The organism is Pseudomonas sp. XP1, from assembly GCF_053557675.1.
The window spans coordinates 3,988-49,206 of sequence record NZ_JBNRIJ010000033.1; the positions used below are offsets into that span (position 1 = coordinate 3,988).

Sequence of the window (45,219 nt, forward strand, 5' to 3'; positions counted from 1 at the left end):
CAACATATAGGTTAGCGCTAAACTCTTCCCCCGTAGAAAACTACACAAGATTTCGTGAACGGACGCACGCCAGACCGGTCGAAAAAGTTACCCTCGCCCGCCAGACACGCGCCCCGATCGAAGGCGAATTCCGGTATACTTCGCCCCCTCTGAAAAGGGCACCTATCAATTGTCCCTGGCCCCTCACGAAGGCCTGGCCAGGTACAAGCCAGAACACACCAGATGTAAACGAGAGTCAGCCTCTCGAGCTGTCCATTCGCCGTTACGGGCCTTGCGTCAGGCATCACATTCTTAAAATCCAACCGGTTGCCTTAGGGCGACCCTCAAGCAGGAGCCAAACCATGCTGAGCTGGGACGAATTCGACAAGGAAGACGGCGAAGTAGCCGCCAAAGGCAACACCCCTGCGCAGGCCGCTGCCGCCGCCACCCTCGACAAGCTCGACAGCGCCGGTGGTGCCGCCGCCCTGGAAGCCCGTGCCGCCACCGCCGACGACTCCGACGCCGTCAAGCGCGCCAAGGCTGCCCTGAACGACCTCGACATCGCCGAAGGCCTGGCCGAGCTGGAAGGCTCCAGCGCCCGCGTGCGTGTTGACGAAAAGCGCATGATCAACTGCCGCGCCGACCTCAACCAGCTGGTACCGTTCAAGTACGATTGGGCCTGGCAGAAGTATCTGGACGGCTGCGCCAACCACTGGATGCCGCAAGAGGTCAACATGACCGCCGACATCGCCCTGTGGAAGAGCATGGACGGCCTGACCGAAGACGAGCGCCGTATCGTCATGCGCAACCTCGGCTTCTTCTCCACTGCCGACTCGCTGGTAGCCAACAACCTGGCCCTGGCCGTGTACCGCCTGATCACCAACCCGGAGTGCCGCCAGTACATCCTGCGCCAGGCCTTCGAAGAGGCGATCCACACCCACGCCTACCAGTACTGCATCGAGTCGCTGGGCATGGATGAAGGCGAGATCTTCAACATGTACCACGAGATCCCGTCGGTAGCGAAGAAAGCCGCCTGGGGCCTGAAGTACACCCGCGCCATCTCCGACCCGGAATTCAACACCGGCACCGTCGAAACCGACAAAGAACTGCTGCGCAACCTGATCGCCTACTACTGCGTACTGGAAGGCATCTTCTTCTACTGCGGCTTCACCCAGATCCTGTCCATGGGCCGCCGCAACAAGATGACCGGCGTGGCCGAGCAGTTCCAGTACATCCTGCGTGACGAGTCGATGCACCTGAACTTCGGTATCGACGTGATCAACCAGATCAAGATCGAGAACCCGCACCTGTGGGACGCGGCGATGAAGGAAGAAGCGACCCAGATGATCCTGCAAGGGACCCAGCTGGAGATCGAATACGCCCGTGACACCATGCCACGCGGCGTGCTGGGCATGAACGCAGCGATGATGGAAGACTACCTCAAGTTCATCGCCAACCGTCGCCTGACCCAGATTGGCCTGAAGGAAGAGTACCCAGGGACTACCAACCCATTCCCGTGGATGAGCGAGATCATGGACTTGAAGAAAGAGAAGAACTTCTTCGAGACCCGCGTGATCGAGTATCAGACTGGTGGGGCGTTGAGCTGGGATTGATATCCGAGCGAGCATAGAGAAGGCTGCCGATTGGCAGCCTTTTTTATTGGCAGGAAAAAAGCCGAAGAGGAAGCTTCCTACAAGGTTCTCATTGTGACTTTTGTATCGTCGCGATAATGTCTCTCGGCGCTTAAGAACGCTCACGCAGCGGTATTCCGTTCCCGTTAGCAGCGGCTCTCCAAATCAGGATGGCCAAGATGGACAGTTTCAATACACCTACCCTCTTCACCCGCCACAACCGCCCCCTCCACACCCTCTGGCTCGAATCCCAAGCCTGGTTCTGCGCCCACGAACTTGGCCGGCTGAGTGGTCACTTCTATGACGAACACTGCATGCGCAAGCTCGACCCGGATCAGTACCGCTCCGTGCAGTTGCTGCGCTATGGCAAGTACCAGGAAACCACGATGGTCAGCGAATCCGGGGCCTATACCTTGTTGGCGCATCACCATGTACCGGAGAACCGGCATTTGCGCTGGTGGCTGACGCATGAGGTGGTGGCGGTGCTGCGTGATCGGCAGGAGGACGGGGTGGAGGATGTTCCGCGACTGGGGCAGATGTGCTGGCCTGGGGGGCGGAGCACGACGTTGTTGTATTGGCAGAGTGAGCCTTGGGTGAGGATACGGGATATGCCGGTGGTGCTGGCAGGGGAAATGCAACAGCTGCCTCCGGTAGAGAAGCCGAAGTTGAGTTGGCGGGAGTGTGCGCAGCGGGCGCTGCGGTCGCATGGGGTTTAAGCGGCGGTTTTGCCTGGGCGGGCCTCTTCGCGGGTGAACCCGCTCCCACAGGTACTGCGCTGGCTTCGGGTTAACGCTGCACCTGTGGGAGCGGCCATGGCCGCGAACACCGGCGCAGCCGGTGCCATGCACCGCGTCGCCTGCTTCGCGGGCTTGCCCGCTCCCACAGGTACTGTGCTGGCTTCGGGTTAACGCTGCACCTGTGGGAGCGGCCATGGCCGCGAACACCGGCGCAGCCGGTGCCATGCACCGCGTCGCCTGCTTCGCGGGCTTGCCCGCTCCCACAGGTACTGCGCTGGCTTCGGGATCACGCTATACCTGTGGGAGCGGCTTTAGCCGCGAACACCGGCGCAGCCGGTGCCATACACCGCGTTGCCCGCTCCCCACAAATGCCGGTGACATCCACAGCTAGTTCATTTGCTTGCTACAACCACCACTGCCCTGCTACTTCCCCTCCCCAACCGGCTCCACCCGCTGCACCACGATCTGCATATGGGTCGCCATGTCAGTCAGTATCACTTCCCCCTCCTTGTACTCCGGGGTGATCATCAGCGAGCGGATAAAATGCTCGTTGCCGCCCTCGCGCTTTTGCACGTTCTCGAACGCCACGATGATCGTGTCGTTGCGCCAGTTGCTGATGTCGAAACCGCCCGCAGCAACGAACTCACTAATGTCGCGCTCGTCGTCGAAGACATTGGCAGGCAGGATCAGCAAGCGGTCCTTGAGAAACACTTCATAGTACTGACGTGGCCCCACCGGCCAGTTGTGCGCCACCACGTGCTCGATGCGCCAGTGATGGACATTGTTCTCATAAACCACCACGCGCTCGACCTTGTGCCCGTTGCACGCAGCAAGCAATGGCAACAGCAAACCAGCGAACCCGATACGCATGCAGCGCAAATTCATCCAGAAGCCTCGTCACATCAGCGAAAACACATTACTTGGCAGCTTTCGCCGCCTGGCGGTTGGCCCTGCGCGTCTCCCGGTAGCCGAGCAGGCGCGCGCGCATTTCCCGGTAGCGCTGGGTATTGATGACCAGCAAGGCCAGCAGCCCGAACAGCAGAACCGAGACGTAACCGCCCATGTGCGGCCGGTAGCCGTAGCTGGGCAACGCGGCCAATACCGCCAGCCCGTTCAGCCCGATCAGCCCCCACAGGCCCCAAGCGTAGCCACGCACCAGGGCGATATGCGAAGCAGCGCTCACCATCCCTGCCAGCGCCAACGCCAGTACCGACAGCGACCGGTCCGGGCTGCGCAGATAAGTGGAGAACACCAGCGAAACACAGCCGCCAATGGCAAAGCAGGACAGCATGAACTCGGCGATGAATATGCCGAAATAGCGGGAAAGAAATGCTTGCAGCTCCTGGCCATGGGTCATTCGTCAATTTCCTCGTAAAGCCCCACGGCAACCGATTGCACGAAGCTACTGCTGCCAAAGCCCGACAAGCCGCCTATCGAGTCTTTGATCAAGGTACGCGTGGCATGCTGAATTTCGGTAGGGGTAAAGCGTTTGATCGCAGTACCCGCCGCTTGCTTCAACTTGAGCTGCTTGGCGGTGAGCGACGGATGCTTGATGAGCAGAAGCTCCTCGGCCAGCGCCTTGCGTTGCTGCCGCGACAGGCTATGGAACAGCTCCCTCCAGCCCTTGCCGGTCGCCGCTTTGCGAGCCTGCAGGAACCGCACGGTGTTCAGGCTCGATGCGCCCACACCTGCCAGCGCGACGCCGTCCAGTATGCTCATCACGGTCTGGACCGTGTCGTTACTGTCGAGCCAGTCGTTCTGCCCTGGGTCGAACACTTCGTTGAACACTCGGTACCCGCCCATCATGCACTGCCCGGTACCCGCAGCCGCGGCGGCATAACCGACCGCCGTCAACACCATGCTGGCGCCGCCAGTGAACGGTACGGCAATGGTGCCACTGAACATGACGACCCAACCAAGGTAGGCCGAGAGGCAACCCAAACTGGCGTTCACGGCCTCTGCCATCACCTTGCGCTCACGCGCGCCGGTTTGCAGCTGGGTCATGAACTGTTCAGGCGACTTGTAAGGTGCTGCCTCCTGCAGAATCACACGCTTGGGCGCAATGCTGCAGATAGGCTTGAATTCGCGCAGGACGATCACGTTGTACTCGGCATCGATATAGACAACACCAGCACCCACGATACCCGGGTCGGCATCGATGGCCCTGAACAGCTTCTGCTGGTCGACGGTCAACAACAGCCGCTGACGGGCCATTTGCTGCCGATAGCCGCCCAGGGCGCCGGACATCAGATCAGTCACGACAACTCTCCTTGAATCGTAAAGCCGCTGCGCCGGCTCACGCACGGCCCAGGCAGGTCAGGCGACCTGCGCGAGGGCTGCACGTGCACCAGCGCGAGCGCAACGGTGCGTGGATTACACGTTCGGGCAAGGCACCGGCGCCCAGTCACCCATGTCGGGGCTGCGGCACATCTTGTTGACCTGGTCGACGCCGGCATTGGCCACCTGTTGGGCCTCGGCTTTCTTGGTAGTAGCCTTCTGCAGGGTCTTCTCGGTGGCGACAGCCTCTTGCGGCACGTTCTTGTTCACCTTGACGGCCTGGGTCTTCTTCTTGCCAGTGGTGGTCTTCGGCGGCTCAGCCACGGTTGCCACATCGGTACGAGCCACACCGACCTGCTTGAGGTCCTGCTCGTAGGCCTGGGTGTAATTGTCGAGGTTTTCCGCAACACGGCCATTGACGGTGGCCAACAGCTTGTTCGACTCCTGCAGGCCCGAGACGATCTCGGCCAGGCGCTTGCGCCCTTCGGTGTCGTTGATGCGGTTGGCCTTGCGGCCGTCGATCAGGCTGGTGAACTCACGCTGGTAGCAGCTCTGCGAAGCCTTGGCATAGGCCGTGGTGCGGTCCAGGTCGGCAGCGCTCTTGTCGATGTCGGTGGCGTACGAGGCAATGCGCTGCTTGTCGTCACTGATCTGCTTCTGGCGCTCGGTGTAGTAACCGGCCGCACCGCCCACCAGGGCACCACCCGCCGCACCGATGGCGGCGTTGCGGCCGCGGTTGTCGCCGTCGACCAGGGCGCCGGTCAAGGCACCGCCGAGGGCCCCGATGACGGCGCCTGTGGCAACCGAGCGGGTCATGTCACCGTCGGTGGAGCGCAGGTGCTGCACAGGCTCGTAGCAGCTCGGGTAGTACTCGACCTTGGTCGTGGCACCAACCTTGGATACCGGGGAGCTGGAGCAGCCCGCCAGCAGCACGGTGCTGAAACCGGCAGCGAGCAGCAGGGCGGAACGGGCATGGGTAGCCGTGAAGATGGTCTTGGACATGTCACTTTCTCACGTGGGGTGGTTAAAACGGGGGGCTTCATGCCGCCCCGCGGTTGCGTCAGGCAGAAGCCACTACGAAGGCCGCGCGGCGGCCGATGCCAGGAGCTCCTTGAGGATCGTCGCCGGGTCGGCCCGCCGGTTCTGGCGGTACTCCCCAACGTGGCGAACGAACAGGGTCGCGCGGCTTACCAGGCTCTTGCCCAGGACCGGCTTGCGGTTGAGTTCTTCCTTTACCCGCTGGAACTGCGCCTGGATCACCGCGTCGGTGTAGCGCGTACCACTGGCCAGGTTGTCGATGTAGATCGCCACGGCGCCATCGAGGGCGGCGCGGCCGTTGGCGATGGCTGCGGCATACATGCTCACGGTGGTCTGGTCGCCACGCGCCTTCGCCTCGGCCTGGGTGTTGCGCAGGTTGGTCAGGCGAATGTTGTAGTTGTTGATGGTCTCGGCCACCAGCGCGGCGGACTGGATAAGGTTGCCGGCAGCTTCTTCGCGCTGGCGGCCGATCAGCGAAACGCTGCGCTTGAGTTCTTCGTTGACCAGCCCCAGCTCGGCCTGCTGGCGCGGGTCGGCGGTGGCGGCGATGATGCTGTCCAGGCGCTTGGTCGGGTCCTGTACGGCATCGATATCGTCGGTCAGGCTGGCCAGGCGCCCTTCCTTCTGCCACTGCTCGAACAGTTCCTGGTAACGCGAACGGGGTGCCGACAAGGCGCCGATGGCCACCCGGAAGCCCGTGGTCTCGTTGCGCTGCTCGGTACCGTCAGCGCCGAACAGCGGGTACTCGCGGCGCATGCCGGTAAACAGCGTGCCCTCGCCTTCCAGGTAGTTGCCGCCCTTGACCACAAAGCCGCCATAGGCGCCTTGCAAGCGGCCGGCATGCACCAGCTGGAACGACTCCTGAACCATTTCGGCGGCATTGCCGATCACATCGAACAGCCCCAGCGGGTTCGGCAGCCGGGTACCGATCGGCATCAGGCGTGCGGCCTGCCCGGTGCCGCCAGCCACCTGGTTGAACACCGCCCAGTCGCCGAGCGGCCCGTCGCTGTCACTGCCCTGGACCTTGCGCGGGAACAGTCGCCCTTCCAGCTCCTGTCGGCTGACCGCAGAGCCACCACGGGCAGCGAACTCCCACTCCACTTCAGTGGGCAGGCGCACGAAACCGACCCCGCCGTCCTCGGCCTTGCTGCCCCGGCCACTGACCGGCAGCAGGTCGCGGTGATGCTTGAGCAACCAGGCGCTATACACCGCGGCAAAGCGCTCGGCCTCGAAGCGCGACAGCTTGACCTTGGGCAGGCGCCCGGCCGCCGTGGTATCGGGCTGGCAGGCCGGCGGCGCCTCGCCGCTGGCCAGCGACTGGGCCTGAGCCATCACCTGGGCGTACTGCCGGGCGCTGACCTCGTACTTGCCAATGAAATACATCATCGGCTTGAGCGGGCCAGCCTGGTCGAGTTCGGGCAGGTTGGGGGCGACGGCCTTCTGCCAGGCGGGCGAAAGGTCCTGGAGGCTGAACTGGCCATTGATGAAGTCACGCCGATAACCGGAAATGAACGACTGCTGGTAGCCGGCCTCACCCTCGCTGAACGGGTAGCCGAGGTTGACCTCGCGGTCGTCCAGGCTGCCCTGGGCCAGCACATAGACGCTACGCAGCACCAGTTCGCCGCCGCATGGCAGCGGCAGGCTGACGTCGCCTGGCAAAGGCTTGGGGTTGTCCAGCTTGCTGGTGTCGACCGGCTGTGCCGGGGCGCTGGCGGCAGCGGCGTTGGCCGGCTTGGCCGACTTGGCAGGCGGCTCGTCGGTACCCGGCGAACAGGCCGCCAGGCCCAGCGTTGTCAGAAGCAGGGCCGCAGCCCCCAAGCGAAGTTCAGACATCACGGATTCCTTGACTGGCATCGATGCGCGTCACCCGCCAGCCGCCCAGGGCAGCAGCGGCTGTGCTGGCCAGCAGCACCGCAGACAACGCAACGAAGTAATGCATGGGCAACAGATGGCTGGCGTATTCGCCTGGCACCTGCGTGAAGATCCGGTTAAGGCCCTGCTCGGCCAGCAGGTACAGAGCGGCGGCAACTGCGGCCGCCAGCACGCCGCTGTACAGCGCCTGCAGCACCACGAACAGCAGCAGCGCGGCCGTGCCGAACCCCAGCAGGCGCAGCACCGCCAGCTCACGCTGCTTGCGCTGTACCGCCGCCACCGCGCCAGCGGCGACGGCTGCCACGGCACCGGCCACGGCCAGGCTGGTGATGATCCAGAACAGCAGGTCCAGGTTGCGGCTCAGGGCCTGCACCTGGGCGATCTGCGCAGCCTGGGTCGATACCAGCCACCTGCGTTCGGCAAAGTAGGTGCGCAGCGTCTCGACATCAGCCAGCCCACGGGCATACAGGCGAAACGCCGGGTATATCCGCTGCGCATCAGTGCCTGCGCCCTCGCCCGGCCAGCCCAGCGCCGGCACGCCGCGCCCGTCGCGGTAGTCTTCGACCGCTTCGAGCAGGGCCAGGGAAGCAAACAGGCCATCGCGCTCGAACGCCGTCAACGGCAGCACGGCGGCTACCTGCAGGCGCGTCTGGCGCCATTGCACCTGGCCGGCCTGCTGCCGGCTGAAGCTGGCCTGCAGCTCATCACCGGCAGCGGCACCGAGCTTCTCGGCAGCGGTAAAGCTCAGTACCACCTGCTGCAAGCCCTGCGGCGGTGGCACCTGTTGCAACAAGGGGTCACCGGCAGCGGTCGGCAGCATCTCGACGGTTACCGCACGCCCCTTGGCAGGCAGCAGCAGCTCTGCAGTGGCGGCGATCTGCCGGGTCCGCGCGATGGCGAAAGCGACGTCCGGGCGCTGCCCCAGGGCATCGATGAAATCGGCACGGAAACGGCCACCGCCCAAGGGAATGATCTCGCGTACGCTCGGGTCGCGTTGCAGGCGCTCGGTCAGGCTGCCGACCAGGCCGAACTTGAGCCCGAACAGCACCAGCAACGGCGCGATCACCGCGACCAGCGCCAGCACGCTGCACGCCGACAGCCGCGCATCGTTGCGGTAGTCCTGCCAGGCCAGGCCGGCGATCAGCCACGGGCGCATCAGACGGCCTGCGCCAAGGTGGCGGTGACGCCGCCGTCGGCATCGCGCCGGCAGGCCATGCGCAGCACGCTCAACCCGGCCCGGCGTGCCAGCGCTTCGTCATGGGTGGCGAGCACGCAGGTCACCTGGCGCGCCTGTGCTTCGCGCAGCAGCAACTGCATGACCCGCTCGGCGTTCACCGGGTCCAGCGCAGCGGTAGGCTCGTCGGCCAGCAACAAGGCCGGCGCATGCGCCAGGGCCCGGGCGCAGCTGACCCGCTGACGTTGCCCCAGCGACAACGCGGCGGGCTTCTTGGCCAGCTGGTCATGCACATCCAGCGCCTCGGCCAGGCGTTCGACGCTGCCGTCCTCGCCCAGCCCCAACAGCTGCCGTGGCAGGCGGATATTGCCACGCACATCGAGGAAACCGAGCAACCCACCGGCCTGCAGCACATAGCCCAGCTGGCGGCTGCGCAGCGCCGCCAACTGATCGAGGCGGCGCTGGCGCCACAGGCCAGCCACATCGGTGCCGGCGAAGACGAAGCCCTCGGCGGCATCCGGCGCCAGCACCAGCGCCAGCAGGTCGAGCAAGGTACTCTTGCCGCAGCCGCTGGGGCCGACCAGCGCCACCCGTGCCCCTGCAGCCAGCTGCAGCCGGTCGATCTGCAGGCTGTAGCGCTGGGCCCCCTGGCCGCGCGTCTTGCGCACCGCGTGCAGGCTGATCATCACGGCAACGTCGACAGCGGTACACGGTACAGGGCATCGCCCGGCTCGGCCTTGCCGAAGCGCACCCAGTTGGCCATGTCGTTGTGGAAGGTTTCGTACAGACGGATCTTCGAGTCCAGTTCGTCGATGAAATCCTCCTGTTCGGCCACCGACAACGACAGCCACAGGTCCTCGGTCATGCTCAGGGACTTGCTGCGGTACGGCAGGCCTTCGAGGTATTCGCCCAGTACCCCGCCCTGGGCCAGGTTTGCGCCCTTGCGCAGAGCGCCCGGGTCGCGGCTCATGTAGGCGCTCGCGCTGGCGATCTCGTTGAAGAAATCACCCGGCGAACTGCGGGTCTTGCGCGCGGCGTCGACGATCAGCTTCAGCGACTGCTGCAGGTCATTGAGTTGCAGCTTGGTCAGCATCACGCACACCTGCAGGCTCGGCAACGCCGGGTTGGCCAGGTCATGGTCGGCGGCCCAGGCGCTGACCAGTTGCGGCGCCTGGCTGGCGCCGTTACGGCCGAGGAAGTCCATGTGCATGGCATAACCGATTGCCTGGGACTTCGCCGCCAGGCTCGCGCCCGAACCCAACTGGGGCAACGGCTGTGGCTGTTGTTCACGCACCTGGTGCACCAGTTCGGCGAACGTCGAGCCGATCTCGCGCACGCGCTCGCCAAAGGCGCCCACATCGCCGCCCGGCACCCCCACGTACAGGTCACCGATCTGTGGGTTGCTGTCGGCAGTGAGTACGCGGTACTGGCTTTCCGCAGCACCATGGTTTTTCGCGCCGGCCGGGGTACGCAGGTGCAGGGCGTAGATCCTGATCTGCTTGCTCAACGCAGCCTGGCGAACCTCGGCCTCGTTCATCTGTGTGCTGCTGTAAGGGTCGTTCTTGCGCAGGGCACCGGCATCGCTGACCAGCAGGACGATGCGCCCGCCATAGCCCGACCAGTCCATGCCCTCCACGGCCTGCATCACGCCGGCAAAGGCATCTTCGTTGAACGAATGGCTGGAGACGCTGGTGGCTTTGACCTGCGCGGCAGCCTTGAGGAAGCGCGCCGGATCGCGGCCCTCCTCCAGGCTGACCAGGGTCTTGCTCAGGTAGTCCAGGCCCGGGGTGCGCTTGACGCTGTTGCGAAAGCCCACCAGGCCGAAGCTGACGTTGTCCAGCTCGCCCTGCGCAGCCAGTTGCGCCTGCAGTTCGCTGACCACCTGGCGCACGCGGTCGATGTAGGGTTGCATCGACACGGACGTGTCGACCACCAGGACGATGCCGGTACGGAAGCGGTTGTCCGTCGCCACGGCCGCACCAGCAGCCGTGGCCGCCTGGCCGCGAACGCTGCTGCCGGGGTCGATGGAGGCGACGTTGAGCAACTGCACCGGCTGGCCGTCGGCGCCGAAGCTTTCGCGGTAGTCGAAGATCGGCATCAGGTAGAACTGGTTCTGCGGCACCGCGCTGGCGGCCGGCTCCAGGGCCAGCACCTGAGGCACCTGATCGGGCTCGTTCTGCGCCTTGAGCAGGTCGGCACGGGCCTTGCCGGTGTCATCGAGCAGCTGCTGCAGGTCGTCGGCCTGGCGCATGAACATCACCGGTGAACGGCCGGAACGCTCGGTGAACTTCAGTACCAGGCTTTGCTTCCAGTCGCTGGTCTGTGCAGCCGGCAACCAGCCGTCGCGCTGGCCGCTGCTGGAGGCGCCCACTTCCAGCCATGGCTGGCCATCGATGTCCTTGCGCTGGTACACGTACAGTACCGAGAACGCCGGCAATGGCTCACCCGCGCTGTCACCGGGCCGTGCCCGCAATTGCGCTTCGGGCTTGGTCAGCACGCGTTGGAACAGGGTTTTCTTGCCCGGCATCAGCAAAGGCCGGCCGTCTTCGCTGGCAGCTGGCGGCGGAGTGGTTGCCGTAAGCGGATCGCTCGCGGTTTGCACCACCGGTGGCTGCGCAGCCGGTTGGTCGCTGCCACTACGCAACCAGAAGAAGGTCGCGCCCAGGCCCAGCGCCGCGGCGATGGCCACGGCCAGCAAGGCCTTGGCCGGCATGCCCGAGGCTGGTTTCGGCGGCGCAGCAGGCCCGGACCGCGACGGCTGCGTTGCAGGCGCGGGTGAGGCGACCGGCTCGGCCGCGACCTGCGGAATATCGATGGATACCGGCGTCAGCCCGCCAAGGTCGGCCTTGCCCGGCATCGCGACCGGCAAAGGCCGGATCACCGTGGTGTCCTGGTCATCGGCAGGCAAGCGGTCGAGTGCAGCCAGCAACGCGTCGGCATCGGCAAAGCGGTGATCAGGGTCCTTGGCCAGCAGCTTGCGCAGGATGTCCTGGTAGCGCCCGTGCTCGATGGGCAGCTCCGGCAGGGGCTCGGTCAGGTGGGCCAGTGCGGTCGACAACGCATCGGTGCCACGGTAGGGCAGCTCGCCGACAAGGATCTCGTACAGCACCACCCCAAGCGCATACAGGTCGGCGCGGCCATCGATGTCCATGCCCCGCGCCTGCTCCGGGCTCATGTAGCTCGGGGTGCCGACGGCGAAGCCAGCCTGGGTGAACTGGGTGCGGTCATCCAGCGACTTGGCGATGCCGAAGTCCGAGAGCACTGCCGTGCCGTCGGCGCGGAACAGGATGTTGGCCGGTTTCACGTCGCGGTGCACCAACCCCTGGCCGTGGGCATAACCCAGCGCCTGGGCGATCTGCCGCACGTACAGCAAGCCCTGCTCGGGGGCAAGCCCGGCGGCGATGCGCTCCTTGAGGGTCCCGCTGGGCAGGTACTCCATGGCCATGTAGTACAGCTCGCCGACGTTGCCGATGTCATGGATGGTGGCGATGTGCGGGTGCGCCAGCCGCGCCAAGGTGCGCCCTTCGCGCAGGAAGCGCTCGCAGAAGGTGGGGTCGGCGGCAAGGCTCGCGGCCATCACCTTCAGCGCCACCTTGCGCTGCAGCGAGCGCTGGGTGGCCAGATAGACACTGGCCATGGCGCCCTGGCCAATCTCGCTGTCGATGTCGAATCCGGGAATCTGCATGTTCGGTGTGCTCTTCAATTCGCCTTCACCACCACGGCGGTGATGTTGTCAGGGGCGCCACGGGTCAGCCCCAGGTGCACCAGGCTGCGAACCACTTGATAGGGGTCGGCGTGGCCGAGCACGTCGGCGATCTCGTGGTCTTCGGCGGTCTTGTTCAAGCCGTCGCTGCACAGCAGATAGGTGTCGCCGGGCTTTACCTGCACATCCACCGCCTGCAGCTCAAGCTGGTCCTCGACGCCGATGGCGCGGGTGACGATGTTGCCGCGCGGGTGCACGCGGGCTTCGGCCTCGTTGAGCAGGCCGCTGTCCTGCAGTTCCTGGACGTAGCTGTGGTCATGCGACAGGCGCTCGATGCAGCCATCGCGCAGCCGATACAGCCGGCTGTCCCCGGCCCACAGGCCTACGGCGCGGTCCCCACGGGCCGCCAGGACCACCACCGTGCTGCCCATCATCGCCACGCCCCGGCGCAAGGTCTCCTCGCGCACGGCGCGGTTTACCCGTGCCAGGGTGTCACGCAGGGCCTGGGTGAAATCCTCCAGCCCATCGACGAGCGGCAACTGGCGCAGGCTGTCCACGGCCAGGCTGCTCACATAGTCACCGGCGGCATGCCCACCCATGCCGTCGGCAACGGCCCACAGGCCATCCCAGGTCAGCTCCAGGCAGGCGTCTTCGTTGATCTTGCGGACCATGCCTACATGGCTGTAACTGGCCGCGCTGTAGTGCACCCGGCTCATGCTGGTATTGCCTCGCTGCCCAGCAGGAACGCGGCGAACTGGTCGCTGCGCGGCAGGCCCTGGCTACGCAGCAGGCCAGGTGCGATCCGCTCGCTGCCCAGCCCCCACCACAGGCTCATGCCTTCGCAGGCGCATTCGGCCAGTGCCAACGCCCTGCCCTGCGGTGTGATGCCGTCCAGCCGCTGCAACCCGCCCACGGCCACACGTGCCCCCTGCAGCAGCGGCCGGGGTTGGTCGAAAGGCTGCAAGGCTGCCTCGAAGTGCTCGAAGGCTGCATCCGCTTCAAGCGTGCCCAGCAACGCCGCCTCGACACCTTCGAACCACTCATCGGCCCCGCCAACGATGCCTGCGATCGCCACCCCGGGCTCCAGCACCTGCGCCACGCTCAGCGGAAAATACCGCCCCACCCGGTCAATGCTCGGCATCAGCACGCCAACCACCGCATCCGGGCCACACACACCAGGCGCCAGGGCAAAGCGCCACAACGGGCTGACCAGGTAGGCCTGCAGCCAGGCCTCGCCAAGCGCCTGCTGGCTGGCCTGGATACCGGCGGCCAGCCACTGGTCCCAGGGCTGGATGAAGGTCTGCGGCAAGCCACGGCTGACGAAGTCGCCGCGGCAGGCCAGTTTTCCGTAGAAACCCACGTCGTTCACAGATGCTCCGGCAGGCTGAAACCGCTGACCACTCGGCTGCGGAACGGGTTGAAAGCGCTGCTGGCACGCAGCTCGTACGACACGCTGGCGCCATCCACGCGCAAACGCAGGTTGAAACGCTCCGGCGAGCTGCCAGCCACCAGGTCGGCCTGGTCGAGCAGGCGGAACCACGCCCATGGGCCCTCCACGGTCAGCCCCGAACGGCCACTGGCCGATGGCGGCGCGATCGACAGGCGAACCACGCCGATGCTGTTCGGGTTGGGCCACTGCAACGCCACCGGGCGGCTCGGGCCGTGGTCGTAGCTGACCTGCTGACCGTCCAGATCGAGCAGGAACTGGGTGATGCTGGCGTCCATCGCCACCGGCTTGAGCTCGAAACGCACGCTTGGCTGCAGGCCGTTACCGCTGCGGAAGAACGCATCGCGGATGGTCGCCGCGCGCTGGAAGGTGTACAGCACATTGCCGCTGATCCCGAGTTTCTGCGCAGCGCCCGGCTGCCAGCTCCAGGGCGTGCTGGAAGTATTGACGTAGGGCTGCAGGTACTTGCGGAAGTAGTTGTCCATCACCCCGCCGACCCCGAAGAACTGGCCGAAGTCTTCCAGGGTGGCGTCACGCGAACTGCCGGCCACCAGCGGGTAGCGGCCGCTGAGCGACTGGCGGTAGACATTCAGCACTTCGCTGGCCCAGGCGGCATTGAGCTGGTTACGCACCCCGCCCATGACGATGCCATGGGTCGAGCCGAGTACCGAACTGACCAGGTTCTGCACCACCCTGGGCTGGCGCGCCGCACCCAGGGCTACCCGTTGCGCCGCAGCCTGGGCCTGGTTCTTGGCTTCGCCGAGCAAGGCATCGCCGCTGGCACCGACCATGGCGCTGACCTGCACGTACAGCGCATTGAGGTCGGTGAGCAAGCCGTCGATGGCGGCGGGCTGGCCTTCGCCGCTGCCAACCAGCGCGGCCAGTTCGGCGAAGTGCGCGGTCACCGGGTCCTGCGTACGGGCTGCTGGGCTGTCAACGGGTAGCGGCGCGTCGCCGAGCAGCCCGCCAAGGCGCTGGCGCAACTGGTCGACACCGGCCTGCTCGGCCTTGTCCTGGGCCTTGTCGAGCGTGGTCGGCTGCGCCAGGTTGGTTTCACGGGCCACCGCCTGCAGCAGCTGCTTCAGCGGCGAGGTCGGCCCGGACAGCACCCGCAACACATCGGCGGCTTGGCCAACGCTGGTGACAGGCACGACGTCCAGGTCGTCGAGCAGGGCATCCCAGTGACGGATGTAATCCTGGTAGTAGAGTTGTTGCACATCATCGGCCAGGCGTTTGGCATCGCCCGCTTCGCCCGGCGTGCGGCCCAGCACCCAGCGCTCCTCGGCCAGCGTGGTGCTCTGCGCCAGGCTGGCGGCGAGAAATGCCTGCCGGTAGCCCTGAACGGTGAACAGCCCCGGCAGCGGCTCGCTCAGCGGCTTGCCGCTCTTGAAGCGAAACACCAGGGCTGCATCGCGCCCGGCGGCGTCGCTGACGCGGAAGTCTTCGACCCCGCCTGGCAGCTTCTGGCGCTTGACCCGGTCGTAAACACGCTGGGCCACCGGCAACTGCTGCAGCTGGCGACGGGTGTCGTCGATCAGGCGCTGGTCCAGGCGTGCGTTCGGCGGACGTTTCTCGAACAGCGCCGCCAGGTGCTGCCCCAGGGCTTGACGCAGGTCAGGCGCAAGGTCGCGGGGTAACTGGCGCTCCCAGTCGAGGGTGATCCAGGCCTTGATGAAGTCTGGGTCGTAATGCTCGGCATCGGCCAGCATCAGGTAGGCCTTGAGCCCTTCGTAGAGGTAGTCGGACGGCCCCCCGGCATACAGCTGTTCCTCGATGCGGGTGACCAGGCGAGGGGCGAAAATGGCGATCAGCAGCTTGCGGTAAAGGCTCAGCGATTCGCTTTCGAGCATGTCGCCCTGATACAGGCCCAGACCCTCGGCCCAGCTGGGAGGGTTGTCGGCCAAGTGGCGGACGGCGTTGAGCAGCGGCAGCACGTCGACCACGTTGCGCTGCGCAGGGCTCAGGCCTTGCACGCTCTTGCCCAGTGGCTGAAGGCGGCTGTCGACCTCGGCGATGTATTGCTGGTTGGCCCGGTAACTGAGGGCCCACAAGGTCCCGACCAGCAGCACCAGGGCTACGCTCAGGGCCAGCGCACCACGGGCGATCCAACGGCGCCGCCGCTCCACCTTGGGGTTGCTGCCGACCAGGCCGCGCTCGGCGAAGGCCACGGCAGTGAACAGCCGCTCGATGAAATAGCTGCGCCCGCTACCGCTCTGGCGTGCCAGGTGCGCACGGTCAAGGCCCATGCTCTGGGCCATGCTGCCGATCAGTCGGTCGATGGGGCTGCCTTCCTGGGTACCGCTGGTGAAATACACACCGCGCAGCAACGCCCGTGCCTCGAAGGCGTTGGGCTTGAAGATGCCGTCGAGGAAAGCGTGGAGGTTGCCACGCAAGGCGGCGAACTGTTGCACGAAACCGTAGATAAGGTCGCGTCGGGCCGGGTCGCGTTCCTGTTGCAGGCGCTCGACCAGGCGCTCGCCGAGCCGCCGTTCGAGCAATGCGAACTCGTTGTCGAACTGCGCCAACGGGCCGTCAGCGCCCTGCTCGAGGGTATCCAGCGGGAAGGTCATGCCCCATACCTGGGCGCGCTCGTCCTTGCCCAGGTTGTCGAAGAACTCCATGAAGCCCGGCACCAGGTCGAGCTTGGTCAGCATCAGGTACACCGGGAAGCGCACGCCCAGCTGGCTGTACAGCTCCTGGATGCGCGCACGGATCGCCACGGCGTGGGCGGCGCGCTCGGCGTCGCTGCCCAGCAGCAGGTCGGACAGGCTGATGGCGATGAATGCACCGTCGATAGGGCGGCGCGAGCGCTGGGTCTTGAGCAGGTCGAGAAAACCCAGCCAGGCCGCCTTGTCGACCTGGGCGTGGCTGTCCTGGGTGGTGTAGCGGCCGGCAGTGTCGAGCAGCACCGCCTGGTCGGTGAACCACCAGTCGCAGTTGCGCGTGCCGCCCACACCGCGGATGGCGCCCTCACCCAGTTGCGCCGCCAGCGGGAAGTGCAGGCCGGAGTTGACCAGCGCGGTGGTCTTGCCCGAGCCGGGCGGGCCGATGATCACGTACCACGGCAGCTCGTAAAGGTTGCGACGCTCGTCACCGCCCAGGCGGGCCTTCTTCAACAGGGCCAGGGCCTCGTCCATGCGCTGGCGCAGCGCCGCCAGCTCTTCGGTGGTGGCCACGCTGGCAGGGTCCGGGGCGGTTTCTGCGGCCAGGCTCTGCATGACCTTGGCCGCCTGCCGGCGCGCCTGCACGATGCGCCAGGCGCGATAGCCGCCCCACAGGGCGAACAACAGGACGATCAGCAGCCAGCGTGGCGTGGGCGACGCCAGCATGTCCAGCAACGGCCCGACGAACCAGATGATCAGGCTCAGGGCGATCAGGCCCAGCAGCGGGATTACCCAGCGAATGACAAAACTGAAAAACGCCTTCACTCGACGCCCTCCGCCAGAACGGTGATTTCAACCCGGCGATTCTTCGCCCGGCCCTGCGCGGTGTCGTTCGACGCCAGGGGTTCGGTGTCGCTCAGCCCTTGCGCGCTGAAGCGCTCGGGTTGCCCGGTGCGCGCGGCGAGGATGCCCTTGACCTCTTCGGCGCGCGCCTGGGACAACGCCCAGTTGGATGGGAAGCGCAACGTCGCGATGCGCTGGTTGTCGCTGTGCCCGGTGACCCGAACATTGCCCTTGACCTTGGCCACAGCCTCGGCGATGCGCAGCATCAGCGGCTGGAAATCGCCCTTGATGCTGGCGCTGGCGCTGGCGAACAGCTCGTCGCCGCGAATGGTCACCACCGAACGGTCGACCGCGTCTTCGACGGAAACCCGGCCGGCCTTGATGTCATCGGCGAGGAACCCGGCCAGGCGCGGGCGCTCAACTGGCTTGGGCTGCAGCACCGGGCGGTCCATGGCTTGTACCGGGATTTCGCCCAGTGCGTGGATACCCCGGAACACCGGCTCGGCATCGGCGGCCAGCTTCAGGCGCAGGCCGAACAGCAGCAGCAACAGCAATGCCACGGCCACCGCCAGGCCCACCCATGGCGGCACGAACTGGGCCAGGCGGTCACGGCTGACGGCCACCCCACGCCAGTGTGGCGAGAGTTCGCGCTCACGCTCGCCACGGGCGCTGCGAATTGCCGCAGCGGTGCGCTCGCGCAGCGCTTCGAGCTGGGCGCGGCCATCGTTCATGACCCGGTAGCGGCCCTCGAAGCCTAGGCTGGTGCACAGGTACAACAGCTCCAGCAGGTTGAGGCGTTCGCGCGGGCTCTGCAGGCAATGCTCCATCAGCTGGAACACCTTCTCACCGCCCCAGGCCTCGTTGTGCACCGTGATCAGCAAGCTCTGGCGGCTCCAGTCGCTGGCACTGCCCCACGGCGTGCTGAGCACCGCCTCGTCCAGCGCGGTGCACAGCGCATAGCGCGCCAGCAGCACTTCGTTGCGCACCACCCCGGCGGCTTCGGCACGGGTCTCGAACTGGCGCAGATAGGCCAGCAACTGCGCTCGCAGGCTGGCCGGCGCCGAATGAGCGATGGTGTTGCGCAGGCGGGTAAGCAAGGCCAGCAAAGGCCCGGCCGCCTGCTCGAGTGGGTTGAGACCCACGCCCTGGCCAGGCGCCAGGGGCTCGGCCGGTACCTGCAACGGTGGCGGCTGCGGCGCTGGCGCGGCGGGTTGCGGGGCAGCACGGCCACCGGGGCGCGGCATGAACTGGGTACGGTCGTTGGCCTGCGGATCGTCCGGGTGCATCACGGGTTATCCTCGAATGGCCCAGAAGGCCAGGCTCAGGCCGGGGAACTCGCCGGCGACGTAGAAGGCAAAGCCACCGGAGTGTTGCAACTGCTTCCAATGCTCGCTGCCGCGGTCGAGCTCGAAGTAGGTGGAACCGGCATGGAACGGGATCTGGCGGGGCGCCACCGGCAACGGCAACAGGCCGATGCCCGGCAGTTGCAGGTTGACCAGGTCGCGGATGTGCTCCACCGAGCCGATCTTGCTCTGCTGGCCAAAGCGGCTGCGCAGCGTCTCGCTGGGCACATCCGCACGCACCACCAGGACGAAACTGGCGCTGTCGAGCAAACTGCGGTCGGCAAGCATGCCAACGTGGATGCCGTAAGCCTTTTCGACGATGGGGATGGCCACCGCCTTGCTGTCGATCAGCGTCGACAAGGCCTCGCGCAAGGCGGCCATCACTGGTGCGAAGGTCGCCGCCAGGTCGTCGTGCTGATAGACCGGGAAGCTGTGCGGTCGGCGGCCATCGCGGGTGAAGGTGGCGAACTCGCCAGCCAGGGCCACCAGCTCGCTGTACAGCCGCTCGGGGTGCAGCGGGCTCAGCTGGTTGAGGTGCTCGACCAGCGGCTGGGCGCGGTTGACCAGTTGCAGCAGCATGAAGTCGGCAATCTCCGACGCCCCGCCATTGGCCGAGGCGACCACCCTGCCCGCCAGCGCTTCGCCACGCTGGTGCAACAGGCCCAGCAGCTCGCCGCAGAAACCGGACAGTTGTTGGCTGGCCGCCACGTCGAGTACCGGCGGGATGTAGCTGTCATCCACCACCAGCGCGCGGTCGGCGCGCTTTTCGCGGATGCGCAGCATGCCGAGGGCGGCGTAGTCGCTCAGGCCGTCCTCGCTGCGCAGCAGGCGCAGGGCGCGGCTGCCGAGGGCCAGCGGGGCACGGTTCTCGAACGGCGCGTTGTCGTCACGCACTTCGCTGACTCGGCTGATGTAACGGGCGCCAGCGAGGGCTTCGCCCTCGTCGACGGTGTCGCGGGCCCCTGCTCGCTTGAGTGGCAGCCCCAGGTGGACAACGCCATGGCGCAGATCGTCGGGCACTTCCAGCGGCGCGGGTGGCAGGTCGTCGCGGGGAATGTCGAACGGCGTGCCATCGGGCAGCAAGCCGCGGGCGCTGATAATCGCCACCTTGCCCTGGGCAAGCAGGCCCTGATCGAGCAGCAGCTCGGAGAACCCCCAGGCGGCCGCGTTCAGCGGCCGGTTGCGGGCGTCGACCAAGTGTTCGAGGTAGCGATCATGCTGTTGGAAATGCTGGGTCGTGATGAACATGCCTTCCGACCACACCACGCGATTGTTCCAGGACATGGGGACTCCGATTGCCTAGCGGGCAGGTTCAGGTTGTGGGGTGGCCACGGCGCTGCGCACGGCACGCACATCGAGGCTGATCTGATAGTCCCGCGGCGGCACCGGCAGCACGCTGCGCCACTGGGCCTGGTCGATCTCGCGGTAACCGACCACCAGGCCGATGTGGCGAGTGGCAGGGTCGAGCGGACGCTCCACGCGCAACTGCCCGCCGGGTTGCAACAGCACTTCGTCCTGGTCGATCAGGTCGGCGCCGAGGGTGGCCTGGGCGCGCTCGGCCAGGGCGAAGTAGTCGGCGCGGGCAAATGCCGCGCTGTTCTTCAACTCGTACAGGCGCACCCGTACCGGCGCAGGCGTGCCGCCAGGGCCTGGGTTCAGCCCCTCGGCGGCACTGAAATACAGGGTCACGGCTGCGCTGTCCGGTGCACTGTCGGCAGCGGGGGCAACCGGCGTGTCCTTGCTGCAGGCGGCCAGCAGCACCAGGCTCAGGGCTGCGACCAGTCTTATTGCTTTCATCCTTGTCCTCTTGACGTACCGTGGTCTTCCTGGGTGCGCTCAACTACGTTGCAAACGGTTGCTGTGGGCCTCGTAGGCGCGGCTGAATTCGCGGCCGAACAGTTCCTGGAAATCGTCTTCGGCTTCACGGGAGATCTGCCCGTAAAGCTCGGTGAACTGCTGCCAGCAGTGGGCCTGGCGCGAGCCACCGAACAACTTGGCCAGCCCAGCCGCAGGTGCCAGGCGCTGCTCCAGGCGCGCCGGCTGGAAACACGCAAGCAGGTGTTTGATGGCGGCCTGCACGCCCGCCATCACCGCCAGCTGGTGGGCGCGCACATCATCGAAGCTTTCACGCACGGCCTGGTCCGGCGCCATGAACGCCTGGTTGCCGTGACGCAGCAACAGCAGCAACGCCTCGTCGGCATTTGGGGCGAACTTCAGCGGGTTGTTCTGCACCGGGGCGATGGTGGTCTGCTGCATGCGGAACTCGCCCTTCAGGCTGCTGCGTGCACGCAACACGTCGATCAGGCCCTCCACCATCAAGCGGTAGCTTTGGCCGATGGCCTCCATCTGCGCGGCGGCGTCGGCGGCGTCGATGCGCAGGTGCTCGACACCGGCGCCGCGCAGGAACGCCTGCAGCAACGCATCGCTGCTTGCAGCTGGCGCAGGCGCAGGCGCAGCGGTGGGTGCTGCGACCGGAGCGCTCGCAGCCGGCTGTGCAGGCACTGCCGGAATGGCTGGCGCAGGCGGCGCAGTCGGGGTCTGTGTCTGTGCGGGTGCGGGTGCGGGTGCGGGTGCGGGTGCGGGTGCGGGTGCGGGTGCCGGTGCCGGTGCCGGTGCCGAGCCGAACAGGTTCCAGTCTTCCGGGATCATCCCCGGCGCAGCCGGTTCGACGGTCGGGGCAGGCACCGCCACGGGGGTTGGCGGGCGAAAGTCGTGCTGCTGAGCCGGCACATGGTCGGGCTGGCTGACCGGCGGCACACTCGAGGGGCCAAGGAAGTCGAACAGGTCAGGCAGCGTGTCGTGGTTCGAAGCGCCTTGCAGGAACGCAGCCGGCGCACCGGAAATCGGCGGGGCGGGAATGGCCGGGGCCGCCACCTGGTTGGCCATCAGCGCCTCGAAACTGTGTGCCTGGGGTTCGCCATCCAGGGTGCCGGGCAGGTTCGCGTCGATGCGCGCCTGTATCTCGTATTCCCCAATACGGATAACTTCGCCATCCAGCAACGGCTCACTGTTACCGCGACGCAAGCGAATACCAGCACGAACTAATTCCACACCGTTCGTACTGTCATCGGTCAAAAAATATCGCCCGTCCTTGAACTGGATCACACAATGCCGGGCCGATACCAACCGCTCGGGGTCCGGAAGTACCCAGTCATTATCCGCCGCACGGCCAAGCGTGATGGCACCGGTTTCCAGCCGCATCTCCGGGCATTGCCCGGGAGTAATCTTGTGGTAACTAGTGATAGTTAGGCAAAGTGCCATCACGCCTCCATGCATCCATTTAAAACACCGATCCATCCATTTGAGTTATTTTTCAACAGCCACTCAAATATGGCTGAACCCCTTGATTTACGGGGCTTCACGCCTGCAACCGAACATACGACGGCTATTCAACGCTAACGCCGAGGTTAACTGAATGGAATCGGACGAGCGGTGCCCGGTTACTGCCAACGAATTCACAGCTGGCACTCGAGGGCGCGTAGCTTACCTTGACACGCGCGAATAAATAAACCATAAATGCGCAACTTCGAAGTGCCAAAATAATATCACCATGATATCACCCCGGCACTCTTTGGAAAGTTTGTGCGCCAGTTCACATTTGCAACTTCGCACAACAACACGCCCTCACCAAGGGCCGATATGGAGATCGAATTCTGGTGAATGCATCGCCGCTGCTCGCCGCTGTTTCCGCTGACTTCCCCTGCGGCGATGACCTGGAATATGACGCCGAGTTTCTGCAACTGGAACGTGACGCCCAGGGCCGCCCCGAGCGCGTCATGGGCGACGCCGTCCAGCCTGCCGAGCCACCGCAGTGGCGCGATATCGAGCAGGCAAGCACGGCCTTGCTGCAACGCAGCAAGGACCTGCGCATCACCCATTTCCTGCTTCAGGCCAACCTGGCCCTGCACGGCCTCCCAGGGCTTGCCGCCAGCCTGGAACTGATCCGCGATCTGCTCGGCGAGTACTGGCTGCACCTGCACCCGCAACTGGACGCCGCCGACGACAATGACCCCACGGTACGGGTCAACGCCCTGGCCGGCCTGGCCTGCGACACCAACATCGCGCTGCTGCGTGACGCGGTACTGGTGCGCTCGCGTGCCTTCGGCCCGGTTACCCTGCGCGCGGCGCTGCACGCCGCAGGTGTTCAGCATTTCGCCAGCGAACAGCTCAGCGCCGAGGAACTGGCCGCCGCCCTGCGTGATGCCGACCCCGAGCAGCTGCAGCAATGCCAAGAAGCGCTACAGCTGGCCCGCGAGGCCGTGGACGCCATCGAGAGCCGAGTCAACGACCAGGTCGGGTCGGCCAGCGGTATCGACTTGTCAGCCTTGCGCCAGCCGCTGCGCCTGGTGCAGCAGGTACTGGCTGACTACTGCCCCGACGGTGCGGGCCCTGCCCCGCAAGCCGGTGACACACCGGCTGCGGAGCGCGATGACGAACAGCAGGCGACCGCCAGCGCCGCCCACGGCACACGGCCGGCTGCCCGCCCCGGCGAAGTCAACAGCCGCGAAGACGTGCAGCAGAGCCTTGACCGCCTGTTGCAGTACTACGCCCGCCACGAACCATCAAGCCCACTGCCGGTACTGCTACACCGGGCGAAGAAGCTGGTCCATGCCGATTTCGCAACCATTGTGCGCGACCTGATCCCCGATGGCTGGTCGCAATTCGAGAACCTGCGCGGCCCCGAGGACAACTGACGTCCTCGGCCCGCATCAACACCGACGCCCGCAACGAACAGCGCCGCCGTACCGGCGACCAGGAGGAACAACGTGGCGAAAGACAGCTCCCAGAAATTCATCGCGCGCAACCGTGCGCCGCGGGTGCAGATCGAATATGACGTCGAGCTCTACGGCGCCGAGAAGAAAGTCCAGTTGCCGTTCGTCATGGGCGTGCTGTCGGACCTTGCCGGCAAGCCGGCCGAGCCGCTGCCAGCGGTGGCCGAGCGCAAGTTCCTGGAAATCGACGTCGACAACTTCGACTCGCGCCTGAAGGCGATGAAGCCACGCGTGGCCTTCAACGTGCCCAACGAACTGACCGGCGAAGGCAACCTGAGCCTGGACATCACCTTCGAGAGCATGGACGACTTCAGCCCGGCCGCCGTGGCACGCAAGGTCGACGCCCTCAACCAGCTGCTCGAGGCCCGCACCCAACTGGCCAACCTGCTGACCTACATGGACGGCAAGACCGGTGCCGAGGACATCATCCTCAAGGCCATCAAGGACCCGGCCCTGCTGCAAGCCCTGGCCAGCGCACCGAAACCCGTCGACAACGAGCCCAAGGCCTGAGGAGACAGCCCATGAACGATCCATTGCGCGACGCCCAGGCCCAGCCGGAAGCTGCCACCCAGGACCCGAGCGAGTTCGCCGCCCTGCTGCTGCAGGAATTCAAGCCCAAGACCGAACGTGCCAAGGAAGCGGTGGAAAGCGCCGTGCGTACCTTGGCCGAGCAGGCCCTGGCGCAGACCAGCCTGGTGTCCAACGATGCCATTGGCTCGATCGAGCAGATCATTGCCGCCATCGACGCCAAGCTGACCGCACAGGTCAACCAGATCATCCATCACAACGACTTCCAGCAGCTGGAAAGCGCCTGGCGTGGCCTGCACTACCTGGTCAACAACACCGAGAGCGACGAGCAGCTGAAGATCCGCGTGCTCAACGTCTCGAAGACCGAGCTGCACAAGACCTTGAAGAAATTCAAGGGCACCGCCTGGGACCAGAGCCCGGTGTTCAAGAAGCTGTACGAAGAAGAGTACGGCCAGTTCGGCGGCGAACCTTATGGCTGCCTGGTCGGCGACTACTACTTCGACCAGTCGCCACCCGACGTCGAGCTGCTGGGCGAGATGTCGAAGATCTGCGCCTCGATGCACGCGCCGTTCATTGCCGCCGCTTCGCCGACCGTGATGGGCATGGGCTCCTGGCAGGAACTGAGCAACCCGCGCGACCTGACCAAGATTTTCACCACCCCGGAATACGCTGGCTGGCGCTCGCTGCGTGAGTCCGAAGACTCGCGCTACATCGGCCTGACCATGCCGCGCTTCCTGGCGCGTCTGCCTTATGGCGCAAAGACCGACCCGGTCGAGGCGTTTGCCTTCGAAGAAGACACCGACGGCGCCGACAGCAGCAATTACACCTGGGCCAACGCCGCCTATGCCATGGCCGTGAACATCAACCGCTCGTTCAAGTACTACGGCTGGTGCTCGCGCATTCGTGGCGTTGAGTCGGGTGGCGAAGTACAGGGCCTGCCGGCGCACACTTTCCCCACCGACGACGGTGGCGTGGACATGAAGTGCCCGACCGAAATCGCCATTTCCGACCGCCGCGAAGCGGAACTGGCCAAGAACGGGTTCATGCCGCTGTTGCACAAGAAGAACACCGACTTCGCTGCCTTCATTGGTGCCCAGTCGCTGCAGAAGCCGGCCGAGTACGACGACCCGGACGCCACCGCCAACGCCAACCTGGCCGCGCGCCTGCCGTACCTGTTCGCCACCTGCCGCTTCGCTCACTACCTCAAGTGCATCGTTCGCGACAAGATCGGCTCGTTCAAGGAGAAGGACGAGATGCAGCGCTGGCTGCAGGACTGGATCCTCAACTACGTCGACGGCGACCCGGCGCACTCCACCGAGACCACCAAGGCCCAGCACCCGCTGGCAGCGGCCGAGGTTGTGGTCGAGGACGTCGAAGGCAACCCGGGTTACTACAACTCGCGCTTCTACCTGCGCCCGCACTATCAGCTCGAAGGGCTGACCGTGTCGCTGCGCCTGGTATCGAAGCTGCCTTCGGCCAAAGGGGCCTGACAGCCCCGGGGGCTGCCTGACAGCCCCAACTGCACCCAACCGCCAACCTGACATGTAATACCGAGGACACCATGGCTGTAGATATTTTCATCAAGATCGGCGACATCAAGGGCGAGTCCCACGACAAGGCCCACAAGGACGAAATCGACGTGCTCAACTGGAGCTGGGGCATGTCCCAGTCCGGCAACATGCACATGGGCAGCGGCGGCGGCTCGGGCAAGGTCAACATCCAGGACCTGTCGATCACCAAGTACATCGACAAGTCCAGCCCTAACCTGATGGCCCACTGCTCCAGCGGCAAGCACATCGACAAGGTCAAGTTGACCGTGCGCAAGGCCGGGGGCGAGAGCCAGGTCGAGTACCTGATCATCAACCTCGAAGAAGTCATCATCAGCTCGCTGAGCACCGGTGGTTCGGGCAGCGACGACCGCCTGACCGAGCACGTGACCCTGAACTTCGCCAAGGTCACCGTCGACTATCAGCCGCAGAAAGCCGACGGCACCAAGGAAGGCGGCCCGATCAAGTACGGCTGGAACATCCGCTCCAACGTCAAGATCTGACCGACCGCGCCCGCGCCGCCTTGGCTGGCGCGGGCGCCTTCCCCCACCTCACCCGCTCACGGTGAACCCCATGGCCAAGCCTTCTTTCATCAACCTCTGGAATGCCTACCCGACCGACTCCTCGCCTTGCGACGGCGGCTGGGACAACCAGTGCGCCATTCGCATGAGCATCGCGCTCAACGGCGAGCACACCATCAAGGTGAACGCCGGTACCTACAGCGAACCACGTTGTGCCCATGGCCATGCGCGGGGTGCCGAGTCGCTGGCCAACTGGCTGTGGAAGCACCATCTCGGCGCCCCGCTGCAACTGAGCGGCAGCGCAAGCGACCGCCTCAAGCTCGGCGAAAAGCGCGGCATCATCTTCTTCAAGGACTGCTTCGCCCGTGCCGGGCAGGCATTCGAAAACCGTACCGGCGATCACATCGACCTGTGGGACAGAGGCCGGGTCACAGGCTATTTCGCCGACCAGGCCCATCGTTCCAAGGCCGTCTGGTTCTGGGAGCTGAAATGAAACGTGCGCCCAAAGCCATGCCCGCCCTGCTGGTCGCGTTCGCCCTGAATGCCTGTGCACAGCCACCCGCTCCTTCCTCGAACGCGGCGCCGGAGGTCTACCTTGCCGGGAAAAAGCTTGTACTGGTGAACCACGAAGGCCGCTGCGCGTTGCGCAAGGCCGATGCCTCGCTGTTGCAGCTGGAGATGCCCTGGCCCTGCCAGCTCAGCCCGGAGCGAGATGGCGGCAAGCCTCGCGTGGAGCAGTTCAATGGCGCGCAGATCATCATTGTCAGCCATGTGCAGCCAGACCCGTCACAAACCGGCCGTTGCGAGAGCCAGTACCAGGCTGTTCGCCAGCTGGGCGAACGCCTGGAGCCTTCCATCCTGGCACGTGGTGCCAGCTGTTCGAACGGCCCTGTAGACCAGAAGAACTTCGTGGGGCTGTTCGAGTGGTAGCCGAAATCGCCGCCCGCGACCGTCTGCAGCCCTCGCTGCTGGACCGCCTGACCGACGACGACCCGGGCAACCCGCAGGAAGCACCGGACAAGCGCGTGCTCAGCCTGCACCAGCTCAAGGCCTCGGTACTGCGCGACCTCGCCTGGTTGCTCAACACCACTTCGCTGCTCGACAGCGCCGCCACCCTGGGCACCCCCGCCGGGGCTTCGGTGATCAACTACGGCCTGCCGGCCCTGGCCGGCAACAGCGCCTCGAACATCGACCTGGCCGCCCTGGAGCGCATCATCCACCAGGCCATCGCCACCTACGAGCCACGTATCCTCGCCCATACCCTGAAGGTGCGTGCCCAGGCTGCACCCGGCGAGATGAATGCCAACGCCCTGAGTTTCGAAATCGAAGGCGACCTGTGGGCCCAGCCAGCGGCCTTGCCGTTGCTGCTGCAGACCGAGGTGGACCTTGAGTCCGGCCATGTGCGCGTGGCCCCTGCCGAACGCCGGAGGCGTGCATGAACCCACGCCTGCTCGAGCTGTACAACCAGGAGCTGCAGCACATCCGCGAGAGTGCGGCGGAGTTCGCCCGGGAATACCCGAAGATCGCCGGGCGCCTGACGCTGTCCGGCATCGAGTGTGCCGACCCCTATGTCGAGCGCCTGCTCGAAGGCTTCGCCTACCTCACCGCGCGGGTGCAGCTGAAGCTGGATGCCGAGTACCCGACCTTCACCCACAACCTGCTGGAGATCGCCTACCCGCACTACCTGGCGCCGACCCCGTCGATGACCGTGGTGCAACTGCAGACCGACCCCGACGAGGGGTCCCTGGCCGCCGGGTTCCGCCTGCCGCGCGACAGCGTGCTGCGCGCCAACCTGGGGCGCAACTCGCAGACCCCGTGCGAGTTCCGCAGTACCCAGGACGTCACCCTGTGGCCCTTGCAGGTAGCCCGCGCCGAGTACTTCGGCAACCCCGGCGCGGTGCTCGGGCGCCTGGCCAGCAGCGTGCCGCAAGCCCGCGCCGGCCTGCGCCTGACCCTGCGCAGTGGCGCCGAGTTGCCGTTCGCCAGCTTGCCGCTCAGCCATCTGCCGTTGTACCTCAACGGCGCCGACGAGACCCCGTTCCGTCTCTACGAGCAACTGCTGGGCAGTGCCTGTGCGGTGTTCGTGCGCCAACCCGGCGCCGATTGGGTGGAACGTATTCCGGTCGAACAGGCCCTGCGCCCGTGTGGCTTCGATGACCGTGAAGCGGCGTTGCCGGTGGTGCCCCAGGCCTTCCAGGGCTACCGCCTGCTGCAGGAGTACTTCGCCCTGCCGCAGCGCTTCCTGTTCGTCGATTTTGCCGGGCTGGAGCAGGCCGTACAGCGCTGCACCGGCCAGACGCTGGAAGTGCTGGTATTGTTCGAACGCTTCGACCAGAGCCTGGAGAGCAGCGTCGGCGCGAGCCAGTTCGTGCCGTTCTGCACCCCGGCGATCAACCTGTTCCCGCGCCGTGTCGACCGCCTGCACCTTTCCGATCGGGTGCATGAACACCACGTGATCGCCGACCGCACCCGGCCCACCGATTTCGAGATCCATTCCCTGCAGCGGGTCACCGGCCACGGCACCGGGCCGGATCAGGAATTCCTGCCGTTCTACGCGGTGCGCGACCCGTCGCGCTATGGCCGCGACCAAGCCTACTACATAGTGCGCCGGGAGCCGCGGGTGTTGTCCAGCGACCAGCGTCGCAATGGCACCCGCTCCAGCTACATGGGCAGCGAAACGTTCATCAGCCTGGTCGACGGCCAGCAGGCCCCCTACCGCCACGACCTGCGCCAGCTGGGTATCAGCGCCCTGTGCAGCAACCGCGACCTGCCTCTGTTCATGAGTGTTGGCGACGGGCGCAGCGACTTCAGCCTGGCCGACAGCGCACCGGTCGCCGGCGTGCGTTGCCTGGCCGGCCCAAGCCGGCCGAAGGCCAGCCATGCCCATGACAACCGCGCCTGGCGCCTGATCAGCCAGCTGTCGCTGAACTACCTGTCGCTGGCCGAGCACGGCCAGGGCGCCGCCGCCCTGCGCGAATTGCTGCGCCTGTATGGCGACCCGCAGGACAGCGCCCTGAACCTGCAGATCGACGGCCTGCGCGACGTCAGCAGCAAGCCCTGCACCCGACGCCTGCCGATGCCCGGGCCGATCGTTTTCGGGCGTGGCCTGGAGATAACCCTGACCTTCGACGAAAACGCCTTCCGCGGCACCGGCGTATTCCTGCTCGGCGCGGTGTTCGAGCGTTTCCTGACCCGCTACGTGTCGATCAACAGCTTCACCGAAACGGTACTGCGCACCAGCGAACGCGGCGAGATCATGCGCTGGTCGGCCAAACCGGGGCGCAGGCCGACCCTATGAACACCTTGCAGGCCATGCAGGACGAGCCCTGGGCGTACGATTTCTTCCAGGCGCTGCGCCGCCTCGAAGCGCAATACCCCGAGCTGCCACGCTTCGGTCATTCCCTGCGCCTGGCCGACGAGCCTGTGCGCCTGGGCCAGCGCCTGGACTGCGGGTTCGCCCCGTCGACCCTGGCCTCGGTCAGCGCCGACGGCAACCAGCCGGCGCGCCTGGAGCAGTTCTTCTTCGGCCTCGGTGGCCCCAACGGGCCGCTGCCACTGCACCTGACCGAATACATGCGCGAGCGCCAGCGCAACCATGCCGATTCGACCAGCAAGGCGTTTCTGGACGTCTTCCATCACCGCCTGCTGAGCCTGTTCTACCGTGCCTGGGCCGAAGCCCGGCCGACCGTCAGCCACGATCGCCCGGGGGATGACTACTGGGCCGCGCGCCTGGCGGCGCTCAGTGGCCGTGGCCAACCCGAACTACAAGGCCAGGGCGCACTGGCCGACACCGCCAAACTGCACTGGTCCGGCCACCTGAGCGCGCAAACACGCTACCCGGACGGCCTGTGCAGCATACTGAGCGGCTATTTCGGCGTGCCTGTGACGCTGGAAGAATACGTCGGCCAGTGGCTTGAGCTGCCCGAACGCAGCCAGCTCGGCGTGCGCGCCAACCGCCTGGGCGTGGACCTGTGCCTGGGCCGCTACGCCTGGGACCGCCAGCACAAGTTCCGGTTGTGCCTCGGCCCGCTCAGCCTCGACCAGTACCACGCCCTGCTGCCCGGCGGGCAGGCCTTCGTCGAACTGGCGGCATGGGTCGCCGAATACCTGGGCCAGGAACTGGACTGGGACCTCAACCTGATCCTCGCGCAGGACCAGGTGCCTGCGCTGCAACTCAATGCCGGCCAACGCCTGGGCTTCGATACCTGGCTTGGCCGCCCTCCGCACGATGCACGCGACCTGAAGCTGGCCCGGTATTACGCCGACCAGCCGGCCGCCGCCCACCATACAAGGAACCAGGACCATGGGTGAAATCAGCCGCGCCGCGCTGTTCGGCAAACTCAACAGCATCGCCTACAAGGCCATCGAGGCCGCAACGGTGTTCTGCAAGCTGCGGGGCAACCCCTATGTCGAACTGGTGCACTGGCTGCACCAGTTGCTGCAACTGCAGGACAGCGACCTGCACCGTATCGTGCGCCAGTTCGATATCGAGCCGGCGCGCCTGGCCCGCGACCTGACCGATGCGCTGGACCGGCTGCCGCGCGGTTCGACCTCGATCACCGACCTTTCCTCGCAGGTGGAAGAAGCCGTCGAGCGCGGCTGGGTATACGGCAGCCTGATGTTCGGCGAGAGCCAGGTGCGCAGCGGCTACCTGCTGGTCGGCATCCTCAAGACACCTGGCCTGCGCCATGCCCTGCTGGGGCTGTCGAGCGAGTTCGCCAAGCTGAAGGTCGAGGCGTTGAGCGAACGCTTCGACGAGTACGTGGGAGACTCACCAGAGAACCACCTGGCCGCCACCGACGGTTTCAGCGCTGCGCAGCCTGGCGAGGCCAGCGGCGCCGTGGCGCCTGCGGCGATGGGCAAGCAGGAGGCGCTCAAGCGCTTTACCGTCGACCTTACCGAACAGGCCCGAAGCGGCAAGCTCGACCCTATCGTCGGCCGTGACGAAGAGATCCGCCAGCTGGTCGATATCCTCATGCGGCGCCGGCAAAACAATCCGATCCTTACCGGTGAAGCTGGTGTCGGCAAGACCGCCGTGGTCGAAGGGTTTGCCTTGCGCATCGTCGCTGGCGACGTGCCGCCGGCGCTCAAGGACGTTGAGCTGCGCAGCCTGGACGTTGGCCTGCTGCAGGCTGGCGCCAGCATGAAAGGCGAGTTCGAACAACGCCTGCGCCAGGTGATCGAGGATGTGCAGGCCTCGCCCAAACCGATCATCCTGTTCATCGATGAAGCCCATACCCTGGTCGGTGCCGGTGGCGCCGCCGGCACCGGCGATGCGGCCAACCTGCTCAAGCCGGCACTGGCCCGTGGCAGCCTGCGCACGGTGGCGGCTACCACCTGGGCCGAGTACAAGAAGCACATCGAGAAGGACCCGGCCCTGACCCGTCGCTTCCAGGTGGTGCAGGTGGACGAGCCGAGCGAAGCCAAGGCGCTGCTGATGATGCGTGGGGTGGCATCGACCATGGAGCAGCACCACCAGGTGCAGATCCTCGACGAAGCACTCGAAGCCGCAGTCAAGCTGTCGCACCGCTACATCCCGGCGCGCCAGCTGCCGGACAAGTCGGTGAGCCTGCTCGATACCGCCTGCGCGCGCGTGGCCATCAGCCTGCACGCGGTGCCGGCCGAGGTCGACGACAGCCGCCGGCGTATCGAGGCGCTGGAGGTCGAGCAAGCGATCATCGCTCGTGAAGCCGCCATCGGCGTGCCTACCGGGCAGCGCCAGGCCCAGGCCGACACCCTGCTGGCCGAAGAGCGCCAACGCCTGGCCACGCTGGAAAGCCGCTGGGCTGAAGAGAAAGCTTTGGTCGACCAGTTGCTGGCCACCCGCACCCAGCTGCGCGACCAGGCCGGGGTGGTCGACCAGGACGCGCAGGTGCCAGGCAACCCTGAACTGCGCGAAACGCTGGCCGACCTGCAACGGCGCCTGAGCGCCCTGCAGGGCGAGAGCCCGTTGATCCTGCCGACCGTGGATTACCAGGCAGTCGCCTCGGTGGTGGCCGACTGGACCGGGATTCCGGTGGGACGCATGGCGCGCAACGAGATCGAGACCGTGCTCAACCTCGACAGCCTGCTGGCCAGGCGCATCATTGGCCAGGACCACGCGCTCGAAATGATCGCCAAGCGCATCCAGACCTCCCGCGCCGGCCTCGACAACCCGAACAAGCCGATTGGCGTGTTCATGCTCGCCGGCACCTCTGGCGTGGGCAAGACCGAGACCGCACTGGCCCTGGCCGAGGCGCTGTACGGCGGTGAGCAGAACCTGATCACCATCAACATGAGCGAGTTCCAGGAGGCCCATACCGTCTCGACCCTCAAGGGCGCCCCACCTGGCTACGTCGGCTACGGCGAAGGCGGGGTGCTGACCGAGGCCGTGCGCCGCCGGCCGTACAGCGTGGTGCTGCTGGACGAGGTGGAAAAGGCTCACCCGGATGTGCACGAGATCTTCTTCCAGGTGTTCGACAAGGGCGTGATGGAGGACGGCGAAGGCCGCCAGATCGACTTCCGCAACACACTGATTCTGCTCACCACCAACGCCGGTACCGAGCTCATTGCGCGCACCTGCAGCGACCCGCAGGCCCTGCCCGACCCGGACGCGGTGGCCAGCCAGCTGCGCAAGCCGCTGCTGGAAATCTTCCCGCCGGCGCTGCTCGGCCGCCTGGTGACAATCCCCTACTACCCGCTCAGCGACGCCATGCTCAAGGCCATCACCCGCCTGCAACTGGAGCGCATCCGCAAGCGCGTGGAAGGCACGCACAAGGTCGGCTTCGCCTACGACGAAGGGGTGGTGGAACTGATCGTTTCGCGCTGTACCGAAACAGAAAGCGGTGGCCGCATGATCGACGCCATCCTCACCAACGGCCTGCTGCCGGACATGAGCCGCGAGTTCCTTACCCGCATGCTCGAAGGCAAGCCGCTGACCAGCGTGCGCATCAGCCGCCGCGAAAACGACTTGCACTATGACTTCGGCACAGCCGACTGACAGGACGGACCATGCTGTTCACGCAGTTCACGCGCCTGGCGCAGATCAACAGCCCGTTGGGGCCGGACAAGCTGATCCTGGCCGAAATGGGTGGCAGCGACGAGCTCGGCCGCCTGTTCGACTATGAGCTGCAACTGACCAGCGACGACCCGGCCATCGACCTCAATGCCCTGCTGGGCAAGCCGATGAGCTTGAGCGTGCAGCAGGGCCTGGGCACCTCACGCTACTTCCATGGCATCGTCGCCCGCTGCAGCCAGTCGGTGGACCAGGGCCAGTTCGCCAGCTACCGGGTCACCCTGCGCCCCTGGCTGTGGCTGCTGACCCGCACCAGCGACTGCCGCATCTTCCAGCACCTGAGCGCGCCGCAGATCATCAAGCAGGTGTTTCGCGACCTGGGCTTTTCCGACTTCGAGGATGCCCTGAGCCGCAGCTACCGCGAACGCGAATACTGCGTGCAGTACCGCGAGACCAGCTTCGACTTCGTCAGCCGGCTGATGGAAGAAGAAGGCATCTACTATTTCTTCCGCCACGAAGCGCAGCGCCACGTGCTGGTGCTGGCCGACGCCTATGGCGCTCACCCGCAGGTGCCTGGTTACGAAAGCGTGCCCTACTACCCGCCGGACGGGCAGCACCGCGAGCGTGACCACATCAACGACTGGCACCTGGCCCAGGAAGTCCAGCCTGGTTCGCTGGAGCTCAACGACTACGACTTCCAGCGCCCCAGCGCACGCATCGACGTGCGCTCGGCCATGCCACGCCCGCACCAGGCCGGTGACTACCCACTGTACGACTACCCCGGCGCCTACCAGCAAAGCCAGGATGGCGAACACTATGCGCGTACCCGCCTGGAATCGCTGCAGAGCCTGCACGAGCGGGTCGAGCTGCGCGGCAACGCCCGCGGCCTGGGCAGTGGCCACCTGTTCAGCCTCAGCGGTTTCCCCCGCCAGGACCAGAACCGCGAGTACCTGATCGTCGGCGCACGCTACTACGTGCATCAGGAGCGTCTGGAAAGCGGCACCGGCAGCAGCGCAGCGCAATTCGAAAGCAACCTCAGCTGCATCGACGCACAACAGAGCTTCCGCCCGCAGGGCAGCACCGTGCGGCCGATCGTCAAGGGCCCGCAGACCGCCGTGGTGGTCGGCCCCGCTGGCGAGGAGATCTGGACCGACCAGTATGGCCGGGTGAAAGTGCACTTTCACTGGGACCGCCACGACCAGTCCAACGAGAACAGTTCCTGCTGGATCCGCGTATCGCAGGCCTGGGCCGGCAAGAACTGGGGCTCGATGCAGATCCCGCGCATCGGCCAGGAGGTGATTGTCAGCTTCCTCGAAGGTGACCCCGACCGGCCCATCATCACTGGCCGCGTCTACAACGCCGAACAGAGCGTGCCCTACGACTTGCCCGCCAATGCTACGCAAAGCGGCATGAAGAGCCGCTCGAGCAAAGGTGGCAGCCCGGCCAACTTCAATGAAATCCGCATGGAGGACAAAAAGGGCGCCGAGCAGATCTACGTACATGCCGAGCGCAACATGGACACCGTGGTCGAGCAGAGCGAGACGCTGGCCGTCGGCATCAACCGTACCCAGACGGTGGGCATGCTGGAAACCATCACCATAGGCCAGGACCGCATCCGCGCCGTGCGCCGCGACGACATGTTGCTGGTCGGCGCCAGCAAGACCGATAGCGTCAGCACCAGCTACCTGATCGAAGTGGGCGAAAACCTGCGCCTGGTGTGCGGCAAGAGCGTGATCGAGCTCAACGCCAGCGGCCAGATCAATATCAGCTGCGAGCAGTTCAGCTTCCATGCCAGGCAGAACGGCGAGATCAATACCGACGGCACCCTCGACCTGAACGTCGGCAGTGGTGCGCAGACCGCGCCCGACAACCAGGGCGTGAAAAAGACCATCGACGACTCGGTGAAGGCGATCTTCTCCGGCTCCGACCAGTAACGAGACCTGTCATGAGTTATCGCGTCAACGAATTCCGCCTGGCCTTGCCCGATGCCGCCGTGCAGGACAGCAGTATCAACATCCTGCGCTTCGAGGCGCTGGCTACCTCGCTGATCATCAGCCGCAGCCTGCTGGCCGAAGGCGAAACCTTGCAGAGCAATTTCGATGGCCAATTGCAGCGCCTGCAGCAGCAGGTCAAGGACCTGCGCATGCAACCCGCCCAGGCGGTGCAGGTAGGCGCCGGGCAGGCGATCGCCGCCATCGAGCTGAGCAGCCAGTTCAGCAAGGGCCAGGAGAAGGTCTATCAGTACCAGCTGGCCCTGGTGCTGCCTGGCACGCGCAAGATGTTTGCCCTGAGCTACGTCAAGGCCAGCCCGCTGGGTGCGACCGAAGCGGCGCACTGGGCAAGCATCAAGCAGTCGCTCGACTTCGACAACCTGGGCTGATCGCGCACCATGTCCGACGCTCTGTGGGCCGCCCGCGAAGGCGACGCGCTGATGCACACCTCGATGCTGGCCGACATCGTCGGGGGTGTGCTGGAAATCGCCGCCACGGTGGCCATCGGCGCCCTGGCCACGGCTGCCGTGGCGGCGGCATTCGGCCTGACCGTGGCCACCGGTGGCCTGGGTTGCTTCGTGCTGGGCGCAGTGGTCGGCCTGGTGGTCGGTGTGGTCATGGCCAAGACCGGCGCCGATACGGGCCTGAGCCGATTATGCGAGGGCATCGGCAATTTCCTGTTCCCGCCGTCGGTGCAGGCCAACATCATCAGTGGCTCGCCTAACACTCGCACCAACGGCAAGCGCGCGGCACGTGCCGCCGGCGTCGTCACCGGCCCGCCGGCACCGCTGGAGCAGGCCGGCGCCGAGGCTGGCGAGGCGAAGGAAGAAACCTTCCTCGACATGGCCAAGGGCTTCTTCTCGCAGATGTGGCGGCCGACCGTAGCCACGCCCGCTGCCAATACCTTGCCAGCCCCGGACGACAAGGTACTGTGCAGCAAGCACCCGCCGATGCCACCGCAGTACCTGGCCGAGGGGTCCAGCAAAGTGCTGATCAATGGCCACCCGGCCTGCCGCAGCGGCGACCGCAGCACCTGCGAAGCGGTGATCGTCGATGGCGGCCTGGTGTCGAACAACGTGCGCATCGGTGGTGAGCCGATCGTGGTGCGCGAGATTCGCAGCGGCAAGACGCCGGGCATTGGCCTGGCAGTGACCGCGTTGATGCTGCTGCGCGGGCGTGGCGGCAAGTTCTACAGCAAGTTCGGCTGCATGTTGGTGGGCGGCGTGAGCAGCGTGGTTACCGGCCAGGTGACAGGCGCCCTCACCCAGGCCATGGCCGGTTCGCCCAACCCGGTACATGCCGCCACCGGCGGCAAGGTCCTGTGTGGCGAGGAAGACCTCGACTTCACCGTGCAGGCAACCCTGCCAATCGCCTGGCAACGCTTCTACAACAGCCATGACGAGAGGGTCGACGGCCTGTTCGGCGCGGGCTGGAGCGTGCCCTACGAAGTTTCGGTGCAGGTTGGTGCAGACGATCACCTGGTGCTGATCGACGAGCAGGCACGCCGGGTGGACATGGGCATCATTACCTTGGGTGATGCGGTGTTCAGCGTCGGTGAAGGGCTGAGCGTACGCCGGGCGCACAACGGCGAACTGCTGACCGAAAGCCGCGAAGGCGAGTATCGGCTGTTCCAGCCGACCCCGGGGCGGCCCGATCGACTGCGCCTGAGCCAGATCGGTGATCGCAACGACAACCGGATCTATCTGGACTACGACAACCAGGGCCGCCTTTGCCAGTTGCGCGACACCTTCGACCAGGTGCGTGTCAGCCTGGGCTACGGCGAACAATGGCCACGACGGGTGAGCCACATCGACTTCCATGCGGCGAGCGGCGAATCGCAACGCCTGGCCAGCTATGGCCATGACGCCAATGGCGACCTCGCGCAGGTGCTGGATGGCACAGGCCAGCCGTTGCGCAGTTTCGCCTATGACGCCGCCCGACGCATGATCGAACACCGTACCGGCGGCGGCCTGTGCTGTTTCTACGAATGGGCGCAGCACGAGGACGGTTGGCGGGTGGTGCGGCACTGGACCAACGGCGGCGACAGCTACGCCTTCGAATACGACGTGACCGCAGGCATCACCCGGGTGACCGACAGTCTTGGCCGCGTTGCCGTGCGCCACTGGAACCAGCAATACCAGATCACCACCTATACCGATGCCCTTGAGCGGACCTGGCGCTTCGAGTGGAATGACGAGCGCCAGTTGCTTGCGGCCAGCGACCCCATGGATGGACGCTGGCAGTTCTTCTACGATGAATCGGGCAACCTTGCCGAGACCGTCGACCCACTGGGGCGTAGCGAGTCGACCGAGTGGCTCGAGCATTGGTCGCTGCCGCGCAGCCAGACAGACCCGGCAGGGCAGCGTTGGACCTTCACCTATGACCAACGCGGCAATTGCACGCGCCAGACCGACCCGTTGGGCCAGCACACCCGCTATCGCCATGACAGCCAGGGCAACCCAGTCGAAATCATCGATGCCAACGGTTCCAGCCGCCACCTGCGCTGGAACGAACGGGGCCTGGTGGTCGAACAGCGGGACTGCTCCGGCTACCTGACCCGCCTCGCCTACGACCCCTTGGGCCACCTGCAATCGATTACCGACGCCCAGGGCGAGCGCACCGAGTACCAGCATGACGACAAAGGTCGCTTGCGCAGCGTGACCTTGCCCGATGGCCGCAGCGAAGCGTTTGCCCTCGATGCCAGCGGCCTGTTGACCCAGCACATCGACACGGCAGGTCACGTTACCCAATACCGGCGTAACTGCCGTGGCCAGCTGGAGCTGCGCATTGATGCGCTCGGCCGGCAGGTACGCTACCACCATGACAACTGTGGGCGCCTGCTCGCGCTGTACAACGAAAATGGCGAGGCCTACGGTTTCGAATGGGATGCAGGCGACCGGCTGATTGCCGAGCGCGATCTGGACGGTGGCATGAGGCGCTACCAGTACGACCCGCTGGACAACCTTGTCCAGGTCACCTTCCTGCCTGCGCCGGGCAGCGAGGACGCGCCCATCATTCACCGCATGGCATATGACGCAGGCCGTCGCCTGCTGACCCGCCACACCGATGAGGGACGCACCGACTACTGCAACGACCCACTGGACAACGTGGTTGCGATCCGCCGTACCGCCGTGGATGGCCAGGTCGAGGAACTGGGCTTCGCTTTCGATGCACTGGGCCAGTTGCTCGAAGAACACAGCGCGCAGGGCAGCGTGCAGTACCAGTACGATCCGCTCGGCAACCTCACCCGCACGCGAGTACCCGACGGCCGCTGGATCAACCGCCTGTACTACGGTAGCGGGCACCTGCACCAGGTCAACCTCGATGGCAAGGTGGTGTGCGATTTCGAGCGTGACCGTGTTCACCGGGAAACACTGCGACTGCAGGGCAACCTGGCGATCCAACGCCAGTACGACCGTGGCGGGCGCCTGCGCACCTTGCTCCGCCGCCGGACAGCGCAACCCAGCCGGCTGCCGGCGCCAGACCAGCAGCGTTATCAGTTCGACGCAGCCGACCAACTGGCCGTACGCGAGGTGCAACACCCGGGCAACGGGTATTTACAGACTTTTCAGCACGATGGCTGCGGCTATGTCCTGGGCCGTCAGGACAGCCCGACCGGCCAGCGCGAAGCGTTCCGCTACGACCCGGCTGGCAACCTGCTCGACCCGGTGGCGGCCAGTGCCGGGCTGGTCCGGCACAACCGCGTGCTCACCTTCGAGGACAAGCGCTATCGCTACGATGGCTTCGGTCGCCTGGTGGAAAAGCGCAGCCGCCGACGCGGCACGCAGCTTTTTCGCTATGACGCCGAGCACCGGCTGGTCCAGGTACGCAACCTGCAAGCCGGGCGGGAGCGCATCATAGACATGCGCTACGACCCGATGGGCCGGCGCACGGAGAAGATCGAATCGACGCTCGACGGCCAGGTGGTCAGCCGCACCCGCTTCAACTGGAGTGGCCTGCGCCTGCTAGGTGAGCAGCACAATGGCCGGCAGGCGTTGTACCTGTATGAAGACGATGGCCACGAACCGCTGGCCCGGGTGGATGGCCTGGGCGCTCACCAGCAAGTGCTGCATTACCACAATGACATCAACGGCCTGCCGGAGCAGTTGACCGATGACACCGGCGAGGTCGTGTGGTCGGCGCGCTACCTGACCTGGGGCGCAGGTTGGGATGAACAGCGCGCCACCCGCCTGCCGGAAGAACAGAACCTGCGCTTTCAGGGCCAGTACCTGGACCGCGAAATCGGCCTGCACTACAACCTGTTCCGCTTCTATGACCCGGAGATAGGTCGCTTTACCCAGCCTGACCCAATCGGTCTGGCCGGTGGTTTGAACCTTTACGAGTATGCCCCGAACCCCTTCACATGGATTGATCCGTGGGGACTGCTCAAAGAAGGCGAAACCGCAGGCTATGGTGCCAAGGTGCACCGAGGCGATGGCCTTGAAGCCCATGAAATTCTGCGTAACAAGTTCTTACAGGATGCCGGTCTGGCACCGAAAAACCGCAGGATGCGTGGCAACCCTTCGATTGCCCTGACGCCTAAGCACCATGACCAGGTACATGCCGCAGAGAACCGGTTGCGCAAGGCAATGGGCCTCAAGCCTAACCAGATGCTCAAGAGCGGCAAGCTTGAGATCCGTTTGATGTCCAAGGCTATCTACCAATCGCTGGTCAGCCAGGGAGATGTCACAATCCAACAACTCAGGACGGCCCGGCGTTACGCCAAGTCGTTCGCCAAAAGCAAAGGGTGTTACTAGCCATGAAGAAAATCGTGTTGTCTCAACAAGATCGCGGCTTCGGTCAGATCGGCGGTGCGCCTTTGCTCAAGGACCTATCCTTGTGGCCAGCCAACCCGCAAACCGGTGGGTTGCTGACGCCCATCCTGACCCTGACCGAACAGTTCCAACCGGCCCGGTTCGTCCCGCCAGGCATGGCTATCACCGTTTTCCTTGCCGTCGAGCAACAGCAGGACGGTAGCTTCAGCCGCCCGCTCCAGCGCCGCTATACGGTCAATCAGCAGTCGGAGCTGCAGAAGGTCATCAGCAGTGGCTTTGCCCGGGTCATCCTGCATGAGCTCGCCAGCCAGCCACTGGAGTCCAGCAACCCGCCCTTGCTGCTGGAGCGAGCGTTCATCGATTTCGAAGAAATGACCGACGAGGAGCATGACGAGGAGCATGAGGACGAGGACAGCGGGATCGGCCTGAGCAAACCCAGCGGCCGGCCCTGCTGGCTGCAAGACCCGATCTATGAACCACCGCGCTACATGTTCATGATGCAGCTGGTGGACGCCGACGTGGCCGAAGCCAGTCCGCAACATGTTGGGCTGTTTGGCGAAGGTAACGGCTACCTGTTCGTGGACATGCAGGCGCGCCGTGGCAAGGAAGGCGATGACGCCGGGTTCTTCTTCATTCAGTTCACCTGAATCGGCAACTTCGACCACCCGAGAGCGGCCAGGGCTGAGGAGCCCCACATCAACATTTACCATTTGGACAACACGCCATTCCCTTGGGGAGACTCGGGCGCGGCATTGGATTGAATCAGTCCAGCTGCCGAGCCCTCAGCGCCTGCGCCAGCATGTCAATGAAGGCCCGGACCTTGGCTGAACCATACTTGCTCTCCCGGTGCAGTATATGGATTGGCCACGGCGCCTCTTCGTATTCGGCAAGGATCACCTGCAACTGCCCACTGGCCACCTCTTCCGCGACCTGATACGACAGCAGGCGGGCAATGCCCAACCCGCCGCTGGCCGCAGCGATGGCGCCGTCATTGCTGGTCACCGTCAAGCGGGGCTTCATGCGCACCAGAGTCGGCTCATCGGTTACTCCGAAACGCCAGCCGGCTCGCGGCGACAGGTTGGTGGTGCCGATCACCGCATGCTCCGCCAGGTCGGACGGGTGCTTCGGCACGCCGTGGCGCGCCAGGTACTCGGGAGAGGCGCACAGCATGCGCCGGACCCTGCCCACCCGCAGTGCTTTGAGCCCGGAGTCAGGCAAGGGGCCGATACGAACAGCCACATCCATGCCCTCTTCGACCATGTTGACGATGCGGTCGAGGAAGTAGGCGGAAACGTCAACCTCGGGGTACTGCTGCAGGTAGTGGACGATGCACGGCATGACGAACTTCTTGCCGAACAGGATGGGCGCAGTGACGGCCAGGTCGCCCTTGGGCGTGGCGTTGATGCCGGCGGCGGCTTCGTTGGCCTCGTTGATGCTGGCGAGGATATGCCGGGTGTCTTCCAGGTAGCGGCCCCCGGCTTCGGTCAGGCGTACGCTACGGGTGGTGCGCAGCAGCAGCTTGACCCCCAGCTGATCTTCCAGGGCGCTGACGGCACGGGTGACCGCGGCTGGGGAGATGTCCAGGCGGCGGGCAGCGGCAGCGAAGCTTTCCAGCTCGCCTACGGCGACGAACACCTTCATCAGGTGGATCTGGTCCATGCGGGCTCCTGGGGCTATGAAGTACCGGAATTATCTTTCATCTGAGCGTTTTGGACAGGGGACCGAGCACGATCAGATATCCAGCACCAACGCCTGCACCCCCTCCTCGACCCGGGCCGGCACGGCACAGCAGATCAGCACCGAGCCCGCCTCCGGCAGCTCGGCCGGCGGGGTCGGGTAATGCACCTGGCCACTGACCAACCGGGTCTTGCAGGTACCACACGACCCACCTCGGCAACTGAACTCCGGCGACAATCCGCGAGCCTCGGCCAGTTCCAGCAGCGTCCCGCTACCCGGCGCCCAGCGCGCCTCCTTGGCTGAAGCCGCAAAGTACACCGGTACCGGCTCGCTGGCAGCAGGTGGCTGCTGCAGGGTGGGCTGGTCATCGTCGGTGTGCCGCCGGAGCGTCGACGGGCCAAAGGCTTCGGCATGGATCCGCGCATCCGGCACATGCACCCCGCGCAGCCCTTCATACAGGTCCTGAGTAAAACTGCCCGGGCCGCACAGGTAGAAATCGTAGTCGTCCAGCGCCAGCGTCGCCTTGACCTGCTCGATACCCAGCCGACCGGCAAACTCGTAATCACGCCCCGCCAGTGCATCCTCTTCCGGCTGGCTCAGGGCGCGGTGCACGTGCAGCAGGCCACCGGCCTGTTGCCGCAAGCTTGCCAGCTCCTCACGGAACGGCAGGTCGGCCAGGCTGCGTGCACCATGGAACAGATGAATGCGCCGTGCCTGACCCTTGCTCAACTGCTCGCGCAGCATGGCCAGTAACGGCGTGATACCCACACCCGCGCCAATCAGCACCAGCGGCCGTGTGCTCTGCTGGTCCAGTGTGAAGCTGCCCATCGGCGGGCGCACGTTCAGCACATCGCCTGCCACGACGCGCTCATGCAGGTGCCGCGAGGCCGGGCCCTGCGCTTTGACGCTGATGCGCAGATAACCGTCGGAAGGCGCGCTGGACAGGCTGTAGGTGCGGATCAGCGCCGCTTCGCCGTCGAGCTGGACTTGCACCGGAACATGTTGCCCTGGCGCAAAGGCCACCGCACTGCCGGCGGGCGGCTCAAGGTAGAACGAGCGGATATCGCGGCTTTCCTGCTCCACCCGCAGCACACGCCAGGCCTGCCATTGGCGCTGCCGCTGGCGTTGCTGCAGGCGTATGTCGGCCTCGGCCCAGGTGCCGGTCATCAGGCTGGTCGGCGCGGACTCCTTGAAGGCCCAACGCAGGGAAACGGCAGCCCGGCGGCACACCACCTGCTCGATCTCCAGCGTCCACAAGCGCTCGGCACCTTCGAATGCCTGGATGGCGGGGCTGTCCAGCAGCAACTCGGCATGCCCGTATAGCTGCAACACGTTGCCGTTGCTGAAATCGATGAACAGCAACCCTGCTTGCGGGTTCACCAGCAGGTTGCCCAAGGTGTTGAAGTGCAGGTTGCCAGCATAGTCGGGAATGGTCAGGCGGTTGCCTTCGACCTTGATGAACCCGGGCCGCCCGCCACGGTGGGAGACATCCACCGAGCGCTGGCCGTCGTCATGCTCGACATAGCTGGCGACAAAGAAGGTGTCGGCTGCCTGGATCATGCTGACAGCCGAGGCATCGAGTGTCGTCGCATCGACACGCCCTTGGGCGGGTTCCGCGACACGGGTGTAGTCACGCAGCTGGATGTACTGCGGGCAGTTGCCAAAGGATTGCTCCACAGTCACCTGCAGTTGCCCGTCGCCGGCCTGGCGGATCTGCCCGTTGAGGCGGTTGCGCCGGCGGGTGTGCAGTTCGATCCCCAGCAGGCCGACCGCCTGCCCGGCAGCCAGCCCCTGGGTAGCGGGATCGTCTGCTGGCAGTTGAGTGTCGATCGTCAGCTGGCGCGGGTCCGGCGAGCTGACGAAACCTTCCGGCCCTTCCAGCAGCGTTGCCCAGGGCCGCCCCAGTGCGTCCACACTGGCGGCGACCATGAACGGCAACTGGTGATAGAAAATACGATGCTGGTCGGGCATGTAGTCACGAATGACCTTCTGCCCGAACGCCTCCATGCGCTCCGCGACACCGACTTTTTCCTGCAGGGTCTTCTCCCCCGCATGCCAAGGCGAGGAGTGGTGGTCCGGGTTCTGTTGCATGGCGGCGTTCCTCGCTGTGGCGGGATGTCAGGCGCTGGTCTGCAGGCCGATCACGGTGCGTGGCATGGGCACGAAGCCCGGCAGCGCCTCGACCCGCGCAAGCCAGCTGCGTACGTTGGCATAGGGCTCCATCGATACATTGCCCTCCGGTGCGTGGGCGATGTACGAGTAGTTGGCGATGTCTGCGATGGTCGGGGTACTACCCGCCAGGAAGGGTGCCTTGGCCAGTTCGGCGTCGATCACCTTGAGCAAGGTGTGGGCGCGGGTAATCACTTCATCGGTATTGAACGAAGCACCGAATACCGTCACCAGGCGGGCAGCGGCAGGGCCGAATGCCAGCGGGCCGGCAGCGATCGACAACCAGCGTTGTACGCGGGCGGCGGCGGCAGGTTCTTCGGGCAGCCAGGTGCCGTTGTCGTACTTCTTCGCCAGGTAGACGAGAATGGCGTTGGAATCGGCAATCACCGTGCCGTTGTCATCAATGACCGGCACCTGGCCGAACGGGTTCAGCGCCAGGAAGTCGGGCTGTTTGTGTGCACCTTTGGCCAGGTCGACAAAGACCAGCTCGGTGGGCAGCTTCAGCAGCGAAAGCATCAGCTCGATGCGGTGGGCGTGGCCGGACTTGGGGAAGTTGTAAAGCTTGATCGGGTTCGACATGGGCTTGGCTCCTGGTCAGCTCCGGGGTGGGCTGATGGAGCACATGCTGCACGGGTTTGCCTGGCAACAGAATCAGTGCGCCAGGGAAACCATAATTTCGCATGGCGGAATAATCGTGGCACACGCGCCGGCCAGAGCCCCTGCAAGCGTCCGCCTCAGGGGCACCCGCTGGATTCAGTGCCGGTTGAAGTACCGGAACAATCCACGTGCAGCCTCGACCACCTTCGGTACGCAGGCCTGGATGTCCTCTTCGCTCATCTGGTCCAACAGCTCGAAGTTATCCTCCAGCCCATGCAGCGAAATGGCCTTGAGCAACTGATCCTGCTCCGCAGGCAGCGGCTCCCAGCCAGCGACCTGAGTGCCGCGCATGTAGCCAAAGCACCACTCCTCCATCACGACCACCGTGCCCTGCTCGCCTTCGCTTTCCTCGAACAATGGCTCGAACCGGTCGATGTCATCGCTCAGCTCTTCGGCTACCTGGTTGGCGTAGCGCAGCATCAACGCCGTATAGGCCTCTTCATGCGCCGGCTTCTTGAATTTCGGCACCTTGCCACCTGCCACTACGGGCAGCCATTGCTCCGGGGTGACGGTGACCGGCGAGCTGGCCAGCGCCGTGAAAAAGCCATTGAGCTCGGCCAGGTTCAGCACCGAGTAATCGTTGCCGTAGGTGATCAGCAGGTCTTCGAGGCGGTCGAGTTCTTTTTCGCTGAGGGCGGGTAGCATGGGTGGACATCCTGGGAAGCAAAAGTGTGTGCACCCTAGCACAGAACCGTCCAAGGGCTACCCGCGGTTGCAGAAACACGGGCAGCCAAGCGTCAACATAAAGGGGTTATTGCCATCAGCCGACAGCCACCGGATCGGGAAATACCGGTGACCGCCGGATAGGCATCAACTGGACTGTTACGCTTTACACCGCCAGCGCGCGCTCACGCAGCTCGCTGTTGAGGATGCGGTCGTTTTCGCTGTAATCGACCGGGCAGTCGATCACGTGCACGCCCGGGGTCTTGATGCAGTGCTCG

At 65.4% G+C, this 45,219-nt stretch carries 36 protein-coding genes; 16 read left to right on the forward strand and 20 right to left on the reverse strand.

Annotation, left to right across the window (positions count from 1 at the left end):
- Positions 1-341 precede the first annotated feature (341 nt).
- Positions 342-1,592 carry a ribonucleotide-diphosphate reductase subunit beta gene (locus ACK1U9_RS21420; protein WP_015271500.1) on the forward strand — a complete coding sequence of 417 codons (1,251 nt, stop codon included), beginning with the start codon at positions 342-344 and terminating at the stop codon, positions 1,590-1,592.
- A 197-nt stretch (positions 1,593-1,789) separates the two neighbouring features.
- Positions 1,790-2,326 carry a BRO-N domain-containing protein gene (locus ACK1U9_RS21425; RefSeq protein WP_046616229.1) on the forward strand — a complete coding sequence of 179 codons (537 nt, stop codon included), beginning with the start codon at positions 1,790-1,792 and terminating at the stop codon, positions 2,324-2,326.
- Between the two features lie 444 nt (positions 2,327-2,770).
- Here the strand turns inward: ACK1U9_RS21425 and ACK1U9_RS21430 are convergent, their stop codons facing one another.
- The 15 genes from ACK1U9_RS21430 to tagH form a co-directional block, all read right to left on the reverse strand.
- Positions 2,771-3,217 carry a hypothetical protein gene (locus tag ACK1U9_RS21430; RefSeq protein ID WP_258229937.1) on the reverse strand — a complete coding sequence of 149 codons (447 nt, stop codon included), beginning with the start codon at positions 3,215-3,217 and terminating at the stop codon, positions 2,771-2,773.
- Positions 3,218-3,263: 46 nt separating this feature from the next.
- Complete coding sequence (locus ACK1U9_RS21435; RefSeq protein ID WP_046616231.1) at positions 3,264-3,704, reverse strand: hypothetical protein; 441 nt, start codon at positions 3,702-3,704, stop codon at positions 3,264-3,266.
- Positions 3,701-4,594 carry a hypothetical protein gene (locus ACK1U9_RS21440; protein WP_046616259.1) on the reverse strand — a complete coding sequence of 298 codons (894 nt, stop codon included), beginning with the start codon at positions 4,592-4,594 and terminating at the stop codon, positions 3,701-3,703. Before ACK1U9_RS21440 ends, ACK1U9_RS21435 begins: the two co-directional genes overlap by 4 nt.
- 126 nt (positions 4,595-4,720) lie before the next feature.
- Positions 4,721-5,626 (reverse strand): type VI secretion system-associated lipoprotein TagQ, encoded by a 906-nt coding sequence (tagQ, locus tag ACK1U9_RS21445; protein WP_046616232.1) that lies wholly within the window; start codon positions 5,624-5,626, stop codon positions 4,721-4,723.
- Positions 5,627-5,698: 72 nt separating this feature from the next.
- Positions 5,699-7,495: a formylglycine-generating enzyme family protein gene (locus tag ACK1U9_RS21450; protein WP_046616233.1), complete on the reverse strand. Its 1,797-nt coding sequence runs from the start codon at positions 7,493-7,495 to the stop codon at positions 5,699-5,701.
- Positions 7,488-8,690, reverse strand: coding sequence for an FtsX-like permease family protein (locus ACK1U9_RS21455; protein ID WP_085600969.1), 1,203 nt, complete (start codon positions 8,688-8,690; stop codon positions 7,488-7,490). The genes ACK1U9_RS21450 and ACK1U9_RS21455 overlap by 8 nt, the downstream gene beginning before the upstream one ends.
- Positions 8,690-9,394 (reverse strand): ATP-binding cassette domain-containing protein, encoded by a 705-nt coding sequence (locus ACK1U9_RS21460; RefSeq protein WP_085600968.1) that lies wholly within the window; start codon positions 9,392-9,394, stop codon positions 8,690-8,692. The genes ACK1U9_RS21455 and ACK1U9_RS21460 overlap by 1 nt, the downstream gene beginning before the upstream one ends.
- Positions 9,394-12,393, reverse strand: coding sequence for a serine/threonine-protein kinase (locus ACK1U9_RS21465; protein ID WP_196188648.1), 3,000 nt, complete (start codon positions 12,391-12,393; stop codon positions 9,394-9,396). The genes ACK1U9_RS21460 and ACK1U9_RS21465 overlap by 1 nt, the downstream gene beginning before the upstream one ends.
- Before the next feature lie 14 nt (positions 12,394-12,407).
- Positions 12,408-13,127, reverse strand: a complete 720-nt coding sequence (locus ACK1U9_RS21470; protein WP_046616237.1) for a PP2C family protein-serine/threonine phosphatase — start codon at positions 13,125-13,127, stop codon at positions 12,408-12,410.
- Positions 13,124-13,780, reverse strand: a complete 657-nt coding sequence (gene tagF / locus ACK1U9_RS21475) for a type VI secretion system-associated protein TagF (RefSeq protein WP_046616238.1) — start codon at positions 13,778-13,780, stop codon at positions 13,124-13,126. The genes ACK1U9_RS21470 and tagF overlap by 4 nt, the downstream gene beginning before the upstream one ends.
- Positions 13,777-17,286 (reverse strand): type VI secretion system membrane subunit TssM, encoded by a 3,510-nt coding sequence (gene tssM, locus ACK1U9_RS21480; RefSeq protein WP_449110169.1) that lies wholly within the window; start codon positions 17,284-17,286, stop codon positions 13,777-13,779. Before tssM ends, tagF begins: the two co-directional genes overlap by 4 nt.
- Positions 17,283-18,590: a DotU family type VI secretion system protein gene (locus tag ACK1U9_RS21485; protein WP_046616240.1), complete on the reverse strand. Its 1,308-nt coding sequence runs from the start codon at positions 18,588-18,590 to the stop codon at positions 17,283-17,285. Before ACK1U9_RS21485 ends, tssM begins: the two co-directional genes overlap by 4 nt.
- 6 nt (positions 18,591-18,596) lie before the next feature.
- Complete coding sequence (tssK, locus tag ACK1U9_RS21490) at positions 18,597-19,931, reverse strand: type VI secretion system baseplate subunit TssK (protein WP_449110170.1); 1,335 nt, start codon at positions 19,929-19,931, stop codon at positions 18,597-18,599.
- A gap of 15 nt (positions 19,932-19,946) precedes the next feature.
- On the reverse strand, positions 19,947-20,444 hold the full coding sequence (gene tssJ / locus ACK1U9_RS21495) for a type VI secretion system lipoprotein TssJ (protein WP_046616242.1): 498 nt from the start codon (positions 20,442-20,444) through the stop codon (positions 19,947-19,949).
- A gap of 39 nt (positions 20,445-20,483) precedes the next feature.
- Positions 20,484-21,908: a type VI secretion system-associated FHA domain protein TagH gene (gene tagH, locus ACK1U9_RS21500; protein WP_449110171.1), complete on the reverse strand. Its 1,425-nt coding sequence runs from the start codon at positions 21,906-21,908 to the stop codon at positions 20,484-20,486.
- A gap of 395 nt (positions 21,909-22,303) precedes the next feature.
- Here tagH and tssA point away from each other — a divergent pair, with 395 nt between their 5' ends.
- The 14 genes from tssA to ACK1U9_RS21570 all read left to right on the forward strand — a co-directional run bounded on the left by tssA (position 22,304) and on the right by ACK1U9_RS21570 (position 40,422).
- Complete coding sequence (gene tssA / locus ACK1U9_RS21505; RefSeq protein ID WP_196183447.1) at positions 22,304-23,341, forward strand: type VI secretion system protein TssA; 1,038 nt, start codon at positions 22,304-22,306, stop codon at positions 23,339-23,341.
- 72 nt (positions 23,342-23,413) lie between these two features.
- The gene (gene tssB / locus ACK1U9_RS21510; RefSeq protein WP_025340314.1) at positions 23,414-23,929 is read left to right on the forward strand and encodes a type VI secretion system contractile sheath small subunit; all 516 of its coding nucleotides are present in this window, start codon (positions 23,414-23,416) and stop codon (positions 23,927-23,929) included.
- A gap of 11 nt (positions 23,930-23,940) precedes the next feature.
- Complete coding sequence (gene tssC / locus ACK1U9_RS21515; RefSeq protein WP_322492481.1) at positions 23,941-25,437, forward strand: type VI secretion system contractile sheath large subunit; 1,497 nt, start codon at positions 23,941-23,943, stop codon at positions 25,435-25,437.
- A 71-nt stretch (positions 25,438-25,508) separates the two neighbouring features.
- Positions 25,509-25,997, forward strand: coding sequence for an Hcp family type VI secretion system effector (locus ACK1U9_RS21520; protein WP_046616247.1), 489 nt, complete (start codon positions 25,509-25,511; stop codon positions 25,995-25,997).
- Between the two features lie 70 nt (positions 25,998-26,067).
- Entirely contained in the window at positions 26,068-26,508 is a 441-nt protein-coding gene (locus tag ACK1U9_RS21525; protein ID WP_025340317.1) for a type VI secretion system amidase effector protein Tae4, read from the forward strand.
- Positions 26,505-26,945 (forward strand): hypothetical protein, encoded by a 441-nt coding sequence (locus ACK1U9_RS21530; protein ID WP_449110172.1) that lies wholly within the window; start codon positions 26,505-26,507, stop codon positions 26,943-26,945. Before ACK1U9_RS21525 ends, ACK1U9_RS21530 begins: the two co-directional genes overlap by 4 nt.
- Positions 26,939-27,454: a type VI secretion system baseplate subunit TssE gene (gene tssE, locus ACK1U9_RS21535; RefSeq protein ID WP_025340319.1), complete on the forward strand. Its 516-nt coding sequence runs from the start codon at positions 26,939-26,941 to the stop codon at positions 27,452-27,454. Before ACK1U9_RS21530 ends, tssE begins: the two co-directional genes overlap by 7 nt.
- Positions 27,451-29,313, forward strand: coding sequence for a type VI secretion system baseplate subunit TssF (tssF, locus tag ACK1U9_RS21540; RefSeq protein WP_085600961.1), 1,863 nt, complete (start codon positions 27,451-27,453; stop codon positions 29,311-29,313). The genes tssE and tssF overlap by 4 nt, the downstream gene beginning before the upstream one ends.
- Positions 29,310-30,326 carry a type VI secretion system baseplate subunit TssG gene (gene tssG / locus ACK1U9_RS21545; RefSeq protein WP_046616250.1) on the forward strand — a complete coding sequence of 339 codons (1,017 nt, stop codon included), beginning with the start codon at positions 29,310-29,312 and terminating at the stop codon, positions 30,324-30,326. Before tssF ends, tssG begins: the two co-directional genes overlap by 4 nt.
- Positions 30,319-32,994 carry a type VI secretion system ATPase TssH gene (gene tssH, locus ACK1U9_RS21550; RefSeq protein ID WP_449110173.1) on the forward strand — a complete coding sequence of 892 codons (2,676 nt, stop codon included), beginning with the start codon at positions 30,319-30,321 and terminating at the stop codon, positions 32,992-32,994. The genes tssG and tssH overlap by 8 nt, the downstream gene beginning before the upstream one ends.
- Before the next feature lie 11 nt (positions 32,995-33,005).
- Entirely contained in the window at positions 33,006-34,943 is a 1,938-nt protein-coding gene (locus ACK1U9_RS21555) for a type VI secretion system Vgr family protein (RefSeq protein ID WP_108481708.1), read from the forward strand.
- 11 nt (positions 34,944-34,954) lie between these two features.
- Positions 34,955-35,389: a DcrB-related protein gene (locus ACK1U9_RS21560; protein WP_046616253.1), complete on the forward strand. Its 435-nt coding sequence runs from the start codon at positions 34,955-34,957 to the stop codon at positions 35,387-35,389.
- 9 nt (positions 35,390-35,398) lie between these two features.
- Entirely contained in the window at positions 35,399-39,757 is a 4,359-nt protein-coding gene (locus tag ACK1U9_RS21565) for an RHS repeat-associated core domain-containing protein (protein ID WP_108481709.1), read from the forward strand.
- Positions 39,758-39,759: 2 nt separating this feature from the next.
- On the forward strand, positions 39,760-40,422 hold the full coding sequence (locus ACK1U9_RS21570) for a hypothetical protein (RefSeq protein ID WP_108481710.1): 663 nt from the start codon (positions 39,760-39,762) through the stop codon (positions 40,420-40,422).
- Positions 40,423-40,537: 115 nt separating this feature from the next.
- Here the strand turns inward: ACK1U9_RS21570 and ACK1U9_RS21575 are convergent, their stop codons facing one another.
- The 5 genes from ACK1U9_RS21575 to ACK1U9_RS21595 all read right to left on the reverse strand — a co-directional run.
- Positions 40,538-41,434: a LysR family transcriptional regulator gene (locus ACK1U9_RS21575; protein WP_085600957.1), complete on the reverse strand. Its 897-nt coding sequence runs from the start codon at positions 41,432-41,434 to the stop codon at positions 40,538-40,540.
- Positions 41,435-41,506: 72 nt separating this feature from the next.
- Positions 41,507-43,543 carry a pyridoxamine 5'-phosphate oxidase family protein gene (locus ACK1U9_RS21580; protein ID WP_449110174.1) on the reverse strand — a complete coding sequence of 679 codons (2,037 nt, stop codon included), beginning with the start codon at positions 43,541-43,543 and terminating at the stop codon, positions 41,507-41,509.
- A 27-nt stretch (positions 43,544-43,570) separates the two neighbouring features.
- Positions 43,571-44,200, reverse strand: a complete 630-nt coding sequence (locus ACK1U9_RS21585) for a glutathione S-transferase family protein (protein WP_135002619.1) — start codon at positions 44,198-44,200, stop codon at positions 43,571-43,573.
- A gap of 174 nt (positions 44,201-44,374) precedes the next feature.
- Positions 44,375-44,923: a UPF0149 family protein gene (locus tag ACK1U9_RS21590; RefSeq protein WP_046616257.1), complete on the reverse strand. Its 549-nt coding sequence runs from the start codon at positions 44,921-44,923 to the stop codon at positions 44,375-44,377.
- Between the two features lie 184 nt (positions 44,924-45,107).
- The coding region (locus ACK1U9_RS21595) for a hypothetical protein (RefSeq protein ID WP_232881519.1) at positions 45,108-45,219 on the reverse strand (112 nt) is incomplete at its 5' end.

Excerpts from the sequence above, each read along its gene's own strand:
- tssG (WP_046616250.1), top strand. The coding sequence starts at position 29,310 with ATGAACACCTTGCAGGCCATGCAGGACGAGCCCTGGGCGTACGATTTC.
- ACK1U9_RS21420 (WP_015271500.1), top strand. The coding sequence starts at position 342 with ATGCTGAGCTGGGACGAATTCGACAAGGAAGACGGCGAAGTAGCCGCC.
- ACK1U9_RS21555 (WP_108481708.1), top strand. The coding sequence starts at position 33,006 with ATGCTGTTCACGCAGTTCACGCGCCTGGCGCAGATCAACAGCCCGTTG.
- tssH (WP_449110173.1), top strand. The coding sequence starts at position 30,319 with ATGGGTGAAATCAGCCGCGCCGCGCTGTTCGGCAAACTCAACAGCATC.
- ACK1U9_RS21575 (WP_085600957.1), bottom strand. The coding sequence starts at position 41,434 with ATGGACCAGATCCACCTGATGAAGGTGTTCGTCGCCGTAGGCGAGCTG.
- tssK (WP_449110170.1), bottom strand. The coding sequence starts at position 19,931 with ATGTCCTGGAACAATCGCGTGGTGTGGTCGGAAGGCATGTTCATCACG.
- ACK1U9_RS21455 (WP_085600969.1), bottom strand. The coding sequence starts at position 8,690 with ATGCGCCCGTGGCTGATCGCCGGCCTGGCCTGGCAGGACTACCGCAAC.
- ACK1U9_RS21525 (WP_025340317.1), top strand. The coding sequence starts at position 26,068 with ATGGCCAAGCCTTCTTTCATCAACCTCTGGAATGCCTACCCGACCGAC.
- ACK1U9_RS21440 (WP_046616259.1), bottom strand. The coding sequence starts at position 4,594 with ATGTCCGGCGCCCTGGGCGGCTATCGGCAGCAAATGGCCCGTCAGCGG.
- ACK1U9_RS21570 (WP_108481710.1), top strand. The coding sequence starts at position 39,760 with ATGAAGAAAATCGTGTTGTCTCAACAAGATCGCGGCTTCGGTCAGATC.
- tagH (WP_449110171.1), bottom strand. The coding sequence starts at position 21,908 with ATGGCACTTTGCCTAACTATCACTAGTTACCACAAGATTACTCCCGGG.
- ACK1U9_RS21585 (WP_135002619.1), bottom strand. The coding sequence starts at position 44,200 with ATGTCGAACCCGATCAAGCTTTACAACTTCCCCAAGTCCGGCCACGCC.
- tssJ (WP_046616242.1), bottom strand. The coding sequence starts at position 20,444 with ATGAAAGCAATAAGACTGGTCGCAGCCCTGAGCCTGGTGCTGCTGGCC.
- ACK1U9_RS21470 (WP_046616237.1), bottom strand. The coding sequence starts at position 13,127 with ATGAGCCGGGTGCACTACAGCGCGGCCAGTTACAGCCATGTAGGCATG.
- ACK1U9_RS21430 (WP_258229937.1), bottom strand. The coding sequence starts at position 3,217 with ATGCGTATCGGGTTCGCTGGTTTGCTGTTGCCATTGCTTGCTGCGTGC.
- tssF (WP_085600961.1), top strand. The coding sequence starts at position 27,451 with ATGAACCCACGCCTGCTCGAGCTGTACAACCAGGAGCTGCAGCACATC.
- ACK1U9_RS21485 (WP_046616240.1), bottom strand. The coding sequence starts at position 18,590 with ATGCACCCGGACGATCCGCAGGCCAACGACCGTACCCAGTTCATGCCG.
- ACK1U9_RS21565 (WP_108481709.1), top strand. The coding sequence starts at position 35,399 with ATGTCCGACGCTCTGTGGGCCGCCCGCGAAGGCGACGCGCTGATGCAC.
- ACK1U9_RS21530 (WP_449110172.1), top strand. The coding sequence starts at position 26,505 with ATGAAACGTGCGCCCAAAGCCATGCCCGCCCTGCTGGTCGCGTTCGCC.
- ACK1U9_RS21520 (WP_046616247.1), top strand. The coding sequence starts at position 25,509 with ATGGCTGTAGATATTTTCATCAAGATCGGCGACATCAAGGGCGAGTCC.
- ACK1U9_RS21465 (WP_196188648.1), bottom strand. The coding sequence starts at position 12,393 with ATGCAGATTCCCGGATTCGACATCGACAGCGAGATTGGCCAGGGCGCC.
- ACK1U9_RS21560 (WP_046616253.1), top strand. The coding sequence starts at position 34,955 with ATGAGTTATCGCGTCAACGAATTCCGCCTGGCCTTGCCCGATGCCGCC.
- tssC (WP_322492481.1), top strand. The coding sequence starts at position 23,941 with ATGAACGATCCATTGCGCGACGCCCAGGCCCAGCCGGAAGCTGCCACC.
- ACK1U9_RS21425 (WP_046616229.1), top strand. The coding sequence starts at position 1,790 with ATGGACAGTTTCAATACACCTACCCTCTTCACCCGCCACAACCGCCCC.
- ACK1U9_RS21435 (WP_046616231.1), bottom strand. The coding sequence starts at position 3,704 with ATGACCCATGGCCAGGAGCTGCAAGCATTTCTTTCCCGCTATTTCGGC.
- tagQ (WP_046616232.1), bottom strand. The coding sequence starts at position 5,626 with ATGTCCAAGACCATCTTCACGGCTACCCATGCCCGTTCCGCCCTGCTG.
- ACK1U9_RS21460 (WP_085600968.1), bottom strand. The coding sequence starts at position 9,394 with ATGATCAGCCTGCACGCGGTGCGCAAGACGCGCGGCCAGGGGGCCCAG.
- ACK1U9_RS21590 (WP_046616257.1), bottom strand. The coding sequence starts at position 44,923 with ATGCTACCCGCCCTCAGCGAAAAAGAACTCGACCGCCTCGAAGACCTG.
- ACK1U9_RS21450 (WP_046616233.1), bottom strand. The coding sequence starts at position 7,495 with ATGTCTGAACTTCGCTTGGGGGCTGCGGCCCTGCTTCTGACAACGCTG.
- ACK1U9_RS21580 (WP_449110174.1), bottom strand. The coding sequence starts at position 43,543 with ATGCAACAGAACCCGGACCACCACTCCTCGCCTTGGCATGCGGGGGAG.